The sequence below is a fragment of the Kitasatospora sp. NPDC057500 genome (genome assembly GCF_042802195.1).
In the GTDB taxonomy this organism is placed as follows: domain Bacteria; phylum Actinomycetota; class Actinomycetes; order Streptomycetales; family Streptomycetaceae; genus Kitasatospora.
The window spans coordinates 1-44,623 of the sequence record NZ_JBHVER010000043.1; the positions used below are offsets into that span (position 1 = coordinate 1).

The window sequence follows — 44,623 nt, forward strand, 5'->3', positions numbered from 1 at the left end:
CCCGTGCACGGTGCACGGGCGCGCGGTTGCGTAGGCCCATGCGAAAGGGACCCTGGTGACCAGGGTCCCTTTTCGCATGCCCCCGCCCGTCGGCGGGAGCGGGGTCAGGCGCTCTTGCGGGTGTCCCGCGGGTGTACCGCGAGGTTCATCCCACCGGAGCGGAGCACGGCCAGCCGCTCGGCCAGCACCTCCTCCAGCTCCTCGCGCGTCCGGCGCTCCATCAGCATGTCCCAATGGGTGCGCGTCGGCTTCACCTTCTTCTCCTCCGGCTCGTCGCCGTCGAGGAGCACCGCCTCCTGGCCACAGAAACGGCATTCCCAGGCCTGCGGAATCTCCGCCTCGACCGAGAAGGGAACCTCGAATCGGTGTCCGTTCTGACATGCGTACTCGACGGTCTGGCGGGGAGCCAGATCGATACCGCGGTCGGTCTCGTAGCTAGTGGCCCCGAGTCGCGTGCCGCGGAGAGCTCGCTCGCTCATGAATCGTGCCTCCCGGGCTTATGGCCCACAGGACTAGTGGTCGCTGTTCTTCGTCGTTCGGTCAACGCTCGGCTTCCGACGAAGATTCCCGTCCCGGGACATGCGTCGTCTGTCGTGCCGCCCCTGTTTGTACCCACCAGCGCCCGATTTGTCACATCTGGCCGGTGATATCACCCCAGGTGTCACCTATTTCACATCTGGCGATCGGTCGGCCGTTCCCGGACGAGCGTACCGGGAGGGGGGTCGGCGGCCCGCGCCGCCCCTCCCGTCCCCGGTGCCGGTGCGCCGGTGCGCCGGTGTCAGGCGAGCGGTCGGAAGCGTAGCGCGGCCGGGCCCTTGGCGAGGTCCACCCCGGTGTGCGCCTCCGGGTCGAGCTCCACCTGGACGGTCGGCGGGCCGTCCGGGAGCGGCTGGACGACCTGGACGACCTGGACGGGTTGGACGGGCTGCGGGGCCGGGGCGGGCGCCTCGGTGCGGGTGTCGCGGTGCGGCAGCAGGGCGATCACCGCGTCCCGCAGCGCGGCCGGGGCGTCCTCGTCCAGCGGGTCGACGGTGGCCGGCACCTGGAGGCGGACCGGGGCGCCGTTGCCGATCCGGGCGTAGCCGCGCCCGGCCGGGGTCCGGGTCGCGGGCACGATGTCCAGCGGCACGCCGAGCGCCGCGAGGCCCTCCTCCGGGCCGGTCGGGCCGAGCACCACCCGGGCCCGGGTGGTGGCCCGCAGGCTCGGGGAGATCCGGTCCCGGGCCTCGACGTCGTCGGCGACCACCACGGTGACCCGGGCGGCCCGGCCGTGCCGCAGCGGCAGCTCCAGCAGGTCCTGCGGGTCCGGGCGGCCCTCGGCGTGCGCCAGCTCGCTCAGCTCGGTCGGGTGGTCGAGCAGCAGCCACAGCGGCCGGGTGGCGTCCTCCGGCGGGGTGGTGCCGGAGTGCCGGGCGGCGTTCAGCACGGTGAGCCGGCGCCCGGTCTCCTGCGCGACCCACTGCAGCGCGGCCAGCGCGCCGTGCAGGCTGGTCTCCACGGTGTGCACCCCGGGCCGGTTGACCAGGCAGGCGTGCTCGCCGGTCCCGGCGCCGTCGATCACCACCAGGTCGGCGAACGGCAGGGCCTGGAGCGCCACCGAGCGGATCAGGCTGGAGGTGCCGTGGCCGCGGACGCCGAGCGCCAGCAGGTGCGGCTCGGCCGAGCGCGGGCCGGTGCGCCAGACCACCGGCGGCTGCTGGACGAGCGCCCCGCCCTGGTGCACCGGGATGGTGCGGGCGCTGCCGTCCTCGTCGGTGAAGCCGAGCACGATCTCGCCCGGCGCCGTCACGAACCGCTGGGCGGCGATGTCCGCGGGCAGCGGTGCCAGGGCGGCGATCCGCAGCCGGTTGGACTCCTCGTCCCAGTCGAAGCGGTACTCCCGGGCGCGCCCGGCCTTGCCCTGGACGACCTGTTCGATCCGGGCCCGGGCGGCCGGCTCGGTGTCGGTGAAGTACGCCGGGTAGGCGATCTCCAGCCGGACCAGCCGGCCCTCGGCGTCGAACTCCCAGCCGGAGAAGACGTCCCGGTAGCCGCCCTCGTGGTGGTAGAGCGGGCCGAACCCGTCCGGCCCGGCCAGGTACGGGGTGAGCGCGGCGTACAGCGCGGCGAGCTTGACGTCGGCGACGTCCGGCTCGGGCGGGGCGGGCGGCGCCTTGGGCGCGCGGCCCGCCCAGGCGGCGCTGGCCATCAGCGCGATCAGCGCGAACAGCAGCCCGTGCGGCAGCAGGTAGATCCCGGTCAGCATCGCGGCGGTCAGGAAGAGCGTCGGGCCGCGCCGGTCCTTCGGGGTGGCCTGCCAGCGCTCCTTGGCCCAGGCGGCGTGGTGGCGCAGCCCGCGGCCGATGACGGTGAGCGGCGCGAACATGTCGGAGGCGTGGTCGCCGGCCGTGCGGACGAGGTCGCGGCCCTTGCTGAGGTGGTTGCGGTTGAGCGGCATTGCTGGCTCCCCGGGCGAGTGGGACGGTCGGTGGGAGGCGGGCTGCAAACGGCCGGGCCCGGGGGCGGTGGGATCCGCGTCCGGGCCCGTGCGGGGGAGTGGGGGGGCGGCCGGGGCGTGTCCGGCACGCCCTAGAACTTGATGCCGCCCAGCAGGCTGGCGAGGCTGGCGCCGCCGGCGGTGATGCTCGGCGCGATCGAGGAGCCGGCGACGTAGAAGCCGAAGAGGGCGCAGACGAGGGCATGGGAGACCTTCAGTCCGTCCCTGCGGAAGAAGAGGAAGGCGATGGTGCCGAACAGGACGATGCCGGAAATCGAGAGGATCACGGTCTGCTCCTCGGGGAGGGGGCGGGACGGTGCCACGGAAAGTGCCACAATCGTGACAAAAGGTAATAGCTGATGGAACGGGGCAAATGGGTGGTTTTCGGGTGTTGCCGCTCCGTGCCGGAAAGTTCGCCCGAACGGTCGCGCGACCCCCGCGCCCGCGCGTGGTGCGCTAGCGTGCGTCCGGCGCGACCACCGACAACGCCCGGACGGCCCCCGCGCGGGGCGCGTCCCCGGAGAAAGGCCGAGACATGACCGACACCCCCGACGCCGACGTGATCGCCCTGGCCGGCAAGCTGTTCGACGCCGCCCGCGCCGGTGACACCGCCACCCTCGCCGCGTACGTCGACGCCGGCGCCCCGGCCGACCTCACCAACGACCGCGGCGACACCCTGCTGATGCTCGCCGCCTACCACGGCCACGCCGCCGCCGTGACCGCCCTGCTGGAGCGCGGCGCCGACCCGAACCGCGCCAACGACCGCGGTCAGACCCCGCTCGCCGGCGCCGTCTTCAAGGGCAGCGACGACGTCCTCGACGTGCTGCTCGCGGGCGGCGCCGACCCGGCCGCCGGCATCCCGTCGGCCGTCGACACCGCCCGGATGTTCGGCAAGGAGGCGCTGGTCGCCCGCTTCGAGGGGCGGCCCGAGGCGGGCTGAGCCGGGGCCGTAGGCTTGACGACCATGGAGAGCACTACCACCGGCGGACCCTTCGTGCACGACACCAGGGACGGCGGCACAGAGATCCGGATCACCGGCTTCGGTCACCCCGACGCCCAGGTGCTCACGGCCGAGGTCCAGCAGGAGTACGTCCGCCGCTACGGCGAGGCCGATCTCACCGAGCTGCGCCCCGAGCACTTCGAGCCGCCCGCCGGGCTCTTCCTGGTCGCCTACCTGGACGGCGAGCCGGTCGCCTGCGGCGGCTGGCGAGCCAAGCAGGCCGAACCGTTCGGCATCCGCGCCACCGACGCCGAGCTGAAGCGGATGTTCGTCCGCCCCCGGGCGCGCGGCCGCGGCCTGGCCCGGGTGGTGCTGCGCCACCTGGAGCGGACCGCCGCCGAGGCCGGCCGCACCCGGTTCATCCTGGAGACCGGCACCGAGCAGCCGGAGGCCGTCGCGCTGTACGCCTCCGAGGGCTACACGGCGATCGAGAAGTTCGGCCTCTACCGCGAGCACGAGCAGAGCATCTGCCTCGGCAAGGAGTTCGACGGCGCGTCCGCCGTCTGACCCGCGCCCCGGCCGGGTAGCCTCCCGGGCGGGCCCGAGGGGTCCGGCCGGGAGGCTTCGCGCGATGGGGGAGCAGTACGGATGACCGGATCGCTCGCCGAACTCGCCGCGCCCGGTGGTCCCTTGGAGCGGCTGGTGAACGCCGGCCTGCGTGCCGCCGGGACCGGCGGCGTCTGGTCGGTCGGCGACACGGACGGCGTCCGTGGCCGCGGCTGCTCCGGCGTGCTCGGCCAAGGCCCGTACGGCGGACGGCCGATGGGCCATGACACGCTCTTCGACCTGGCCAGCATCACCAAGATCATCGCGCTCTGGCCGTGTGCCGGAGCCCTCTGGCAGGCCGGCCGCCTACCGCTCGACCGGCCGCTGCGCGACTACTGGCCGCCGGCCGAGGGTCGCCCCGTCGGTGCGGTGACGGCCCGTCAGTTGCTCACCCACACCGCCGGAATGCCGTTGCGCACCCGGTTCGCCGAGCTGTACGGGGACGACCCGGCGGCGATCCGGGCCGGGGTGCTCGCCGCGCCGCTGCACCGCCCGCCCGGCGTCGCCGTCGAGTACACCGACCGGGCCGCCGTCCTGCTCGGCCACCTGGTGGAGTCCCTGGCGGGCGCGCCGCTCGACGACCTCGCCGCCCGGCAGACCTGGCGCCCGCTCGGCATGGCCGACACCCGCTACGGCCCGCTCGGCCCCGGGCCCGCCGGCCGCACCGCCCCCACCGAGGACGAACCGGCGGCCGGCGGCCCGCTGTGCGGGATCGTGCACGACCCCTCCGCCCGGCTGCTCGGCGGCGTCTCCGGCAATGCCGGCGCCTTCTCCACCGCGCGCGACCTGGAACGCTTCCTCGCCGCGCTGCTCGCCCCGCCCGCCCCGCCCGCCCCGCCCGCCGGGCCCGCCGGGTCCGCGCGGCCCTGGGGCGAGCCGTGGACCGCCGAGTCGCTGCGGGTGCAGACCGGCGGACTGGCGCCCGCCCGCGGCCTGTCCTGGCTCTGCGCCGCCGGTACCGACCCCGTCGAGGGCACCTTCGTGCACTACGGCTTCACCGGCACCGGCATCTGGGTCTCCCGGCGCCGCGGCCGCTGGGCGCTGCTGCTCACCAACAAGGTCCACTACGACCGCGACTTCCGGCCGCTCACCGACCTGCGCAACGCCTTCCGCCGGGCGGTCTTCGGCTGAGGGGCCGGTGGGGCCTCAGACCAGGGTGGACCAGTAGGACCAGAACCGGTTGAGGATCAGCAGCGCGATCACCGCCGCCCACAGCACCGGCAGCGCCCAGTGGTAGCGGGCCGCCTCCCGGACCACCGGCCGCAGCCCCGGGCCGACCGGGATCACCCCGGAGCGCAGGTTGTGCAGCGTCGTGTACCAGAACAGCGGCACCACCGCCGCCCAGACCACCATGCAGTACGGGCAGAGCGCGCCGATGTCGTACAGCGCCTGGTCGATCAGCCAGTGCACGAAGCCCACCCCGAGCAGCGTGCCCGCCTGGAGACCGAGCCAGAACCAGCGGCGGTACGCGGCCCCCGCCAGGAGCCCGGCGCCGACCGCCGCCAGCGCGCCGAACGCGGCCAGGCCCAGCAGCGGGTTGGGGAAGCCGAACACCTCGGCCTGGTCGGTGCGCATCACCGAGCCGCAGCTGATCACCGGGTTGAGGTTGCAGCTGGGGACGTAGGAGGGGTCCTCCAGGATGCGGAGCTTGTCGAAGGTCAGCACGGCCGAGGCGGCCAGCCCGATCAGGGCAGTGAGCAGGACGAACAGCGAGAAGCCCCGGCCCGCGCCGATCGGCGCCGAGGCGGGCGCGGGGGCGGGGGCGGGGAGGCGGGAGGGGGAGCCGGGCAGAGCGGTCGATGCGGTCATGGCAGAGCACTCCGTGGGTGAGGAAGGGGCCGGCCCGGCCGGGAACTCGGCCGGGCCGGTGGTGCTCACTGCAAGCCCGCGGCCTGCTTCACCTGGGCGGTGAACTGCTCCGGCGTCGCCGGGCGGTTGCCGGGGAACAGCGTCAACGGCTTGCCGTCCACCTTCACCGCCGGCGTCCCGGTCACCCCGCTCCCGTTGAACGCGTCCGCGACCTTCTTCGCCCACGGCGCGTACGTCCGCTCGGTGACCGCCTTGACGAACGCGTCCGTCTTCAGCCCCGGCACCTGGTCGGCCAGCTCCAGCAGGTGGTTGACGTCGCCGAAGGCGTCCTCGCGCTCCTCCGGCTGGTTGGCGTACAGCACGTCGTGGTACGCCTTGAACTTGTCCACGCCCTCGTTCACCGCGGCGCCCATCGCGGCCAGCGCGGTGCGCGAGCCCTTCCCGCCGAGGTTCTTGTCCAGGAACGCGGCCAGGTGGTACTCGACCTTGACGGTGCCGTCGTCCGCCAACTTCTTGACGGTGTCGCCGTTGGCGGCCTCGAAGGTCTTGCAGACCGGGCAGCGGAAGTCCTCGAACACCTGGAGGGTGTGCGCGGCGTCCGGCTTGCCGTAGGTGATCACGGTGCCGTCCGGGCCGGAGGTGTTCGCCGGGACGACCAGCGCGGTCGGTTCGGCCGCCGCGGAGGACTTGTCGTCGCCGGCCGTGCTGATCGCCAGGGCGGTGCCGCCGGCCAGGGCGAGCACGGCGACGACCGAGACGCTGCCGACGATCAGCTTGCGGCGCTTGGCGGCCAGCTTCTCCTGGCGCTGCGCCTCCTGGATGCGCTCGCGGGCGCTGGTCTTCTGGGCCTGCTTGCGGGAGGGCTTCTGGTTGGGGTGAGCCATGCTCGGTCAACTCCGTGGTGGGGGCGCGCCGCGGGGCGCGCGGGGGTGTCCCGCTCCGGGGGCGTCGCACGGCGTGCTGGGCACGGGCGCGCGCGGGCCGAAGGGGTGACTGGTCGGGAAGCGGAGTCGTGCGCCGCCCGCCACGGGGCCTCGAAGGGCTCGTCAGCAGGCAGGCGCGAGCAGCGGCGGGCCGCGGCGCGGGGCCGGGCTCAGCACCACGTCCTCGCGGCGCGGGCGTCGGCGGTCCGACACCGGCAGCGGGAGCCGCAGCACCGGCCGGGCCGGCGCCGGGACCAGCAGCAGGACCAGCGCCCGCAGCGGCGTCGCGACGGCCTGGCGCAGCGCGCGCAGCGCCCGCCCGAGGCCCGACAGCGCGGCGTCGCCGAGCCGCAGCCAGGCGGCGGCGGCCAGCGCGATCACCAGGTGCACCAGCAGGAGCAGCACCTGGGTGGCGGCGGGCGCGAGGCGCCCGGAATGCCCCAACTGGCCGTAGAACAGCGAGGATCCGTCCACCGAGCCGCCGCCGCAGACCAGCAGGTTCATGCCGCGGGCAGGGAGGTCGCCGCCGAGGATCGGGCCACAGGTGGTCTGGCCCAGGTTGAAGGTCGTGTTGAGCAGCAGCTCCACCGGGACCATCACGGCCGCGATCTGCGACAGCCGCCGCTCCCCGCCGGCCAGCACGGCCGAGACCAGGAAGACGACGACGGTGGCCATCGCCACCAGGGTCAGCGGCAGCGGACGGCCGGTGATGAGGACCTGGCCCAGCGCGGACAGCGGCACGGCGAGCGCGGTGAACACCGCGGCCCGCAGGGCCCTCGTCGCGTGGGTGGAGGTCGTCACGCTCCGGAGTATGCCACGACGTTTACATCGTGCACGAGGGTGCGTCCGGGGTTGCGGCCGGATCGGGGCACAGGTTGTCCCGCATCGGTCGTTCGTTCGGGAAGCGGGGTCGGGGAGTTCACCGGCGCGATGGGTTTGGCGGGGCGGGGGCGGGTGACGGGCCGTCGGGCGCTGACGGGGGCGGTGGGACGGTCCGACAATCGGGCGATGGACTTCGCCCTTGGCCCGGGGCCGGTCGGACCGGCGGTGCAGGCGGTGCCGATGCCGTGGCATTGGCCGTGGCACTGCCCGTCGCCGTCGCCGTCGGCTTCTCCGCCTGCGCCCTCGCCGTCCGCGCCCGCGCCCGCGCCTTCGCCGAGCCCCGTCGTGCCGTCACCGACCGCCTCCCCGGCTCCGACGCCGGTGCCCTCGCCGGCTCCGGTGCCGGTGCCGGTGCCCGTGCCCGTGCCGTCGGTGACACCGACCTCGTCCCCGGCCGCCTCGCCGCACGCGGTGCAACCGGTGCCGACCCCCACCCCGACCCCGGTCGCCGTGCCGCCGCCGCGCGCCCCGATCACCGTGGAGGCGATGCCGCCGCCGGCGCCGCCGTCCGTCCGGCCGCCCGTGGCCAAACCCCCGCCCGCGCCCCTCCCGGCGCAGACCTCACCGAGCTGGACGGCCCAGCCCCCGCCGCCGCCCCCGGCCGCGCCCCCGTCGGCGGTGCCGCCGCCCGCCCCGAGTCCGACGGCCACCCTCGCGGTCGTCGCCGCCGCGCCCCCGCCGCCCGCCGCGCCGCCCGCCGCCGGCCTCGACCCGGTCACCTGGACGGCCGTGCTCGTCCTCACCGTCCTCGTCCCGGCCGCGCTCGCCGCCGCCCTCGGCCACCACCACGCCACCAACCGGAGCCGCCGATGAACCCCGCCCCCCTGCTGAGCGCCGCCGCGTGCGTGGCGCTCGCCGTCGGCGCCCTCGCCGTCGCCCACCGCGTCCGCCCGGCCGTCCCCGAGGGCGAATCCCCGCCCGAGCCCCACCCCGTGCTCGCCAGCATCGGCTCCGGCCTGCTGTCCGGCTTCATCCTGCTCACCGGCTTCCTGGTCGCCACCGGCTGGGCCGCCCGCACCACCGGGGCCGCCCCGCCCCGCGGGCTCTACCTCGCCGACCTCGCGGCCGGCACCGCCGTCCTCCTCTACCCGGCCCTCGCGGGCCTGCCCTTCACCGCCCGCTACACCACCGCCGTGGTCTTCTTCGCCGCCCTGGTCGGCTACACCATGTCGCTGGCCGCCCAACTCCGCCCCTGACGTCGGCATTCCGCCTGTCCGGGGGCGCGTTCGGGGCGCGCCGGGGCACGTGGAGGGAAGGGGATGCGCACTCGACAGGTGGCGCGTGGACAGACCATTCTCGAACGTACGTTCGTGGTCCGTCGCCTCAACCCCCGCGTGAAGGAGACCTCGTGGAACGTCAGTCGGAGAACCCGCCTGCCCCGCTGAACAGCCCGCTGAAGTGCCCGGTCGACCACTCGGCGCTCGTCCTGGACCCCACCGGGCGAGCCCGCGACGCAGAGATCGCCGAGCTGATCGCGCGCGGACCCGCCACGCCCGCCGACATCCTCGGGGTGCAGGCGTGGGCCGTGTCCGACCCCGACCTGCTGGAAGCCCTCCTCAAGGACCCGAGGATCGCCAAGAACGGCCAGCACCACTGGCCCGACTACGAGGCGGTGGCGGCCGGCTGGCCGCTGGCCCTGTGGGTGACGGCCCGCAACATGGCCACGACGGACGTCGAGCACCACCGCCGGCTGCGGCGCCTGGTGAGCGCGGCCTTCACGCCCCGCCAGGTCGCCGCCCTGGGCGGCCGCATCGAGGAGATGACCGCCGGGCTGCTCGACACGATCGCCGCCGCCGGGGCCGGCGGCGCCCCGGTGGACCTGCGGCAGCACCTGGCCCGCGGGCTGCCGATCCTGGTCATCGCCCACCTGCTCGGACTGCCCGAGGAGCTGCGCGACGGCTTCAGCCGGTACGTCGACGGGGTCTTCTCCACCACCCTCACCCCGGAGGAGTCCCAGGCCAACAACGTGGCCCTCTACGAAGTGATCGCGACGCTGATCGCCACCAAGCGCGAGCAGCCCGGCGACGACATGACCTCCCTGCTGATCACCGCCCGCGACACCGAGGGCGACGGCAGCGCCCTCACCGAGGAGGAACTGCTCGACACCATCATGCTGGTGGTCGCCGCCGGCTACGAGACCACCATCAACCTGATCGACAACTCCATCTTCCTGCTGCTCACCCACCGCGACCAGCTCGACCTGGTGCGGGCGGGCAAGGCGAGCTGGGAGGACGTGGTCGAGGAGTCGCTGCGCCGGGATGCGCCCCTGGCGCACCTGCCGATGCGCTTCGCCCTGGAGGACATCGAGCTGCCGGGCGGGATCACCGTCCACCGGGGCGAGGCGGTCCTGGCCTCCTACGGCGCCGCCGGCCGCCACCCCGCGCGCCACGGCGACAGCGGCGCCGTCTTCGACGTCACCCGGCAGGTCAAGGACCACCTCTCCTTCGGCCACGGCCCGCACTTCTGTCTCGGCGCCCCGCTGGCCCGCCTGGAGACCCGCACGGCCCTGCGCGCCCTCTTCGACCGCTTCCCGAACCTGGTCCTCGCCCCGGACGCCGACCTGGAGCCCGTCGACTCCCTGATCTCCAACGGCCACCGCACCCTGCCCGTCCTCCTGAACGCCCCCACCCGCCCCTGACACAACCCCCTGCCCGGGAAGTCGCCCACGGCGCGCCCCGGCAGGCCGGCCACCGGAGTGGAAAGTCGGCGAGGTCGACTTTCCACTCCGCAGTGGGTGACGGGGTGGCCTCGCGCACTCCGCGGCGGGGCGTGGTGGTCCGGGGTGGGCAAGGAGGGAGCGTGCACCTCCCGGCCGAAGGCTGGGGGCGTGCGTGCTCCGGCGGCGACCGCCTGGCGTGATCCGAAAGAGGGGGCCTAGCCTGGAAGGGTTCTGGCGGGCCCCGGGAGGGGGTTTGGCGTGGTCACCGTGGGTGAGGTGGTGCTCGGGCGGGTCCGGGAACAGGCCGAGGTGCTCGCCGGGCTGGACGAGGCGGTGCGGGTGGACCAGCCGGACGCGGTGCACCGGATGAGGGTCGCGTGCCGGCGGTTGCGCAGTGTGTTCCGCACGTACCGGCGGCTGCTCGCGCCGGGTGCGACGGACGAACTGGTGGCCGAACTGCGGTGGCTGGCGGCGGCGCTGGGGCGGGCCAGGGACCGTGAGGTGCTGGGGGAGCGGCTGGTCGCGCGGGCGCGGGAGCTGCCCGCGGAGTGCGGGCCGGAGCGGCTCGCGGCGGAGCTGGAGCGCTGGGGGCGGGCCGAGTACCGGCGGGTGCGGCCGGAGGTGGTGGCCGCGCTGGACAGCCCGCGCCGCCGCGCCCTGGCGGACGGCCTCGCGGCGCTGCTGGCCGACCCGCCGCTGCGCGGCCGGGCGGGGCGGGCGGCCGGTCCGGAGCTGGCCCGGGTGGCCGCGCGGGAGCAGCGGCGGACGGCGGAGCGGGTGCGGGCGGCGCTCGCGGGTGGCGCGGAGCGGGACGGGGCGGAGCAGGACGAGGCGCTGCACGAGGCCCGGAAGGCGGCCAAGCGGGCCCGGTACGCGGGCGAGACGGCGGTGCCGGTGGCGGGCCGGGCGGCCGAGCGGTACGTGGCGCGGATGAAGGCCGTCCAGGAGGTGCTGGGCGAGCACCAGGACGCCGTGGTGGCGGCGGCCGCGCTGCTCGGCCGGGCGGGCGCGTCCAAGCAGCCGTTCGGCTACGGCGTGCTGTACGGGCGGCAGTTGGCGGAGGCGGAGCGGGCCCGGCTGGCGCTGCCGCAGGTGTGGGCGCGGGCCGCGCGGCCGAAGCTGGCGCGCTTCGGGTGAGCGGGCGGGTCAGTCCTCGGCCGGGCCGAGGCCGGCGGAGCGGGCGGCGGTGCGGAGCAGTTCGCGCAGCATGGCGGTGCTGAGCCGGCCGGTGTTGGTGTTGCGCGGGCTCACGTGGTAGCAGCCGTACAGCTCCAGCGGCGGGCCGCCGTCGCGGGCGGGCAGGGTGACGTGGGCGCCGTGGCCGAACGGGGGGCGGGGGCGGGGGAGCGTCCAGCCGGCCGTGTCCAGGGCGGGGAGCAGCGCCTGCCAGGCGAAGCCGCCGAGGGCGACGACGCTGCGCACGGTGGGGCGCAGCAGTTCGAGTTCGCGGGCGATCCAGGGGCGGCAGGTGTCGCGTTCGGCGGTGGTGGGCTTGTTGTCGGGCGGGGCGCAGCGGACCGGGTCGGTGATCCGCACGCCGTGCAGGGCGAGGCCGTCGCCGTGGCGGACGGATTCGGCGCGGTTGGCGAGGCCGAGGCGGTGCAGCGCGGCGTAGAGCAGGTCGCCGGAGGGGTCGCCGGTGAAGATCCGGCCGGTGCGGTTGGCGCCGTGCGCGGCGGGGGCGAGGCCGACCAGGACGAGCGGGGCGTCGGGCGGGCCGAAGCCGGGGATCGGGCGGGCCCAGTAGTCCCAGTCCAGGTAGGCGCGGCGTTTGGTGCGGGCGCTCTCCTCGCGCCACTCGACCAGCCGGGGGCAGGCCCGGCAGCCGGTGACGACGCGGTCGAGGACGGTGAGGTCCGCGGCGCGGGCGGCGGCCTCGGCGGGGTGGCGCGGGTGGTCCGGGTCGTCGGCGGGGTCCGGCGGGCCGGCGGGGTCCGACGGGGCTGGGGACTGCGGCATGGCGACGATCCTAGGGCGCGCACGGGGTTCGCCCGGGAGCGGCCGGGCAGGCGTAGCGTGGAACCAGCGGTTCCGGCGGGCGCCGGCCGGGCGGGTCGGCGGCGGCCGGGGCTCGCTGCTGCGCGAGGAGGCCGTCATGGTCGTCGATGTGGTGCTCGGGGTCGTTGTCGCGGTGCTGCTGGTGGCGGCCGTGGCGGCCGGGTTGAGCGTCCGGGTGGTGCAGCAGTTCCAGCGCGGCGTGGTGTTCCGGTTCGGGCGGGTGCGCGAGGAGGTGCGGCAGCCGGGACTGGTCGCGCTGGTGCCGGTGGCGGACCGGCTGCGCCGGGTGAACGTGCAGATCGTGACGTTGCCGATCCCGGCGCAGGAGGGCATCACCCGGGACAACGTGACCGTCCGGGTGGACGCCGTCGTGTACTTCCGGGTGCTGGACCCGGTGAAGGCGATCGTCAATGTGCAGGACTACAACTTCGCGATCTCCCAGGTGGCGCAGACCTCGCTGCGCTCGATCATCGGCAAGAGCGAGCTGGACGACCTGCTGGCCAACCGCGAACCGATCAACCAGGGCCTGGAGCTGATGATCGACAGTCCGGCGTTGGGCTGGGGGATCGAGATCGACCGGGTGGAGATCAAGGACGTCGCCCTGCCGGAGGCGATGAAGCGCTCGATGTCCCGGCAGGCGGAGGCCGAGCGGGAGCGGCGGGCGCGGATCATCACGGCGGACGGCGAGTACCAGGCGTCCGCGCGGCTGTCGGAGGCGGCCGCGGTGATGAGCTCGACCCCGGCGGCGCTCCAACTGCGGTTGTTGCAGACGGTGGTGGAGGTCGCGGCGGAGAAGAACTCGACGCTGGTGCTGCCGTTCCCGGTGGAGCTGCTGCGGTTCCTGGACAGCGCGGCCGAGACGCACCGGCGCGGTGTCGCGCAGCGTGACGGTGACGGCGGCGGTGGCGTCGCCGGTCCGGCGTCCGGCCCCGGCGTGGTGGAGGCGGAGCCGGCAGCGGTGGAGGAACCGCCGCTGCCCGGTCTGGAGCAGCTCGAACTGCCTCCGCTGGAGGAGGTGTTGGACCGCTCGCCGCGGGATTCCCGGAATCCGGGGCGGGGCGGCGGCGGTGCGGCGTAGCGGGCCCGGTGGCGGGGCTCCCGGCGCCGGACCAGGATGGAGACGTGGGAGTGGCAGGCACGTCAGGAGGCCGATCATGACCAATGCGGGCGACATCATGCACCGGGGCGCCGAGTGCGTGCGCGAGCACGAGACACTCGCCGCCGCGGCCAGGATCATGAAGGACCGCGGAGTCGGCGCACTGCCGATCTGCGGGGAGCGGCAGAAGCTCCTGGGCATCCTCACCGACCGGGACATCGTGCTCAAGTGCGTGGCCGAGGGCCTCGATCCGCAGCAGGTGACGGCGGGCGACGTGGCCCAGGGGCGGCCGATGACGGTGGAGGCGGACGAGGACGTCGAGCAGGTGCTGCGGGTGATGGAGCAGTACCGGGTGCGCCGGCTGCCGGTGATCAACCACCCGGAGCACGAGCTGGTCGGCATGATCAGCGAGGCGGACATCGCGCGCGGCATGCCGCAGGCGCTGGTGGCGGAGTTCGTGACGGCGGTCTGCGCCGAGGACCCGCCGCGCTCGAAGGAGGTGCGGGAGACGCCGCAGAACGCGTGAGGGCGGTAGCCGGGCGGCTCAGGCCAGCGCGTAGACCGCGGTGGCGTGGGCCGCCGGGTCCTGCTCGCCCTCCGCGGTGAGGGTGATGTCCAGGAAGGCGATCCGCCGGCCCAGCCTGGTGACCCGGGCGGTCACCAGGACGTCCCGCCCGGTGACCGCGCGCTGGAAGCTGGTCGACTGCTGGACGGTGGTCATCGGGCCGAAGCCGCCCCGGGCCGCCGAGACCGCGATCACGCAGGCGGTGTCGGCGGCCGCCATCAGGGCCTGCCCGCAGAGCGCGCCGCCCTCCCGGGCCAGCTGCTCGGACCAGGGCAGGCGCAGCACGGCGTGCTGCTCGCCGGTGCCGGTCACCGACAGGCCGAGCGCCAGCACCCAGGGGGCGAAGTTGTCGGCCAGGATCTTGTCCGCCTCGGCGGTGGTGAGGGTGGTCATGCCGCCATTGTGGGGCCGGGGGCGTGCGGTGTCAGGGGTTCGGCCGCTCGTCGGGCGGTCGCTCCCGCAGCGCCCGTTGCATCAGCTCCGCCAGGTGCAGGGCCCGCCGGCCCTCGGCCAGCTGGGCGATCTGGGTGCGGCAGCTGAAGCCGTCGGCGAGGATCACGGTCTGCGGCCCGGCGGCGCGGACCTCCGGGAGCAGGACGCGCTCGGCGATCGCCGCCGACACCTCGAAGTGGCCGCGCTCGAAGCCGAAGTTGCCCGCCAGCCCGCAGCACCCCGAGTCCAGTACCCGGTTGGCGACGCCCATCCGCCGCTCCACCCGGCGGTCCGCCGCGCTGCCGAGTACGGCGTGCTGGTGGCAGTGGGTCTGGGTGACGGCCTCCACCGGCAGCTGCGGCAGCGGCGCGTCCGGCGCGAACTCGTCGATGAACTCGGCGAAGGTGCGGGTCCGTTCGGCCAGCGGGCGGCCCTCGGCGCCGAGCAGGCGCGGCACCTCCTCGCGCAGCGTCGCGGTGCAGCTCGGGTCGAGCCCGACGACCGGGGTGTCCGCGGGCAGGCCGGTGGCGGCGAGCGCGGCCAGGCTGCGCCGCACCACCCGCCGGGCGCCGGGGAGTTGGCCGGTGGAGTACCAGGTGAGACCGCAGCAGACCGGGCCGGCCGGCAGCCGGACGTCGAAGCCCAGGTGCTCCAGCACCTCGACGGCGGCGCGCAGCACCTCCGGTTGCAGGTGGTTGGCGAAGGTGTCCGGCCAGAGCAGTACGGGCGGCGCACCCGCCGGGGGCGGGCCGGCGGCGGCGCGGTGGCGCCGGTGCCAGCGGGTGAAGGGCTCCGGCGGCAGGACCGGCAGCACCCGGCGCGGGTCGACCCCGGCGATCCGCTTGAGCACGCCGGCGGCGGGTGAGCGGGCGAGGGTGTTGGCCAGGACGGGGGCCAGGCCGGGCGCGAGGGCCGCACCGCGCAGCCAGAGCGGCAGCCGGCCCAGCGCGTAGTGCGCGGCGGGGCGCGGGCGGTGCCGGTAGTGCTGGTACAGGAACTCGGTCCGGTAGGCGGCCATGTCGACGTGGACCGGGCAGTCGCTCGCGCAGCCCTTGCAGCCGAGGCAGAGGTCCAGCGCCTCGCGGACCTCGGCCGAGCGCCAGCCGTCCGGGATCGCGCCCCCGGCCGGGCCGCCGCCGCGCAGCATCTCGGCGAGCAGCCGGGCGCGGCCCCGGGTGGAGTGCCGCTCCTCGCCGGTGGCCATGTAACTGGGGCACATCACCCCGGTGGTGGGATCGACGCACTTGGCGACGCCCACGCAGCGGCGCACCGCCTTGGCGAGGCTGCCGCCGTCCTGCTCGTACGGCAGGGCGAGCGGCAGCGCGCGCACCGGGCCGGTGAACCTCAGATCGGCGTCGAGCGGGCGCGGATCGACCACCGTGCCCGGGTTGAGCAGCCGCTCGGGGTCCCAGATCCTCTTGAACTCCCCGAACAGGCCGATGACTTCGGGTGAGTACATGCGCGGCAGCAGCTCGGCGCGGGCCTGCCCGTCACCGTGCTCGCCGGAGAGCGAACCGCCGTACGAGACCACCAGGTCCGCCGCCTGCTCCATGAACTCCCGGAACACCAGCGCCCCGTGGGGCTCGGCGAGCGGGAAGTCGATCCGCAGGTGGACGCAGCCCTCGCCGAAGTGCCCGTACGGCACGCCGCGCAGGCTGTGCCGGCGCAGCAGCGCGCGCAGTTCGCGCAGGTAGTCGCCGAGCCGGTCCGGCGGGACGGCGGAGTCCTCCCAGCCGGGCCATGCCTCGCCGCCCCCGGGCAGCCGGGTGACGGTGCCGGCGCCCGCCTCCCGCACGCCCCACAGTTGGCGCTGCTCGGCCGGGTCGGTGACCACGGCGGCGGTGGCGGTGCGCTCGCGCCGGACGGCGTCGGCGAGGCGGCGGGCCGCGTCCAGCGCCTCGCCGGGGGTCGCGCCGCCGGTCTCCAGGAACAGCCAGCAGGCGCCGTCGGGCAGCCGGTCCAGGGCGGGCGGGCGCGGGCCGGCGGCGATCAGCGCGGCGATCAGGTCGGCGGCCATGCCCTCCACGGTGAGCGGGCCGAGCGGCAGCAGCGCGGGGACGGCGTCGGCGGCGGCGGTCTCGTCCGGGTAGCCGGCCAGCACCAGGGCGCGGGCGGGCGGCTCCTCGACCAGCCTGACGGTGGCGCCGAGCAGCAGCGCGCAGGTGCCCTCGGTGCCGGTGAGCGCACGGGCCAGGTGGTGGCCGCGTTCGGGCAGCAGCGCGTCCAGCGGGTAGCCGGAGACCCGGCGCGGCAGCGCGGGCATGCCCTGGCGGATCACGGCCAGGTTCCGGTCGGTGAACTCCTGGAGGCGGTGGTGGAGTTGGCCCACCCGTCCGGGCAGGGCGGCGAGCGCGGCGCGCCCGGCGGCGTCCAGCGGGCCGCCGACGGTCAGCTCGGTGCCGTCGGCGAGCAGCAGGTCCAGCGACTCGACGTTGTCGGCGGTGCGGCCCCAGGCCACCGAGTGCGCGCCGCAGGAGTCGTTGCCGATCATGCCGCCGAGCGTGCAGCGGCTGTGCGTGGACGGGTCGGGCCCGAACCGAAGCCCGTACGGGGCGGCGGCGCGCTGGAGGTCGTCCAGGACGGTGCCCGGCTCGACCCGCGCGGTGCGGCGCTCGGGGTCCACGCCGAGGACGGCGCCCAGGTGGCGGCGGAAGTCGAACACCACCGCGCCGGGGCCGATCGCCTGCCCGCCGATGCTCGTCCCGGCGCCGCGCGCCACCACCGGGGTCCCGTAGCGGCGGCAGAGCGCGAGCGCGGTGCGGACGTCGTCCAGGTCGGCGGGTTTGACCACGCCGAGCGGCAGCTGGCGGTAGTTGGAGGCGTCATGGCTGTAGACCGTCCGCTCGGCGGCGCCGAACCGCACCTCGCCGCGCAGCACGGCGGACAGCTCGCGGGCCAGGTCGGTGCCGGGCGCGGTGTCGGGGCGGCTCACGGGCGGGTCCTCCCTGCCGGCGTCGAGTACGGCTGAGCCGATCATCGCAGCCACGCCCGGCGGGCGGTACCGGGAAGGGCCGGCCGGGCGGCCGGGGCGTCCGGCAGGGTCGGTGTCCATGATCACCGACCCTCACGACGACGACCGCCGCTTCCTCGCCCACCTGCCGGTCGGCGAGCGCCTCCCGGTCCCCGAGGACGCCGCACCGGCCTGGGACATCTTCCCGTACCAGCCGCCCGAGGACGGCGAACTGCGGGTGCGGGCGCTGGACGCCCCCGAACTGCCCGAACCGCCCGGCACGGCGAGGCCGGCCCGGCGGAGTGCAACGAGTGCGGGCGCCCGGACGAGGACTACATCTGGACCGACGCGCACTGGCGCCTGCGGGCCTTCGGAGAGCCGCACGGCCTGCCCGCCGTCCTGCTGCTCAACCCGCGCGGCCACCACGACCTGCTCGACCTCCCGCCGGCCCGGGCCGCCGAGCTCGGCCCGGTGCTCCAGCGGGTCGAGCGGGCGATCCTCGCGCTCGGCGGCATCGGCCGGGTCCACCTGAACCGCTGGGGCGACGGCGCGGCCCACCTGCACCTGTGGCTGATCGCCCGACCCGCCGGACAGCGCCAGCTGCTCGGCTCCACCCTGCCGCTGTGGATGGACGTCCTGCCGCCGCTCCCCGACGCCCTCCGCGCCGACACCCTGCGCCGGATAGCCGCCACCCTCGCCACCGGCGGCGGCACCGCCCACAGCTGACCGGTCCGGGGCGGGGCTGCTGCCGGAGGCGTCTGCCGGAACGCGGGCGTGAGCGGGCACGACGCGGCCCGACGCCTCCCGGCCGTCCCCGCCCTGCGCGACTTCTCCCGCGCGATGGCGGCGGCGGAGTCCGTCCTCGCGCCCGGCGACCCGTACCGCCGACACGGCTTCGGCGACCGGGGGACGCCGGGCTGCGAGGCGGCCGGGACGGACAACGGCTCCGAAGACTCGTGCACGAGTCCTCTCGGCGGCCGGAGCGATCACGCCGGGCTTCGACCACGAGTCGCGGCTGAGCCCGTGCACCGGCCACGGCACGGTGTGGCCGGGCGTCCTCGACACGGCGCCGGAGGCGTTCCGCCCCTTCGTCGTCGACGACGGGCCGGGCGCGCCGGAGGTGACGGTGTGCCTGCGGCGGGAGGCCGGCGACGACCGGTGGCACTGCGGGGACGTCCGCTTCGGCCCGACGGACGGGGGCGACCCGGGTGACGCCCTGATCCCGCCGGCGGCCGACGGCAGCGGATCCCGACACCGTCCGCCACCTCCCGTGCCGCGCCCGCCGGCCTCCGGGTGGTCACGGCGTCCAGCCCGGACCCCGACCCCGACCGGCTGCGCCCGGCGCCCACCGTCATCGGCCACCCGGTAGGGGACCCCATCGGCGGTCTGCCGCCGCCCAGTTGAGGATGCCGGTGCCGACGGCGGGGGGCCGACCGCCGCCGGCGCGGTGTGCGGGGAGGGCGGCGGGAGCGCCGGGTGGTGTCGTGGGTCCCCGTCGGTGTCGTCACTCCTCAGCGGCGGCGGGCCGCTCCGGTGAGGGTGCCGGCGGCGATGTGGGAGAGCTTGGCGACCTCGAAGGCCGGGTAGGCGCCCCCGGCGAGCAGGGAGAACTTGACGCCCTCGCGGCCGGTGGGGCGGCGGTGGCCGGGGGGCTGGAAGCGGCGGTGGTGGTCGGCGGCGCGGTGGAAGAACTGGGGGCGTTCGGCGCGGGTGACGCAGCCGGCGAGGTCGAAGACGAAGAGGTAGTGCCGGATCATCCGGGTGAACAGCGCCTCCCGGACGGCGTCCGGCGCGTCGAGGACGTCCAGCAGCGCGAACGTCCGCTCGTACTGCTCGAAGATGTCGAAGCTGCTGCTGCCCGGCGAGCCGGTCGGGTGGACGGTCTCCCGGCGGCGCAGCTGCACGCACGCGCGGGGCAGGGCGGCGATCCGGCGGGCCGTCAGCATCGCCCGGTGCACGGGCGGGATCTCCTCGTACCGGCCGTCGGGGAAGGACAGGCCCTGCTGCAGCCAGTGCGACCGGGCGATCAGGCGGTCCCAGGCCAGCGCGGGCGCGCCCAGCAGCTCCGGGCGGTCCAGCGGGGCGAACACCTCGGGCCCGGCCCCGGCGAGCAGGGCCTCGGCGCCGCCGGGCCAGTCCCGTCCGCCGTGCTGCCGGGTGTGGCCGAAGAGCAGCAGGTCGACCGGCCCGGTGCGGGCCAGCCGGTCGGCGAGGGACCCCAGGGCGTCGCGGGCGAGCAGGTGGTCGGCGTCGAGGAAGAGCAGGTACTCGCCCCGGGCGTGGGCGGCGCCCGCGTTGCGGCTGACGCCGACGCCGACCGCCGCGTCCAGGCGCAGCACGGACACCTGGGGGTGGCGGGCCGCGTAGCGCTCGGCGAGCTGCGCCGGGCACTCGGGGGAGCGGTCGGCGACCACCAGCACCTCGAAGTCGCGGACGGACTGGGCGAGCAGCGAGTCCAGGCAGTCCACCAGCTGTTTCCGCTGGTCGTAGGCGGGGATCACGACGCTGATCAGGGGTGAGGGCATGACGCGGGAGCGTAGGAGCGCCTGCGGACGGTGGCAAAGGCCTGACGGCCCGTAGGCCGGGCAATCCCGGGCAAACCGTACGGACGTGCGCCATATCTTCACCGGGTGCTCCGGGCGCGTCCACGTCACGACCCCGGCCCGCCCCGACGCGCGCCGTTCCCGGCCGGCGGGCAGGCTGGAGGCGTCACCACGGCGGGACGCGGACGGAGGCGGGCATTGGAACAGCCGGCGAGGCCACCCCGGGTCGGCGAACTCACCGCCTTCCTGGCCCGGCTGACCACCGTGCTGCTGCGCAACAGCGGCGAGGGCGTCGAGCAGCTGGAGCCGGCCGTGGCGGGCGCCGCCCGGGCGCTGGGCGGCTCGGCGCGGCTGCTGCTGGTGCCCGAGGGCGCGGTGCTCACCGTCACCGCCGGCGGCGGGAGCAGTACGGTGACCGTCCGGGCCTTCCCCGAGGTGTTCCGCCTCGACCAGGTGGCCGCCGTCCGGCCGCTGCTCGCCGACCTGGCGGCGGGACGGCTCACCCTGGCCGCCGCGGCCGGACGGCTCGCCGCCCTCGACACCGCCCCGCCGCCGTACCCCTGGTGGGCGAAGGGGCTCGGGATCGTGCTGTTCTCGCTCGGCTTCGCCCCGCTGATGCAGCCCACCTGGTGGGAGGTCGGCTCCACCGCCGTGCTCGCCTCGGCCAGTGCGGCCCTGGCGCTGGCGGCGGGCCGCCGGCCCCGGCTGAGCCCGGTGCTGCCGCTGGCGGCGGCCGTCGTGGTCTCGGTGATCGCGCTGCTGGTGTTCGCCCGCACCCCGGCGCACGGCGGACCGGTGCTGATCATGCTGCCCGCGCTGTTCTTCTTCGTCCCCGGCGACTACCTGAGCGCCGCCACCGCCGAACTCGCCGCCGGACACCTCACGCCGGGCGCGGTGCGGCTGGTCTACGCGGTGTTCCTGCTGCTCCAGCTGTACGTCGGGGTGCTGATCGGACTGGCCGTCACCGGCCGCGACCGGCACGCGCTGTTCGATGTGACGGCCGCCCAGGACCTGCCGCGCTGGGCGCTGTTCACCGCGTGGATCGTCTTCACCGCGGGCACCGTGCTGGCCTTCGCGATCCCCGCCCGGTTCGGGCCGGTGCTGCTGCTCCTGGTCTACCTGACGGTGGCGGCGCAGACCCTGGCCACCTGGCTGGCCGGCGAGGTGGCCGGGACCTTCGCCGCCGCCGTCATCCTCAGCGCCGCCGCGACCCGGCTCGCCGCCCGCCCGGGCGCGCCGCCGCGGCTGATCCTGCTGCTGCCCGGGTTCTTCACCCTGACCGTCGGCTCGCTCGGCCTGCGCGGCCTCACCGACCTGGCCGGCGGTCACCCGATCGGGGGGTTTCGGGACCTGATGGAGCTGGTGACCCTGGTGACGGCGATCGCGATCGGGCTGTTGACGGGCGAGGTGGTGGCGGCGGTGCGCAGGAGCCGCCCCTGACGGCCGTTCAGTGCGCGCCGACGACCGCCGTCCGGGCCCGCGCCGGGGCGCCGTCGGCGGCCAGCCCGCGCACGTACCGGTCGAGCGGGGGCCCCGTCGGCTCCGCCACCTGCCCGGAGTACCGGAACCCGGCCCGCCGGGCCACGGCCGCCGAGGCGTGGTTCTCCGGGTCGACCCGGATCACGCCCTCGCTCGCGCCCTCCCGCGCCGCGTACCCGCACACCAGGTGCACCGCCCGGGTCACCAGGCCCCGCCCGCGCCAGGCGGGGTAGAGGCCGTACGCGATGTTGACCTGCCCGGGCGCCAGGCACGGCATCGCGAACCGCAGGTCGATGGTGCCGGCGAGCACCGGCTCCGGCCCGGTCCGGATCCCGAAGACCCGGGCCGGCCCCCGGTACACCCACTGCGCGGTGCACCGCCGTACGTACTCCTCGGTGCCGGCCCGGGTGCTCGGTCCGCCGTTCAGCCACCGCACCAGCAGTTCGTCCTCGCCGGCCAGGTGCGCGTCGATGTCCGCCGCCCGGAACGGTGTGAGCGTGACGACCCCGTCGGAGAGCCTCACTTGGTCCATGGGTCCCACTCTCGCGCCCCGGACAGGCCCGGGACCACCGGGATTTCGGCCAGCTCGCGGCCGGGCCGCACGCGGTTCCCGAGCGGCCGCCCGGAAATGGCGGACAGGACCTGTCCTAGACGCCGTGCACACTGCTCGCATGACGACGACGAACTTCCGGGGTCTGGCCACCATCCGCTACCACGCCGAGGAGCTCGAAGCCGCCCGCGCCTGGTACACCGAGGTGCTGGGCGTCGAGCCCTACTTCGAGCGGCCCGACTACGTGGAGTTCCGGCTCGGCGACCACAGCCAGGAGCTGGGCATCTCCCGCACGCCGTCCGCCCCGGCCGGCGTCGTGGCGTACTGGCACGTGGACGACGTGGACGCGGTCATGGCGCGGCTGCTGGAGCTGGGCGCGGCGCCGCACGAGCCGCTGCGCGACTACGGGCCGTTCCGGGCGGGCGCGGTGCGCGACCCGTTCGGCAACGTCCTCGGCGTGATGTTCAACCCGCACTTCCTCGACGTGCTCGCCGGGGCCTGGCGTGGCTGAGGAACGCCGCGAGCCCGCGGGCGGAGGGCCTGCGGGCTCGGGAAAGGGCGGAGGGACCGGCTCAGTACCAGTGGTGGGACTGCCAGAACGCCCAGGCTCCGCAGGGGCTGCCGTAGCGGGAGTTCATGTAGTTCAGGCCCCACTTGATCTGGGTGACCGGGTTGGTGCGCCAGTCGGCGCCGGCCGAGGCCATCTTGGAGCCGGGCAGTGCCTGGACCAGGCCGTAGGCGCCGGAGGAGGGGTTGGTGGCGGTGACGTTCCAGCTGCTCTCGCGGGACACGATGTTGTTGAAGCACTGGAGCTGGCCGGCCGGGACGATCTGGGCGGCGATCTGGCGGGGGCTGCCGGAGTAGGCCGGCTTGCTGTTCAGCGCCGAGCGCTCCTGCGAGCGGGAGGCGGCGGCCTGGGCATCGGCCTTGGCCTTCGCCTCCGCTTCCGCGCGGGCCTTCGCCTCGGCCTGCGCCTGGGCGGCGGCGTCCGCCTCGGCCTGGGCCTGCGCGGCAGCGGCGGCGGCCTGGGCGTCCGCCTGGGCCTGCGCCTGAGCCGCGGCCTGGGCCTGCGCCGCGGCCTGCGCCTCCGCCGAGGTGTCGCCGGCGGTGCCGACCACCGCGGCCGCGGGGGCCTCGGCGACGGCGGTCCCGCTGTCCGGGATGGCGAGGGCGGCGGTGGCCGCGCCCGCCACCACCAGGGTGGCGATGCCGGTGATCAGCGAGTTGCGGCGGGCATGGCTGAGCTGCATGGAGCGGGCGTTCCTTTTCCGTCGGGGTGCCGTCAGGTGGCCGTCCGGGCGTGCCGGCCCCGGGCGGGGCCGCTCGGGGAGCGGCCCGCGGTGGCGTACGGGACGGCCGTGGGCGCCTGCCGCGCCGGTGCGGAGGGCGCGGGGCGGGAGGGGATGCGCGGCGGGGGGACCGGCCGCGCTGCCTGGCGACGGGCCATTCTTGGCAGAGCCCGGCGCGGGCGGCAAAGCCGACTGCTACGACGGGCGGTAGTGGAGCGAGCGGCGGGAACGGCGAAGCGCCCGACCGATGGCGGGCGCTTCGTAGGGATATGTCCGTTTTTCCGAATCGATGGGCGGATCCCGTCGGTCGTCGATGAACGAACGGCCCGAACGGGCCCGCCGCCTGCGTTCTTCCGACCCCGCCCCGCCCGGGCGCCCGCGCCTCCACCGCTCGGGCGGCGTGCCGCCGGCGCCCGGCGGGGCGCTGTCGCGCGGTCGGCCACTATCGGCGGCAGTAGACCGACCGCCCCGTGTGGGGGGCCTCACACGCGGAAGGCGCCCGGCCGGACGCAGGGTGACGGGACGCTCACACGCTGCGGTACGGGTTCGCCTCGGCCGGGCGCGGGGCGGCGGCGTACGGGTTGCCGTCCACCGGCCGCTGCGCGCCGTACTCCGGCAGGTCCGGGACGGCCAGCGCCTCCGGCCCGTCCTCGCCCGCGTCCTCGCCCGCGCCGTCGCCGTCCTCCGGCGACGGCTCCTCCTCGACCGGCACCAGGTCGCGGGCCAGCAGGGTGGCACCGGCCACCGCGCCCGGCATGGCGACCACCGTCACCAGCGGCACCAGGAACGCCAGCACCAGCGGCACCCCGAACCCGAGGGCCAGCCCGAGCCGCCCGCGCAGCAGCCGCAGCCGCTCGCGCTGCGGCACCCCGCGCCGTTGCAGGCCGACCGAGGTCAGCTCCAGGGTGAGGAAGAAGCCGGAGACCAGGAAGCCCAGCACCGGCACCACGGTCTGCCCGATCACCGGGATGAACCCGGCCGCGAACAGCAGCACGCCGAAGCCGCCGGCCCGTACCAGGACGAACAGGCTGTCCCGGGCCGCCACCACCAGCTCCCGCCAGAGCGGCACCTCCGGCGGGGTCGGCGCGCCGCCCTCGGTCTCGTCGACCTTCTCGCACAGTTCCTCGTAGAACGGCTGGCCGACCAGCAGCGTGACCGCGGTGAAGGTGAGCACCGACAGCAGCAGCCCGCCGACGAAGACCACCGCGGCGAGCGTGGTGCGCAGCAGGTCCTGCCAGAGCGAGGACCAGGAGTCGGCGAACGGGGTGGCCCACTCGGCGACGTCCCCGGCCCAGCCGCCGAGGAAGAACAGCGCCACCGCGTAACCGGCGAGTGTGATCAGTGCCGGGATCATCCCGAACGCCCACCAGCGGCCGTGCCGCCCCACCCACTTCTGGCCCTTGGCCAGGTACCCCATCCCCGCTGCAAGATCTCGCATGAGGGGAAGGGTAGGGGGCGGGGCGTCGCCGGGTCATGTCCTCCGCGTCACGGAACGGCACCGGAAGACGGCACCGGGCCCGGGAGCCTCCGCAACGGCTCCCGGGCCCGGGGTCCGCGGGCGGTACTGCGCGCCGGCTCAGGATGCCGGAGCCACCTCCGCGGCCCGCCGCCGGCGGCCCACCACGGCCGACGCCGCCAGCACGATGGCCGCGGCGACCAGCGACAGGTACATCTGCTTCCGACCGTCGGCGTCGGTGAACATGTACGCCACCACGAACCCGATCATGCCGATCGCGGCCCAGGTGAGGTACGGGTACAGCCACATCCGCACGGTCAGCCGCTCCGGGCACTCGCGCTCGAGGATCCGGCGCATCCGAAGCTGGGAGAAGCAGATCACGAGCCACACGAAGAGCGCCACCGCGCCGGACGAGTTCAGCAGGAAGGCGAAGACGGTGTCGGGCGAGGTGTAGTTGAAGAACACCGCCACGAAGCCGAACACCACCGAGGAGAGGATCGCCACCCGCGGCACGCCGCGCTTGGTCACGGTGGCGAAGGCCTTCGGCGCGTCGCCGCGCCGGCCGAGCGAGAAGGCCATCCGGGAGGCGGTGTACATGCCCGAGTTGAGGCAGGACAGCACGGCCGTCAGCACGATCACGTCCATCACCCGGCCGGCGCCCGGGATGCCCACGTGCTCCAGCACGGCGACGTACGGGCTGCCCTTGACGGCGGCGGAGTCCCACGGCAGCAGGGTCACCACGAGCAGGATGGAGCCGAGGTAGAAGATCCCGATCCGCCAGATGACGCTGTTGGTCGCCTTGCTGACCGCCTTCTCCGGGTCCTCGGACTCGCCGGCGGCCAGAGTGACGATCTCGCTGCCCATGAAGGCGAAGACGACGGTGAGCATGCCGGTGAACACCGCTCCCACGCCGTGTGGCAGGAATCCGCCGTGGCCGACCAGGTTCGCGGTGCCGACCGCGTCGGTGCCCGGCAGCAGGCCGAACACGGCCAGCGTGCCGACCACCAGGAAGGCGGCGATCGCGACCACCTTGATCCCGGCGAACCAGAACTCGAACTCGCCGTAGGAGGCGACCGAGCCCAGGTTGGTGGCGGTCAGCACCGCCATCACGATCAGGGCGAAGGCCCACTGCGGAACGCCCGGCATCCAACTGTTGAGGATCTTCGCGCCGGCGGTGGCCTCGACGGCCAGCACCACGACCCAGAAGAACCAGTACAGCCAGCCGATGGTGAACCCGGCCCAGCGGCCGAGCGCCCGGTCCGCGTACGCCGAGAAGGAGCCGCTCTGCGGGTCGGCCGCGGCCATCTCGCCGAGCATCCGCATGACCAGTACGACCAGCACGCCGGCCAGCGTGTAGGAGAGCAGGATGCCGGGGCCGGTGGCGGCGATGCCCGCACCGGATCCGACGAACAGGCCCGCGCCGATCACGCCGCCGATGGCGATCATCGACAGGTGGCGGTTCTTGAGCCCGGCCTTGAGGTGGCCGTCGCCGCCGTGGCCGTGTCCGTGGGAGATCGCGGTGGAGCCGGCCGGCGGGGAACCGGCCTGGGTGGTGGTGTCCGCACGCATCGTGAGGGTGCCCTGTGCCTTTCCAGCGCGGCCTGACCCTCGACTCGAACGCCGGAGGGTGGGGGACGGATCCGCGCATTGCGGTGCAACCTAGCCGCTACCTCCGGCTATCGGAACAAGGCGCCGGCAATTGTTCGTTGAGCGGACGCAAAAGGCCTGGTCAGCGCAGGTGAAAAGGACTCGCGGAAAGCTCAAATCTGACGCAGCGGCAGCAAGTTGGGCCCCTCCGGCGGGGTTTGTCAGGCGGCCGTCCATACTGGCCGCGTGATGATCGTGCTCGTGGTGCTCGGCGCCCTTCTCGTCCTCGCCCTGCTGACCCTCGTCCACTGGTACCTCTGGCGCCGGCTGGTGCGCGACGTATCGGCGCCCGGCGGCCCCTGGCGCCGGGCCGGTACGGTGCTCGCGGTCGCCCTCCCGGTCTTCTCGGTCGGCGCGCTGATCGGCAACCGCGCGTTCCCGATGTCGGTCCAGCGCTTCTTCGCCTGGCCGGGCTTCCTGTGGCTGGCGGTGCTGCTGTACCTGCTGCTGGCGCTCGGCGTCGGCGAGCTGCTGCGGCCGCTGCTGCTGCGCCTGCCGGCCCGGCGCGCCGAGCCGGCGGCGGCGGTCCCGGAGGCCGTGACGGTCCCGCAGGGGGCTCCGGCCAAGGAGGCTGACGCTCCGTCGGCGCAGGCCGCCGCGCTCTCCCCGGCCCCCCGGGCCGAGTCCTCCCGGACCGCGCCCTCGCCGGAGCGGCGGCTGTTCGTCGCCCGGGCGGTCGCGATCGGCGCCTCCGGTGCGGCGGCGGCCGTGGTCGGCAACGGCGCCCACGGGGTGCTGCGCGGGCCGCGGCTCAAGCAGGTCACCGTCCCGCTCGCCAAGCTGCCGGCCCGCGCCCACGGGTACCGGATAGCCGTGGTCAGCGACATCCACCTCGGCCCGATCCTCGGCCGCGCCCACACCCAGCGGATCGTGGACACCATCAACGGGGCCAGGCCCGACCTGATCACCGTCGTCGGCGACCTGGTCGACGGATCGGTTCCCGAACTCGGCCGCGACGCCGAGCCGCTGGCGCAGCTGCGGGCCCGCGACGGGGCGTTCTTCGTCACCGGCAACCACGAGTACTTCTCCGGCGCGGAGCCCTGGGTGGACTTCGTCCGCGAGCTGGGCGTCCACCCCCTGCAGAACGCCCGGGTGGAGCTCGGCGGCTTCGACCTGGCCGGGATCAACGACGTCGCCGGGGAGCGGAAGGGGGACGGCCCCGACTTCGGCAAGGCGCTCGGCGACCGCGACCCGGCCCGCACCGCCGTCCTGCTCTCGCACCAGCCGGTGACCATCCACGACGCGGTCCGGCACGGCGTCGACCTCCAGCTCTCCGGCCACACCCACGGCGGGCAGCTCTGGCCGGGCAACTTCATCGCCGAGCTGGCCAACCCCACGGTCGCCGGGCTGGAGCGCTACGGCGACACCCAGCTGTACGTGACGCGCGGCGCCGGTGCCTGGGGGCCGCCGGTCCGGGTCGGCGCGCCGTCCGACATCACCATCGTCACGCTGGCCTCGCTCCAGGCCTGAGCCGCTCCGGCCTGAGCCGGACCCGGCCGGTCGCGGGCCGGTCCCCGGCGCTCAGGTCCCGGTCACCTCCAGCAGCACGATCCACCGCGCGTCCGCCGGCCGCCCGGTGAGCCGGGCGGCCAGGATCGCGGGGATGTCGTCCTCCTGCGAGTACCCCGGCACCACGGTCACCTCGGCGTACCGGACCCCCGCCCCGCCGGCCAGCGCGTACCGCACCCGGTACGTGGTCGCGGCCGGCGGCGGGGCCGGCCCGGTGCTCCGCCCCACGCGCCCACCTCCGTCCCGGCGTCCAGGCCGTCCAGGCCGTCCAGCCCGTCCATTGTCCGCCGGGGCGGCCCGGTAAGGCCGGTCCGGCGGCATCCTGTGGCCGAACGGGGCAAATCCGGGCAGAGTGGAACCCCCGGGGCCCGGCTGCCCCGGCCCCGCGCGAACCACCGGGACGGCTCCGGGAAGGAGCGACCCCATGCAGACCACCTGGAAGGGGACGATCAGCTTCGGCCTGGTCTCCATCCCCGTCCACCTCTACTCCGCCACCAAGGAGCACGACGTCCCCCTGCACCAGGTGCACGCCAGGGACGGCGGCCGGGTGCGCATGAAGCGGTACTGCGAGCAGGAGGAGAAGGAGGTCCCGTACGCGGAGATCGCCAAGGGCTACGAGTCCCCGGACGGCCGTACCGTCACCCTCACGGACGAGGACCTCGCCGACCTCCCGCTGCCCAGCAAGAAGATCATCGACGTGCTGGCCTTCGTCGACGAGGGCGAGATCGACCCGCTGATGTTCTCCAAGGCCTACTACGTCGGCGTCGCCGACAAGGCCGCCGCCAAGCCCTACGCGCTGCTGCGCGACGCGCTGGTGGAGTCCGGGCAGATCGCCGTCACCAAGATCGCGCTGCGCACCCGGGAGTCCCCGGCGGTGCTGCGGGTGCACGACGGCACGCTGGTGCTCCAGACCTGCATCTGGCCCGACGAGGTCCGTCCGGCGGCCGGCATCGCGCCCGAGGAGAGCGTCACCGTGCGGCCGCAGGAGCTGAAGATGGCGCGCTCGCTGATGGAGACGCTCTCCGAGGACTTCGACCTCGACCAGCTGCACGACGACTACCAGCAGGCGCTCCAGCAGGTGATCGAGGCGCGGCTGCAGGGCGTCGAGGTGCCGCACGAGGAGGAGGCGGGGGCGGCGCCGGACAACGTCATCGACCTCATGGAGGCGCTGCGCAGCAGTCTGCGGCAGGCCAAGGACGCCCACCCGGGCCGTGCCGGGGCCGGGGCCGCCGGGGAGGGGGCCGGGGAGGGGGCCGGGGAGGGGAGCGAGGAGGCCGGGGAGAAGCCGGCCCCGCGCAAGCGCGCCGCCGCGAAGAAGACGACGGCGGCGACGGCGACGGCGTCGGCGGCCAAGAAGACCACGAAGTCCGCTGCGAAGAAGACCACGACCCGGAAGTCCGCCACTCCCCGGAAGGCCTCGTGACCTCCCCCGCCTGGTGACCTCCCCCCGACACCCCCGGAGGCGATTCCCGATGGACCTCATCACCTACAAGGCCCTGGACAGCGGCCCCGACGCGCCGGAGCACCCGAGCTGGGCGCACCGGGCGCTGCACTGGCTGTGCAGTCTCACCCCGACGGCCATCGTCTTCATGGTCGGACTCTCGCTCGGCCTCGGCGCCGTCGCCTCCCAGGTGACCTGGCTCCCGATGCTGATCATCTTCAGTGTCGTGTGGGGCGCCACCCTGCTGGCCCTGGCCGGCGTGTTCGTCCGCTGGCGGACCTCCCTCCCGGCCCGCCACCGGATGGCCACCTGACCCCGGCCCGCCGGTGTTCCCGGCCCGGCGGTACCCGTGTCCCCGGTCCGCGCGCGGACCGGGGACACGCGCGCCCTCAGCCCTTGAACAGGTTGTGGCCGACGTCCGTGGGGACGATCTCCTTCACCGGAGTGCTGTCGGCCCCGGGGACCCGGGCGCCGGGCACCGGCTCCTCGCCCTCGCGGTGCAGCAGCACCACCCCGTCCTCGGCCCAGAGCCGCCGGTAGCCGTGGGCGAGCAGCAGCCCGATCCGCTCGGCCTGCTCCTCCGCCCGCTGGAACGGGAAGGTCCGGGTGTCGGAGCGGATGAGGACGTAGTCGCGCCCGCGCGGTGCGGCGTCCACCAGGACCACGTCGGTGCGGCCGACCAGCCGGGGCACGACCTGGTTGTCGGCCTCCACCAGCGCGCCGTCCGGGATCAGCCCGGCCCCGCGGACCAGGGCGGCGTTGCTCGCCGAGGGGCGCCAGAAGGCCGGGGTCAGCAGGCTGATCCCGCCCAGGAGCAGGCTGCACAGCAGTGAGCCCGCCACCACCGTCGCGCCCAGGCCGTGGGCGGCGCGCCGGTGCGTCCCGCCCCGCAGGTGCAGGCGGCCGAGCACCTCCAGGACGGCGGTGAGCAGCACCGGCCAGAGGAGGGCGTCGTAGTGGTGGGCGATGGACCAGTGGTTGGGGTTGTCGGAGAGCACGCGCTCGGCGAGCAGCGGCAGCAGGCACAGCGTGGTCGCGGAGCGCAGAGGCAGCAGCAGCAGGGTGCCGAACAGCCAGAGCAGCAGCAGCGGCTTGACGGCGGCGTCCGTGGCGGCCCGGACGAGCAGCAGCGGGTCGCCGAGCAGGTTGGTGAACGTGCTCGCGGCGTCCGGGCCGATCGGGCCGTACACCCAGTAGTAGTCCGGCTGCCCGCCCATCGCGGGGATCAGCAGGACGATGGCGAGCGCCGAGGCCAGCGGGCCGCCGACGAGCAGGCCGACGCCGTGGACGAGGCGGCGCCGGTCCCCGGACCGCTCGCCCCGACGGCGGCCGTACGGGCGGCCGCGCCAGAGCAGGACGAGGCCGTGGACGCCGACCAGCAGGCCGAGGTCCTCCTTGGTGGCGCAGAGCAGGGCGGCGGCGAGCGCGGCGGTGCCGTGGCGGCGGGCGAGGCCGCGTTCGAGCATCAGCAGGATCAGCGGGACGGCGAAGGCGACCTCGTGGAAGCCGCCGCGCCCGGCGGCCAGCAGTGGCCAGCCGAGGCCGTAGACCAGGCCGGCCAGGTCGGCGGCCAGGTCGGCGGCCCGGGTCTGCGCGGCGTCGGCCGGGCCGGCCTCGCCCGCTCCGCCGGTGCCGCCGTCCGGTCGGGTGAAGCAGTGCACCGCGATCCGGCGGATCAGCGGCACCCCGGCGGCCAGCAGCAGGGCCTGGCCGAGGATCAGCGCGCGCGGGTCCTCCCACAGCCAGTACAGCGGGGCGAGCGCGGCCAGGATCGGTGAGAAGTGGTCGCCCAGCAGCGAGAAGCCGGGCGGGAACTCGTGGTGGTAGCTCTTGACCGGGGAGACCGGCAGGCCCAGGTGCGCGTACCCGGCCACGCCCTGGTGGAAGATGCCGAGGTCGAAGCCGCCGAGCAGGACCGCCGACCACTGCTGGAACCCGCAGGCCGCGGTCACCGCGAAGCAGAGCAGGGTCAGGACGGCGGTCCGGCGTCCGGCGAGCGGGCCGGCGCCGCCGGACGCGGACGGGCGGGCGGCGCCCGGCAGCGGCGGCCGGTTCGCGCGGGTGGACGGGCTGAGCCCGGTTTCGACTGGCACGGTATCCCTGAACTGGTCGGAGGCGAGGGCTGGTTCGGAGGCGGGCCGGTTCAGTCGGCCGCGGGAGTGCCGGGCGCGGTCGCCCCGGGTGCCGTCGCGGCGACGGGGTCGGCCGGGTGCCGCAGCAGCGTGATCCCGTGGTCGCTGCGGACCAGCTGGTAGCCGCTGCTCCTGGCGGCGGCGACCTCCTGCCGCTCCTTGTCGGGCGACAGCGGCCAGCCCATCGGCTGCTCCTCGTCGACCACGATCCACTCGGCGGTCGACCACTGCTGCGGCCAGCCGAACGCGATGACCTCGCAGCGGTTGGTCAGCTGCGGCACCAGCCGGTTGGAGGCGGCGACCCGGGCGTGGTCCGGGACGGTGGCCAGTACCGACCGGGCGGCCTCGACGCGGGCCGGGGTGTGCCACAGGTCGGTGGTGAGCAGCTGGCCGAACGCGAAGACGGGCAGCAGTGCGAGGGTGACCGCCGCGCTGACCGGCGGCGCCGCCCGGACGGTCCACCGGGGCAGCGCACCGCTCCGCGCCCGGGCCTTCACCAGGACGTCGACGAAGGCGGCGAAGACGATCGGCATCAGCACCGCGCTGTAGTGGTAGTTGGTGCCCCAGTAGGCCGGGTTGTTGGAGAGCAGCCGCCAGCCGAGGGTGGGCAGGGCGACGACCATCAGCGGCGAGCGGGCGGCCAGCAGCGCGGTCGGCGCGAGCAGCAGCAGGACGGTGACGACCTTCTCGCCGGGGGTGACCAGGTCGAGCGGCAGGGCGAGCAGGTTCCGCCCGCCCGAGCCGCCGCTCAGGTTGTCCCAGTAGGCGAAGCTGCCTCCGGGGCTCATCGCCGGGAGCAGCACCAGGAGTTCGAGCAGCGAGGCGCCGATGCCGAACAGCACGGTGGCCGCGCCCACCCGGCGGTCGCCGCGCCACAGGACGTAGCCGCCGACGGCGGCCACGGTGATGCCGAGGTCCTCCTTGACCAGCACCAGTGGCGCGGCCCAGAGGGCGGCGGCGGTCCAGCGCCGCTCGCCGAGCGCGCAGACCGAGAAGGCGATCAGCGGCACGGCGAAGGTGATCTCGTGGAAGTCGAAGCCGAGCGCCGAGGCGAGCCCCCAGGACAGCCCGTAGCCGAGGCCGGTGACCAGTGCGGTGGCCGGCCCGGCGGCGCGCAGCGCCCAGCGGCAGAGCGGCACGGCGGCGACGGCCACCAGGGCGGACTGGGCCAGCAGCAGCGTCTTCGCCGAGGGCCAGATCCAGTAGAGCGGCGCGAGGGTGGCGAGGGCGGGGGAGAAGTGGTCGCCGAGCAGATTGAAGCCGGGGCCCTTGAGTTCGACGATCGGGCCGCGGCCCTCGGCGTAGCCGCGCACGCCCTGTTCGAAGATTCCGAGGTCGTACCCGCTGGTGAACAGGAGATCGTGGCGGCGGACGGTGTAGAACGCGTAGACCAGGAAGAGGGTCAGGGCGACCGACCAGGGGACGAGCCGCACCCGGCGGCCGACCGGGGGCGACGCCACTGATGGCGCGTCATCCTCCGTCCTGCGATGGAGTGCCGATGTGGGCGTGCTGATTGTCACTGGACGTCCCCGTCGTTCCGGGTGCGAGTGGTGGTGCGGCCGATTTGTTCGGCTGTTCGAAAGAGTGGTCGGGGGTTCGGTCGAATTTGCGAACACTGCCGGGTTTTCGGGCCTCCGAGCGGGCACCGTAGCACGGGAAAGCCCTCCCCGGCGATTTGATTCCGGGAAGGGCGGACCGTCAACTGCGAACGAATAATTCAGAGTTGATGGACAGTCATATCAGCGGATTCGTTGGAACCATTCGGCAGTGCGACGGAGGTTCACCGGCGCACGGTCACCGCCACTGCTGGTACGAGCCGCCGTTGCCGCCCAGCGCGTAGACGTCGCCGTTGCCGTTGCTGTCGAGGTACAGGCCGGTGGCCACGTTCTGGTAGGTGGAGCCGTAGGTCGCGCGCCGCTTGACCCACTTCTGGTAGCTGCCGCCGTTGCAGCTGATCGCGTAGACGTCGCCGTTGCCGTTGGAGTCCAGGCAGAAGCCGGTGGCCTTGTTCTGCAGGGTGACGGTGGAGCCGCCCAGGTCGGTGGCGTACCAGCGCTGGTACGAGCCGCCGTTGCCGGGGAGGGTGTAGACGTCGCCGTTGCCGTTGCTGTCGAGGTAGCGGCTGGTGGCGACGTTCTGGAGGGTGATCTCGGTGGCGGCGCTCGCCGGGCCGGCGGCCAGGACGGTCATTCCGCCGGCCAGCACGGCCGCCGAGGCGACGAGGGCGGCAGCACGCTTCAGGGGCTTCATCGCGTTTCCTTCCCGTGGTGACCGACCCTCCGGCCGGTCGCCGTCGAACGTATCCGGAGAGGTGCTTCCGGCGGGGTTCTTTTGTGTGCGATACGTCTGGGTTCGGCCACCGGGAATGAAGCGGTTCAGCTTTTGTGAAGATGAGCGGACGAATTCACGCCGGTTTGTCAACGAAGGGGTTTTGTGGAGGGCTTGTCCGGGCCCCGTGAAGGGTGGCGTCCTCCGTTCGCCCCGCCGGTTCCGGGGAAAGTGCGCATTCGGAGTAATCGACTGTCCGGAAATGTGGCCGGATCCGGCCGGGGCGCACGGCCCCGGCCGGGGGCGCGACAGGCGTGATCCGAAAGCGAGGGCCTAGGCGACCCAGACCGTGGTGATGTTGCAGAACTCCCGGATGCCGTGGCCGGACAGTTCGCGGCCGAATCCGGAGCGCTTGACGCCGCCGAACGGCAGGGCCGGGTGCGAGGCCGTCATCCCGTTGAAGAACACCCCGCCCGCCTGGATGTCCCGCACGAAGCGGTCCTGCTCGGCCGGGTCCTCCGTCCAGACGTTGGAGCTGAGGCCGAAGGGGGTGTCGTTGGCCAGCGCGACCGCCTCGTCCAGGTCGGCCGCCCGGTAGACGGTGGCGACCGGGCCGAAGGTCTCCTCGTGGTGGATCCGCATCCCCGGGGTGATGCCGCTCAGCACGGTCGGCTCGTAGAACCACCCGCCGTCCAGGCCCTGCGCGTCCGGGCCCTCGGGCCGGCGCCCGCCGCACTCCACGGTCGCCCCGCGCTCCCGCGCGTCGTCGACCAGCCCGGCCAGGTCGTCGCGCCCCTGCCGGCTGGCCAGCGGGCCGACCTGGGTGGCCTCGTCCATCGGGTCGCCGACCTTCAGCGCCCGCATCGCCTCGGTGAACGCCGCGGTGAACCGGTCGTAGACGTCGGTGTGCACGATGAAGCGCTTGGCGGCGATGCAGGACTGCCCGTTGTTCTGCGCCCGCGCCGTGACGGCGGTGGCGACGGCGGCGTCCAGGTCCGCGCTCGGCAGGACCACGAACGGGTCGCTGCCGCCCAGCTCCAGGACGGCCTTCTTCACCACGTCGGCCGCCGTGGCCGCGACCGCCCGCCCGGCCGGCTCGCTGCCGGTGAGCGTCACGGCGGCCACCCGGGGGTCGCGGATCACCCCCTCCACCGCGCCCGAGCCGATCAGCAGGGTCTGGAAGCAGCCCTCCGGGAAGCCGGCCCGCTGGAACAGCTCCTCCAGCGCCACCGCCGTGCGCGGCACATTGGACGCGTGCTTGAGCAGGCCGACGTTGCCGGCCATCAGGGCCGGCGCGGCGAACCGCACCACCTGCCAGAACGGGAAGTTCCACGGCATCACCGCCAGGACCACGCCGATCGGCCGGTAGCGCACGTACGCGCGGGCGGCGCCGGAGTCGGCCACGTCGGCCGGCTCGGGGTGCTCGTCGGCGAGCAGCGCCTCGGCGTTCTCGGCGTACCAGCGCATCGCCTTGGCGCACTTGGCCGCCTCGGCGCGGGCGGCGGTGAGCGGCTTGCCCATCTCCTCGGTCATCGTCCGGGCGACGGTCTCGCGCTCCTGGTCGAGCAGGTCGGCGGCGCGGCGGAGCAGGCCGGCCCGCTGGGCGTAGGAGGTGGTGCGGTAGGTCCGGAAGGCCGCCTCGGCGCGGGCCAGCCGCTCTTCCAGGCCGGCCGCGTCCAGCGGTTCGAAGGTCTCCAGGGTCTCGCCGGTCGCGGGGTTCACGCTTGCGATGGGCATCGGGGCCCTCCCAGGGGCTGCGCGGAGTGGAGGTGTCGGTCCTCCCACCCTCGCCCACCGCCCCCGCCGGGGCGCGCCGATCACGCCCGGCGTGTCCCGCCGGGCGTGATCCGCGGGAGCGGGCCTACTCGGGCAGCGCCTCGGCGCGGGCCGCCGCGGTGCGGGCGCGGGCGCCGGCCCTGGTCCGGCCGGCGGTGACCAGGCGGTTGGGGAAGCGGTGCAGGTACTCCGCCTCCAGCTGTCCGGTGCGCAGGGTGTGCCGTTTGAGCGCCTCCTCGGAGCCGTACAGGAAGGTCTCGTGCCTGGTCCGGTGCAGCTGCTCCAGCTCGTGCACCAAGGTGTCGTTGTCCAGGGCGTGCGGGGAGATGCCCTCGGGCCTGGTGTGCGGGGCGTCGGGGTGCCGCATGGCCACTCCTCCTCGGCGGGAACCGGAACCCCCCGAGTACCCGGTGCCCCGCCCGCCCCTCCCGTACGCCTGGAAGGCGGCGGTGGCCGGATCGCACAAGAAGCCATGTACAAGGGTTGTTGCACAAGAGTTCTTGTGGATAGTCTCACGGCATGTCCGAACCGACCGAGCCCGTCGCGCGCGGCTTCCGGCAGATCGCCGACGCCCGCGTCCTGGCCGCCCTCACCCACCCCGTCCGCCGCCGCCTGCTGGACCTGCTCGCGGTGGACGGCCCCGCCACCGTCGGCCTGCTCGCCGAGCGCACCGGCCAGGCCGTCGGCAGCATCAGCCACCACCTCAAGGTGCTGGCCGACGCCGACCTCGTCGAGGAGGCGCCCGAGCTGGCCCGCGACCGCCGCGAACGCTGGTGGCGCCCGACCGCCGGCACCCCGCGCTGGCGGCGCGCCGACTTCGCCGCCGACCCGGTCGCCGAGGCCGTCGCCGACGCGGCGGGCTCGCTCCAGCTGGAGCGCCAGGCCGAGCTGGTGCGCGGCTGGTCCGCCGCCCGGCACGACTACCCCGAGCCGTGGCGGGAGGGCTGCGCCGTGGCCACCGAGACCTGGCTGCGGCTCACCCCCGAGGAGGCCCGCGAGCTGGCCGGGGAAATGGTCGAGCTGTTGTCCCGGTGGGCCGTCCGGCCGGTCCCGGAGGACGGCCGCGAACGGCAGTCGGTGTTCGCCTTCGCCTACAGCGTCCCGGCCCGGCCGTGACCGACACCGGACTCCGGGACGCGCCCCGGTTACCCGCCGGCCTCTTCGCCCACCGCGACTTCCGCCTGCTCTGGGCCGGGCAGACGATCAGCCGGCTGGGCTCCGCCGTCACCGCCGTCGCCCTGCCGCTGGTCGCGGTGGTCACCCTGGACGCCGGACCGCTCGCGGCCGGCCTGCTGAGCGCCGCCGTCTGGCTGCCCTGGCTGCTGGTCGGCCTGCCGGCCGGGGTCTGGATCGACCGCTGGGGCCGGCGCGCGGTGCTGGTCCACGGCAACCTCGTCTCGGTGGTGCTGTACGCCTCGGTGCCGGCGGCCGCCTGGTCCGGCGTACTGACCTTCGCCCAGCTGCTGCTGGTCGCCCTGCTCGCGGGCACCGCCGCGGTCTTCCTCGGCGCCGCCCACCAGGCCTACCTGCCGGACCTGCTGCGCCCCGAGCAGCTCACCGAGGGCAACGCCAAGCTCCAGGGCGGCGCCTCGGCCGCCCAGGTCGCCGGGCCGGGCGTGGCCGGGTTCACCGTGCAGGCCTTCGGCGCCGCCGCCGGGCTGCTGGTCGACGCGGTGAGCTTCCTGGCCGCGGTGGCCGCGCTGCTGCTGATCCGCGACCGGCGGACGACGGCCCCGGCGCCCGACCCGGCCCCGCTCGGCCGCCAGGTCCGCGAGGGACTGGCCTTCGTCCGCCGCGACCCCTACCTGGGCGCGCTGCTGCGCTACGGGGCCGTCGCCAACCTCGCGCTGGCCGGCTACCAGGCGGTGGCGGTGCTCTTCCTGATCGACGAACTCGGCGTGACCCCCTCCGGGGTCGGCTGGCTGGGCGCGGCCGGGGCGCTCGGGGGCGTGGCCGGGGCGGCGCTCGCCCGCCCGGTCACCCGGCGGTACGGCACCGCGCGCGGCGTCCTGCTGGCCCTGCTCACCGTCACCCCCTTCGGCCTGCTGCTGCCGACGGCCCGGCCCGGCGCGGGGGTGCTGCTCTACGCGGCCGCGCTGGCGGTGATGGTGGGCGGCGTGGTGCTCGCCAACGTCGTGCTCGGCAGCTTCCGGCAGCGCTACGTGCCGGCCGCGCTGCTCAACCGGGTGGTCTCCGCCTCGATGACCGCCAACCAGGCGACCATCCCGCTCGGCGCGGTGCTCGGCGGCCTGCTGGGGGAGGTGCTCGGCCTGCGGCCGACGATGTGGATCATGGTCTCGCTGCTGGTGGCCTCCGCGGGACTGCTCATCGCCTCGCCGTACCGGCGGGTGCGCGACCTGCCCGATGCGTGGTCGGAGCCGACGGAATCGTAGGATGACCACTTCGTATCCGCACCGCTATCCCCGGACAGGCACCGATGCCCCTCCCCAAGGCCGAACTGCACCTGCACATCGAAGGCACCCTGGAGCCCGAACTCGCCTTCGCGCTCGCCGCCCGCAACGGCGTCACCCTGCCGTACGCGGACACCGAGGAGCTGCGGCGCGCCTACGCCTTCACCGACCTGCAGTCCTTCCTCGACCTGTACTACGCGCTGATGGCCGTGCTGCGGACCGAGGAGGACTTCGCCGAGCTGGCCGACGCCTACCTGGCCCGGGCGGCGGAGCAGGGGGTGCGGCACGCGGAGATCTTCTTCGACCCGCAGGCGCACACCGCCCGCGGCGTGCCGCTGGCCGTGGTGGTGGACGGCCTCGGACGGGCGCTGGACCGCAGCGAGGAGCGGCACGGCATCAGCACCCGGCTGATCATGTGCTTCCTGCGCGACGAGTCCGCCGAGTCGGCGCTGGAGACCTTCGAGGCCGCCCGCCCCTGGTTCGGCGGCCGGATCACCGGCATCGGGCTGGACTCCGCCGAGGTCGGCCACCCGCCGGCCAAGTTCCGCGAGGTCTACCGGCGCGCCGCCGAGGCCGGCCTGCACCGGGTCGCCCACGCCGGCGAGGAGGGCCCGGCCGCGTACATCACCGAGGCGCTGGACGTGCTCGGCGTCGAGCGGATCGACCACGGGCTGCGCTGCCTGGAGGACCCGGCGCTGGTCGAGCGGCTGGTCCGGGAGCGGATCCCGCTCACCCTCTGCCCGCTCTCCAACGTCCGGCTGCGCTGCGTCGACACCCTCGCCGACCACCCGCTGCCCGCCATCCTGGAGGCCGGGCTGCTGGCCACCGTCAACTCCGACGACCCGGCCTACTTCGGCGGTTACGCCGGGGACAACTTCGACGCCCTCGCCGAGGCGCTCGGCCTGGACGACGAGACCCTGCGGCTGCTGGCCGCCAACTCCTTCCGCGCCTCGTTCCTGACCGAGGAGCGCCGCGCCGCCCTGCTGGCCGAGGTCGCCGCCTACGAGTTCGCGCCCGGGGCCGCCGTCCGGGCGTAGCGCAGCAGGACCACGCCGTTGCCGAAGGCGCGGGTGGCCAGCAGTTCCAGGTCCTCGGGGCGGCCGTCCGCGAACAGCGGGCGGCCGCGCCCGAGCAGGACGGGGTTGACCAGCAGGTGGTACTCGTCGACCAGGCCGTGGGCGCGCAGGGAGGCGGCCAGGTCGGCGCCGCCGAGGGCGAGGTCCCCGGTGGCGGCCGCCTTGAGCGCGGCGACCGCCTCCGGGGTGGCCTCGGGGAGCACGGTGGTGTTCCAGCCGGCCTCCCGCAGGGTGCGGGAGAAGACCGTCTTCGGCATCTCCCGCCAGATCCGGGCGAACTCGACGATCGAGGGCGGGGCGGCCGGGTCGTCGGCGGCGGTGGGCCAGTAGCCGGCCATCAGTTCATGGGTGATCCGGCCGGAGACGAAGCCGCCCATCCGGCCCAGCTCCTGGTTGAGGTGGCGGTGCACGTCCTCGTCGACGCGGTGCCAGGAGATGTCCCGGTCCGGTCCTTCGAAGTAGCCGTCCAGCGAGACGGACATGAAAAGAACGATCTTCGACATCGCGGCCTCGCCCGGGATCGCGGGGGCGTCCGTCCCCGGACCTGCGCGGCCCGGGGACGGACGGGTGATCAGATCAGCGTGGACCAGTAGTACCAGAACCGCTTGAGGACCAGCAGTACGACCACCGCGTACCAGAGCGCCGGGACCACCCAGTGGTAGCGCGCCGCCTCGCGCACCACGGGGCGCAGGCCGCGCGGCACCGGGATGACCCCCGAGCGCAGGTTGTGCAGCGTGGTGTACCAGAACAGCGGGATCATCGCCGCCCAGACCACCATGCAGTACGGGCAGAGCGCCCCGATCCGGTACAGCGCCTGGTACATCAGCCAGGTCACGAAGCCGACCCCGAACACCGTCCCGGCCTGGAGGCCCAGCCAGAACCAGCGCCGGTACGCGGCGCCCGCCAGCAGCCCGGCGCCGATCGCGATCACCACCGCGAAGCCCGCGAGGCCGATCAGCGAGTTGGGGAAGCCGAAGGCCTCGGCCTGGTCGCTGCGCATGATCGAGCCGCAGCTGATGATCGGATTGATATTGCAGTTGGGAACGTACGACGGGTCCTTCAGCAGCCGGATCTTGTCCAGCGTGAGGACGGCCGAGGCGAACAGCCCCAGCGCGCCGCCGATCACCAGCAGCAGGGCGAACGGGCGGCTCGCGCCGTAGGTGCGGCGCCCGGCGGGGGCGGTCATCCGGTGACCTGCTGGACCATCGCGGTGAACTTCTGCGGCGAGGCGGGCGCGCCGCCCGCGAAGACGTCGAGCTTCTGTCCGTCCAGCCGGACCGTCGGGGTGCCGGTGACGCCGGTCTTGTCGAAGGCCTTGTTCACCTGGTTGGCCCACGGCAGGTAGGTGCCCTCCTGGACCGCCTTGACGAAGCCGTCCGTCTTCAGGCCCGGCACCTGGCCGGCGAGGTCGAGCAGGTGGTTGACGTCGGCGAAGGCGTCCTCGCGCTCGTCCGGCTGGTTGGCGTAGAGCACGTCGTGGAACTGCTTGAACTTGTCGACGCCCTCGTTCAGCGCGGCGCCGGCGGCGGCCAGCGCGGTCCGCGAGCCCTTTCCGCCGAGCCCCTGGTCGAGGAAGGTCGCCATGCGGTACTCGATCTTGTACGTGCCGGCGTCGGCGAGCTGCTGCATGGTCGACCCGGTGGTGGTCTCCAGCTGCTCGCAGTACGGGCAGCGGAAGTCCTCGAAGACCTCCAGGGTGTGCGGGGCGTCGGCCTTGCCGTAGGTGATCACGGTGCCGTCCGCGCCGCTCGTGTTGGCCGGCACCACCAGCGGGCCGGAGGCCGCGGCGTCGTCGGAGCCGGAGGAGCCGCCGACGGCGAAGGCCACGCCCGCGACCAGGGCGAGCACGGCGGCGGAGGCGGCGCCGACCACGGTGCGGCGGCGGATCCGGGCGGAGCGCTCGGCGCGCTCGCGCTCCTCGCGCATCCGCTCGGTGGCGGCCCGGCGGGCGGCCTTGCGGTCGGCGTTCGCGGCGGTCTTCGGGGTCTTCTTGGGGGAGGTGCTCATGGGAGAGGTCGTCCTGGTGCTCGTGGAACGGCGTGCGGGCGCGGAGGCGGCACGGCCGGCCGAGGACCCCGCTCGGGGCTTGCTCAGCGGGCGTGCGCGAGCGCCGGCGGACCGCGCCGGACGGCGGGGCGCAGCACGACCGACTCGGCGGGCACCCGGACCCGGCTGGCGCGCGGGAAGGGCACCCGGGCCACCGGGCGGGCCGGCAGCGGGGCGACGAGCAGCCGCAGGAGGCGGCGGGCCGCGGCGGGGAGGCGCTGGGCGACGTCGCCGAGCATCCGCACCGAGCGGGCCAGCGAGCGCAGCGCGGCGTCGGCGCCGCGCAGCCAGGCGGCGGCGGCCAGCGCCAGCGCGCCGTGCAGGAGCAGCAGCACCACCAGTCCGGCCGGCCGGGAGAGGCCGTGGCCGAGGAGGAACCCGCCGAGCGAGCCGCCGCCGCAGAGCAGCGGTTCCAGTCCGCGCGCGGTGCCGGGCGGCAGCGAGGGGCAGGTCGACTGGGCGAGGTCGAACAGGGCGCTCAGGCCGAGCTCCAGCGGCAGGAAGACCGCCGCGACGGCCCGGTAGCCGCGTTCGCGTCCGGCCAGCGCGAAGGCCACCGCGAAGACGGCGGCGCCGGCCAGGGCCAGCGTGCCGAGCGGCAGCGGACGGCCGGTGACCAGCACCTGGCCGAGCCCCGCGAGCAGCACGAGCAGCGCGGCGAAGATCGCCGCGCGCAGCGTCCTGGGGAGCGGGGCCGTGCTCATGGCTCCCGAGTGTGCCACACGAGGAGCGCCGGACGGCGGGCCCGGCGGACTCCTGTGAAGATCCTCACCACCGCCCCTGAGCTGCACTTATATGCCGTTTACGTCCACGATCCCGGGCGCCTGGACCACCGGGGCGGGCGGCACGGCGGCGGCCGCCACCCGGGCCTCGACCAGTTCCCGGAACAGCGCCAGGTCGGTGCGCACCGTGCGCTCGACGGCCCCGGCCAGCGCGAAGCCGCCCGGCCCGCCGAACACCTCGTGCACCGCCTGCGGGTCGTACTCGACGCGGATCTGCACCCGGGTGTGCTCGCGGTCGAGCGGGCGCAGCGCGAAGGCGCCGTTCAGCGGCAGGCCGTCCAGGGTGCGCCAGGTCATCACCCGGCCGCGCCCCCGGTCGGTGATCTCGGTCTCGACGTCCCGTTCGGCGCCGGCGATCTCCACTTCGAGGTGGGCGAGGTTGCGGCCGTGCGGCTGGGCGCTGCGGACGCCGTCGACGAAGCGCGGGTAGTCGTGGACCCGGTGCAGCTGCTCCCAGGCGGCCAGTACCGGGGCTTCGATGTCGATCTGTTCCTCAAGCGTGCACATGCGGGGCCGGACCTCCTCGGCTGGCGCGCGGTCCACCCCTCCAGACTGCGCCGCGGGCCGGTGGACGGCAAAGGCGGCGGGCGGGGAGCGGACGGCTGCGGGAGACTGGGCGCATGCCGGAGCTGCCCGAGGTCGAGGCCCTGACCGCCTACCTGTCGCAGCGGCTGACCGGGCGGGTGATCGCCGAGGTCCAGCCGGTCGCGATCAGCGCCCTCAAGACCTACGACCCGCCGGTGACGGTGCTGGCGGGCCGGACGGTCGGGCCGGTGGTGCGGCACGGCAAGTTCCTCGACATCGAGGCCGGCGGGCTGCACCTGGTGGTCCACCTGGCCAGGGCGGGCTGGCTGCGCTGGAAGGAGGGCCTGCCCGCGCTGCCGCCGCGGCCGGGCGGACGCAATCCGCTGGCGCTGCGGGTCCGGCTGGAGGGACCGGACGGGGACGGCTTCGACCTCACCGAGGCGGGCACCAGGAAGGGGCTCGCGGTGTACCTGGTGCGGGAGGCGGCGGAGGTCCCGGGGGTGGCCCGGCTGGGCCCGGACCCGCTGGACCCCGGCTTCGGCCTGGAGCGCTTCCGGGCGCTGCTGAGCGGCGAGCGGCGCCGGATCAAGGGCGTGCTGCGGGACCAGAGCGTGCTCGCCGGGGTCGGCAACGCCTACTCGGACGAGGTGCTGCACGCGGCGCGGATGTCCCCGTACAAGCTGGCGGCCGATCTGTCCGAGGAGGAGACGGCGCGGCTGTTCGAGGCGCTGGGCACGACGCTGCGCGAGGCGGTGGAGCGCTCGCGCGGGCTGGCGGCGGGGGAGCTGAAGGCGGAGAAGAAGCTGGGGCTGCGGGTGCACGGGCGGACCGGGCAGCCGTGCCCGGTCTGCGGGGACACCGTGCGGGAGGTGTCCTTCGCGGACTCCTCGCTGCAGTACTGCCCGACCTGCCAGACCGGCGGCAGGCCGCTCGCGGACCGGAGGCTCTCCCGGCTGCTGAAGTGAGGCCCGCCGGTTCCGCGCGGTCCGCCGGCCGTGCGCGGTCCGCGGGCCGGCCCCGCCCGGTGGGCGGGGCCGGTGCGGCCACGGGCCGGGGCGGGTCAGGACATCTAGATCTTGCGGGCGACGCCGCCCCAGTAGTACGCCGCGTACGGGTCCTCGGGCTGCTCGCCGTCCGGGTGCCAGGCCATCACCGGGGCCACGCCGGGCTCGATCAGCTCCCAGCCGTCGAAGAACCGGGTGACCTCCTCCTTGCTGCGCGGCACCAGGGTCATCCCGGCGGCGCGGGCGGAGGCGGTCACCTGGGCGACGGCGGCCTCGTTGAAGTCCTGGGTGGGGTGGGTGAGCGCGATGTAGCTGCCGGAGGGCAGCGCGTCGCGCAGTGCGGCGACCTTGCCCCACGGGTCGTCCTCGTCGGCGATCAGCATCAGCACGGCGATCATCAGCAGGCCGACCGGCTGGGAGAGGTCCAGCGTCGAGGTGAGGGCCGGGTCGGCCAGCAGCTCGGCGGGCTTGCCCAGGTCGGCGTGGATGTAGGTGGTGCGGCTGGCCGGGGTGGAGACCATCAGCGCGCGGGCGTGGGCCAGCACGATCGGGTCGTTGTCCACGTAGACGACCCGGGTGCCGGGGCTGACCGCCGAGGCGATCTCATGGGTGTTCGGCGAGGTGGGGATGCCGGTGCCGAGGTCGAGGAACTGGCGGATGCCGTAGCGCTCGGCGAGGTGGCGCACGGCGCGCTTCTGGAAGCCGCGGTTCTCCTTGGCCTGCGCCTTCATGGTGGGCACGGCCTGCTCGATGGCCTGGCCCATCGCCCGGTCCGGCGGGAAGTTGGTCTTTCCGCCCAGCCAGTAGTCGTAGACGCGGGCGGAGTGCGGGGTGCTGGTGTCCACCCCGTACTTCTCCCACTGGCTCAGCTCGGCGTCGTCGTTGGCGGAGCGGTCGGCGGAATCCTGACTTCTCGTCATGGCCACGTCCTCTGAAGACAGATCATCACACTGGGAGAGGTCAGAGTAGCGGGCCTGACGGGAATCCGTTCACGGGGTGCGCGAACCGGTCATGACATGGGCCGTTGGGGTGGTGATCGAGCCCGTCGGGGTTGCCGCTGGGAGGCCGGTCGGTGAACGGGGGAGAGATGCGCCATGCTGTCTGATCGTCAGATTACTTCGCGAAGACTACTGCTGGTCGCGGCGGGGATGTCGCTGCTCGGGCTGGCCGGCTGCGGCCGGGCGGAGGAGGTGGTGCGGGCCGCCCGGGCGGCGGGGCCCCCGGGGCCGGACGCCGCGCCGCACTCGCCCCCCGCCGGCCCGAGCCCGTCCGCCGCGCCGTCCGCGGCCCCCGCCGAGGCCGTTCCCGCCCCCGCCTCCGCCCCCGCCGCCTCGGCGGCGCCCTCGGTGGCGC

Annotated in this window: 46 protein-coding genes; 20 read left to right on the plus strand and 26 right to left on the minus strand. The window is 74.9% G+C overall.

Going from position 1 to position 44,623, the window contains the following annotated elements; translation table 11 throughout:
• Positions 1-104: 104 nt before the first annotated feature.
• The 3 genes from ACFU74_RS12460 to ACFU74_RS12470 all read right to left on the minus strand — a co-directional run bounded on the left by ACFU74_RS12460 (position 105) and on the right by ACFU74_RS12470 (position 2,763).
• On the minus strand, positions 105-479 hold the full coding sequence (locus ACFU74_RS12460) for an RNA polymerase-binding protein RbpA (RefSeq protein ID WP_030306127.1): 375 nt from the start codon (positions 477-479) through the stop codon (positions 105-107).
• A 299-nt stretch (positions 480-778) separates the two neighbouring features.
• Entirely contained in the window at positions 779-2,437 is a 1,659-nt protein-coding gene (locus ACFU74_RS12465; RefSeq protein ID WP_380755553.1) for a hypothetical protein, read from the minus strand.
• 131 nt (positions 2,438-2,568) lie between these two features.
• On the minus strand, positions 2,569-2,763 hold the full coding sequence (locus ACFU74_RS12470; RefSeq protein WP_350541028.1) for a hypothetical protein: 195 nt from the start codon (positions 2,761-2,763) through the stop codon (positions 2,569-2,571).
• Between the two features lie 248 nt (positions 2,764-3,011).
• Between ACFU74_RS12470 and ACFU74_RS12475 the strand changes: the two genes are divergently transcribed.
• The 3 genes from ACFU74_RS12475 to ACFU74_RS12485 all read left to right on the plus strand — a co-directional run bounded on the left by ACFU74_RS12475 (position 3,012) and on the right by ACFU74_RS12485 (position 5,153).
• Positions 3,012-3,416, plus strand: a complete 405-nt coding sequence (locus ACFU74_RS12475; protein ID WP_380755555.1) for an ankyrin repeat domain-containing protein — start codon at positions 3,012-3,014, stop codon at positions 3,414-3,416.
• 24 nt (positions 3,417-3,440) lie between these two features.
• The gene (locus ACFU74_RS12480; RefSeq protein ID WP_380755557.1) at positions 3,441-3,983 is read left to right on the plus strand and encodes a GNAT family N-acetyltransferase; all 543 of its coding nucleotides are present in this window, start codon (positions 3,441-3,443) and stop codon (positions 3,981-3,983) included.
• A gap of 81 nt (positions 3,984-4,064) precedes the next feature.
• Positions 4,065-5,153: a serine hydrolase domain-containing protein gene (locus tag ACFU74_RS12485; protein ID WP_380755559.1), complete on the plus strand. Its 1,089-nt coding sequence runs from the start codon at positions 4,065-4,067 to the stop codon at positions 5,151-5,153.
• Between the two features lie 15 nt (positions 5,154-5,168).
• Here ACFU74_RS12485 and ACFU74_RS12490 read toward each other — a convergent pair whose 3' ends face one another.
• The 3 genes from ACFU74_RS12490 to ACFU74_RS12500 form a co-directional block, all read right to left on the minus strand.
• Complete coding sequence (locus ACFU74_RS12490; RefSeq protein WP_380755561.1) at positions 5,169-5,831, minus strand: vitamin K epoxide reductase family protein; 663 nt, start codon at positions 5,829-5,831, stop codon at positions 5,169-5,171.
• Between the two features lie 65 nt (positions 5,832-5,896).
• Positions 5,897-6,715, minus strand: a complete 819-nt coding sequence (locus ACFU74_RS12495) for a thioredoxin domain-containing protein (protein WP_380755563.1) — start codon at positions 6,713-6,715, stop codon at positions 5,897-5,899.
• A 162-nt stretch (positions 6,716-6,877) separates the two neighbouring features.
• Complete coding sequence (locus tag ACFU74_RS12500) at positions 6,878-7,555, minus strand: hypothetical protein (RefSeq protein WP_380755565.1); 678 nt, start codon at positions 7,553-7,555, stop codon at positions 6,878-6,880.
• A gap of 501 nt (positions 7,556-8,056) precedes the next feature.
• Here ACFU74_RS12500 and ACFU74_RS12505 point away from each other — a divergent pair.
• The 4 genes from ACFU74_RS12505 (at position 8,057) to ACFU74_RS12520 (ending at position 11,432) form a co-directional block, all read left to right on the plus strand.
• Positions 8,057-8,449, plus strand: coding sequence for a hypothetical protein (locus tag ACFU74_RS12505; protein WP_380755567.1), 393 nt, complete (start codon positions 8,057-8,059; stop codon positions 8,447-8,449).
• A complete protein-coding gene (locus ACFU74_RS12510; protein ID WP_380755569.1) occupies positions 8,446-8,832 on the plus strand; it encodes a hypothetical protein in 387 nt (128 codons plus the stop codon). Before ACFU74_RS12505 ends, ACFU74_RS12510 begins: the two co-directional genes overlap by 4 nt.
• 197 nt (positions 8,833-9,029) lie before the next feature.
• Positions 9,030-10,274 carry a cytochrome P450 gene (locus tag ACFU74_RS12515; RefSeq protein WP_380755625.1) on the plus strand — a complete coding sequence of 415 codons (1,245 nt, stop codon included), beginning with the start codon at positions 9,030-9,032 and terminating at the stop codon, positions 10,272-10,274.
• Between the two features lie 279 nt (positions 10,275-10,553).
• The gene (locus ACFU74_RS12520; RefSeq protein WP_380755571.1) at positions 10,554-11,432 is read left to right on the plus strand and encodes a CHAD domain-containing protein; all 879 of its coding nucleotides are present in this window, start codon (positions 10,554-10,556) and stop codon (positions 11,430-11,432) included.
• Positions 11,433-11,441: 9 nt separating this feature from the next.
• On the opposite strand, the gene ACFU74_RS12525 is transcribed toward ACFU74_RS12520, so the two are convergent.
• Positions 11,442-12,254 (minus strand): uracil-DNA glycosylase, encoded by an 813-nt coding sequence (locus ACFU74_RS12525; protein ID WP_380755573.1) that lies wholly within the window; start codon positions 12,252-12,254, stop codon positions 11,442-11,444.
• 136 nt (positions 12,255-12,390) lie between these two features.
• On the opposite strand from ACFU74_RS12525, the gene ACFU74_RS12530 reads away from it, so the two are divergent.
• A complete protein-coding gene (locus tag ACFU74_RS12530) occupies positions 12,391-13,371 on the plus strand; it encodes a slipin family protein (protein WP_380755627.1) in 981 nt (326 codons plus the stop codon).
• Positions 13,372-13,447: 76 nt separating this feature from the next.
• A complete protein-coding gene (locus ACFU74_RS12535; RefSeq protein ID WP_380755575.1) occupies positions 13,448-13,915 on the plus strand; it encodes a CBS domain-containing protein in 468 nt (155 codons plus the stop codon).
• A gap of 18 nt (positions 13,916-13,933) precedes the next feature.
• Here the strand turns inward: ACFU74_RS12535 and ACFU74_RS12540 are convergent, their stop codons facing one another.
• Positions 13,934-14,347: a PaaI family thioesterase gene (locus ACFU74_RS12540; RefSeq protein ID WP_380755577.1), complete on the minus strand. Its 414-nt coding sequence runs from the start codon at positions 14,345-14,347 to the stop codon at positions 13,934-13,936.
• Positions 14,348-14,378: 31 nt separating this feature from the next.
• Positions 14,379-17,363 (minus strand): FAD-binding and (Fe-S)-binding domain-containing protein, encoded by a 2,985-nt coding sequence (locus ACFU74_RS12545; RefSeq protein ID WP_380755629.1) that lies wholly within the window; start codon positions 17,361-17,363, stop codon positions 14,379-14,381.
• 444 nt (positions 17,364-17,807) lie between these two features.
• On the opposite strand from ACFU74_RS12545, the gene ACFU74_RS12550 reads away from it, so the two are divergent.
• Positions 17,808-18,062: a hypothetical protein gene (locus ACFU74_RS12550; RefSeq protein ID WP_380755578.1), complete on the plus strand. Its 255-nt coding sequence runs from the start codon at positions 17,808-17,810 to the stop codon at positions 18,060-18,062.
• Between the two features lie 785 nt (positions 18,063-18,847).
• Here ACFU74_RS12550 and ACFU74_RS12555 read toward each other — a convergent pair.
• The gene (locus tag ACFU74_RS12555) at positions 18,848-19,861 is read right to left on the minus strand and encodes a glycosyltransferase family 2 protein (protein WP_380755579.1); all 1,014 of its coding nucleotides are present in this window, start codon (positions 19,859-19,861) and stop codon (positions 18,848-18,850) included.
• A gap of 216 nt (positions 19,862-20,077) precedes the next feature.
• Here ACFU74_RS12555 and ACFU74_RS12560 point away from each other — a divergent pair, with 216 nt between their 5' ends.
• Positions 20,078-21,319 carry a threonine/serine exporter family protein gene (locus tag ACFU74_RS12560; RefSeq protein ID WP_380755581.1) on the plus strand — a complete coding sequence of 414 codons (1,242 nt, stop codon included), beginning with the start codon at positions 20,078-20,080 and terminating at the stop codon, positions 21,317-21,319.
• Between the two features lie 7 nt (positions 21,320-21,326).
• On the opposite strand, the gene ACFU74_RS12565 is transcribed toward ACFU74_RS12560, so the two are convergent.
• The gene (locus tag ACFU74_RS12565) at positions 21,327-21,890 is read right to left on the minus strand and encodes a GNAT family N-acetyltransferase (protein ID WP_380755582.1); all 564 of its coding nucleotides are present in this window, start codon (positions 21,888-21,890) and stop codon (positions 21,327-21,329) included.
• A 139-nt stretch (positions 21,891-22,029) separates the two neighbouring features.
• On the opposite strand from ACFU74_RS12565, the gene ACFU74_RS12570 reads away from it, so the two are divergent.
• A complete protein-coding gene (locus ACFU74_RS12570; RefSeq protein ID WP_380755583.1) occupies positions 22,030-22,419 on the plus strand; it encodes a VOC family protein in 390 nt (129 codons plus the stop codon).
• 61 nt (positions 22,420-22,480) lie between these two features.
• On the opposite strand, the gene ACFU74_RS12575 is transcribed toward ACFU74_RS12570, so the two are convergent.
• From ACFU74_RS12575 to ACFU74_RS12585, 3 genes are all read right to left on the minus strand, one after another.
• Positions 22,481-23,158 (minus strand): transglycosylase SLT domain-containing protein, encoded by a 678-nt coding sequence (locus ACFU74_RS12575; protein ID WP_380755585.1) that lies wholly within the window; start codon positions 23,156-23,158, stop codon positions 22,481-22,483.
• 565 nt (positions 23,159-23,723) lie between these two features.
• A complete protein-coding gene (locus ACFU74_RS12580) occupies positions 23,724-24,635 on the minus strand; it encodes an EI24 domain-containing protein (protein WP_380755587.1) in 912 nt (303 codons plus the stop codon).
• Positions 24,636-24,773: 138 nt separating this feature from the next.
• A complete protein-coding gene (locus ACFU74_RS12585) occupies positions 24,774-26,222 on the minus strand; it encodes an amino acid permease (protein WP_380755589.1) in 1,449 nt (482 codons plus the stop codon).
• A gap of 264 nt (positions 26,223-26,486) precedes the next feature.
• On the opposite strand from ACFU74_RS12585, the gene ACFU74_RS12590 reads away from it, so the two are divergent.
• Positions 26,487-27,770, plus strand: coding sequence for a metallophosphoesterase (locus ACFU74_RS12590; protein ID WP_380755591.1), 1,284 nt, complete (start codon positions 26,487-26,489; stop codon positions 27,768-27,770).
• Between the two features lie 51 nt (positions 27,771-27,821).
• Here the strand turns inward: ACFU74_RS12590 and ACFU74_RS12595 are convergent, their stop codons facing one another.
• Positions 27,822-28,037, minus strand: coding sequence for a hypothetical protein (locus ACFU74_RS12595; protein WP_380755593.1), 216 nt, complete (start codon positions 28,035-28,037; stop codon positions 27,822-27,824).
• 196 nt (positions 28,038-28,233) lie between these two features.
• Between ACFU74_RS12595 and ACFU74_RS12600 the strand changes: the two genes are divergently transcribed.
• Positions 28,234-29,232 (plus strand): Ku protein, encoded by a 999-nt coding sequence (locus ACFU74_RS12600; protein ID WP_380755595.1) that lies wholly within the window; start codon positions 28,234-28,236, stop codon positions 29,230-29,232.
• A gap of 49 nt (positions 29,233-29,281) precedes the next feature.
• Positions 29,282-29,563 (plus strand): hypothetical protein, encoded by a 282-nt coding sequence (locus ACFU74_RS12605; protein WP_380755597.1) that lies wholly within the window; start codon positions 29,282-29,284, stop codon positions 29,561-29,563.
• Between the two features lie 76 nt (positions 29,564-29,639).
• On the opposite strand, the gene ACFU74_RS12610 is transcribed toward ACFU74_RS12605, so the two are convergent.
• From ACFU74_RS12610 to ACFU74_RS12630, 5 genes are all read right to left on the minus strand, one after another.
• Complete coding sequence (locus ACFU74_RS12610; protein WP_380755599.1) at positions 29,640-31,343, minus strand: DUF2079 domain-containing protein; 1,704 nt, start codon at positions 31,341-31,343, stop codon at positions 29,640-29,642.
• 50 nt (positions 31,344-31,393) lie between these two features.
• A complete protein-coding gene (locus ACFU74_RS12615) occupies positions 31,394-32,842 on the minus strand; it encodes a DUF2079 domain-containing protein (protein WP_380755601.1) in 1,449 nt (482 codons plus the stop codon).
• A gap of 334 nt (positions 32,843-33,176) precedes the next feature.
• Positions 33,177-33,632 carry an RICIN domain-containing protein gene (locus tag ACFU74_RS12620; protein ID WP_380755603.1) on the minus strand — a complete coding sequence of 152 codons (456 nt, stop codon included), beginning with the start codon at positions 33,630-33,632 and terminating at the stop codon, positions 33,177-33,179.
• A 351-nt stretch (positions 33,633-33,983) separates the two neighbouring features.
• Positions 33,984-35,387 (minus strand): NADP-dependent succinic semialdehyde dehydrogenase, encoded by a 1,404-nt coding sequence (locus tag ACFU74_RS12625; protein ID WP_380755605.1) that lies wholly within the window; start codon positions 35,385-35,387, stop codon positions 33,984-33,986.
• 124 nt (positions 35,388-35,511) lie between these two features.
• Positions 35,512-35,793, minus strand: coding sequence for a DUF6158 family protein (locus ACFU74_RS12630; protein ID WP_380755607.1), 282 nt, complete (start codon positions 35,791-35,793; stop codon positions 35,512-35,514).
• 152 nt (positions 35,794-35,945) lie between these two features.
• Here ACFU74_RS12630 and ACFU74_RS12635 point away from each other — a divergent pair, with 152 nt between their 5' ends.
• Genes ACFU74_RS12635 through ACFU74_RS12645 form a run of 3 tightly spaced genes read left to right on the plus strand, consistent with a single transcriptional unit; the run spans position 35,946 to position 38,874 of the window.
• Positions 35,946-36,542, plus strand: a complete 597-nt coding sequence (locus ACFU74_RS12635) for an ArsR/SmtB family transcription factor (protein WP_380755609.1) — start codon at positions 35,946-35,948, stop codon at positions 36,540-36,542.
• Complete coding sequence (locus ACFU74_RS12640; protein ID WP_380755611.1) at positions 36,539-37,819, plus strand: MFS transporter; 1,281 nt, start codon at positions 36,539-36,541, stop codon at positions 37,817-37,819. The genes ACFU74_RS12635 and ACFU74_RS12640 overlap by 4 nt, the downstream gene beginning before the upstream one ends.
• A 44-nt stretch (positions 37,820-37,863) precedes the next feature.
• Positions 37,864-38,874 carry an adenosine deaminase gene (locus ACFU74_RS12645; RefSeq protein ID WP_380755613.1) on the plus strand — a complete coding sequence of 337 codons (1,011 nt, stop codon included), beginning with the start codon at positions 37,864-37,866 and terminating at the stop codon, positions 38,872-38,874.
• Here the strand turns inward: ACFU74_RS12645 and ACFU74_RS12650 are convergent.
• The 5 genes from ACFU74_RS12650 to ACFU74_RS12670 form a co-directional block, all read right to left on the minus strand.
• Positions 38,838-39,416, minus strand: a complete 579-nt coding sequence (locus ACFU74_RS12650) for a dihydrofolate reductase family protein (protein ID WP_380755614.1) — start codon at positions 39,414-39,416, stop codon at positions 38,838-38,840. The two genes, ACFU74_RS12645 and ACFU74_RS12650, sit on opposite strands and share 37 nt — an antisense overlap.
• Before the next feature lie 68 nt (positions 39,417-39,484).
• Positions 39,485-40,099 (minus strand): vitamin K epoxide reductase family protein, encoded by a 615-nt coding sequence (locus tag ACFU74_RS12655; protein ID WP_380755615.1) that lies wholly within the window; start codon positions 40,097-40,099, stop codon positions 39,485-39,487.
• Positions 40,096-40,920 (minus strand): DsbA family protein, encoded by an 825-nt coding sequence (locus tag ACFU74_RS12660; protein WP_380755617.1) that lies wholly within the window; start codon positions 40,918-40,920, stop codon positions 40,096-40,098. The genes ACFU74_RS12655 and ACFU74_RS12660 overlap by 4 nt, the downstream gene beginning before the upstream one ends.
• An 83-nt stretch (positions 40,921-41,003) precedes the next feature.
• A complete protein-coding gene (locus ACFU74_RS12665; protein WP_380755618.1) occupies positions 41,004-41,663 on the minus strand; it encodes a hypothetical protein in 660 nt (219 codons plus the stop codon).
• 87 nt (positions 41,664-41,750) lie between these two features.
• Complete coding sequence (locus tag ACFU74_RS12670; RefSeq protein ID WP_380755619.1) at positions 41,751-42,248, minus strand: SRPBCC family protein; 498 nt, start codon at positions 42,246-42,248, stop codon at positions 41,751-41,753.
• Positions 42,249-42,361: 113 nt separating this feature from the next.
• On the opposite strand from ACFU74_RS12670, the gene ACFU74_RS12675 reads away from it, so the two are divergent.
• The gene (locus ACFU74_RS12675) at positions 42,362-43,231 is read left to right on the plus strand and encodes an Fpg/Nei family DNA glycosylase (RefSeq protein ID WP_380755620.1); all 870 of its coding nucleotides are present in this window, start codon (positions 42,362-42,364) and stop codon (positions 43,229-43,231) included.
• A 104-nt stretch (positions 43,232-43,335) separates the two neighbouring features.
• On the opposite strand, the gene ACFU74_RS12680 is transcribed toward ACFU74_RS12675, so the two are convergent.
• The gene (locus tag ACFU74_RS12680) at positions 43,336-44,190 is read right to left on the minus strand and encodes an SAM-dependent methyltransferase (RefSeq protein WP_380755622.1); all 855 of its coding nucleotides are present in this window, start codon (positions 44,188-44,190) and stop codon (positions 43,336-43,338) included.
• Between the two features lie 228 nt (positions 44,191-44,418).
• Here ACFU74_RS12680 and ACFU74_RS12685 point away from each other — a divergent pair.
• Positions 44,419-44,623: hypothetical protein (locus tag ACFU74_RS12685; RefSeq protein WP_380755623.1), on the plus strand; the 205-nt coding region annotated here is incomplete at its 3' end.

Bases quoted from the DNA above. Each gene is read 5' to 3' on its own strand.
- ACFU74_RS12565 (WP_380755582.1), bottom strand. From the start codon at position 21,890: ATGGACCAAGTGAGGCTCTCCGACGGGGTCGTCACGCTCACACCGTTC.
- ACFU74_RS12540 (WP_380755577.1), bottom strand. From the start codon at position 14,347: ATGACCACCCTCACCACCGCCGAGGCGGACAAGATCCTGGCCGACAAC.
- ACFU74_RS12545 (WP_380755629.1), bottom strand. From the start codon at position 17,363: ATGATCGGCTCAGCCGTACTCGACGCCGGCAGGGAGGACCCGCCCGTG.
- ACFU74_RS12630 (WP_380755607.1), bottom strand. From the start codon at position 35,793: ATGCGGCACCCCGACGCCCCGCACACCAGGCCCGAGGGCATCTCCCCG.
- ACFU74_RS12535 (WP_380755575.1), top strand. From the start codon at position 13,448: ATGACCAATGCGGGCGACATCATGCACCGGGGCGCCGAGTGCGTGCGC.
- ACFU74_RS12680 (WP_380755622.1), bottom strand. From the start codon at position 44,190: ATGACGAGAAGTCAGGATTCCGCCGACCGCTCCGCCAACGACGACGCC.
- ACFU74_RS12525 (WP_380755573.1), bottom strand. From the start codon at position 12,254: ATGCCGCAGTCCCCAGCCCCGTCGGACCCCGCCGGCCCGCCGGACCCC.
- ACFU74_RS12660 (WP_380755617.1), bottom strand. From the start codon at position 40,920: ATGAGCACCTCCCCCAAGAAGACCCCGAAGACCGCCGCGAACGCCGAC.
- ACFU74_RS12625 (WP_380755605.1), bottom strand. From the start codon at position 35,387: ATGCCCATCGCAAGCGTGAACCCCGCGACCGGCGAGACCCTGGAGACC.
- ACFU74_RS12475 (WP_380755555.1), top strand. From the start codon at position 3,012: ATGACCGACACCCCCGACGCCGACGTGATCGCCCTGGCCGGCAAGCTG.
- ACFU74_RS12585 (WP_380755589.1), bottom strand. From the start codon at position 26,222: ATGCGTGCGGACACCACCACCCAGGCCGGTTCCCCGCCGGCCGGCTCC.
- ACFU74_RS12605 (WP_380755597.1), top strand. From the start codon at position 29,282: ATGGACCTCATCACCTACAAGGCCCTGGACAGCGGCCCCGACGCGCCG.
- ACFU74_RS12510 (WP_380755569.1), top strand. From the start codon at position 8,446: ATGAACCCCGCCCCCCTGCTGAGCGCCGCCGCGTGCGTGGCGCTCGCC.
- ACFU74_RS12655 (WP_380755615.1), bottom strand. From the start codon at position 40,099: ATGACCGCCCCCGCCGGGCGCCGCACCTACGGCGCGAGCCGCCCGTTC.
- ACFU74_RS12670 (WP_380755619.1), bottom strand. From the start codon at position 42,248: ATGTGCACGCTTGAGGAACAGATCGACATCGAAGCCCCGGTACTGGCC.
- ACFU74_RS12635 (WP_380755609.1), top strand. From the start codon at position 35,946: ATGTCCGAACCGACCGAGCCCGTCGCGCGCGGCTTCCGGCAGATCGCC.
- ACFU74_RS12675 (WP_380755620.1), top strand. From the start codon at position 42,362: ATGCCGGAGCTGCCCGAGGTCGAGGCCCTGACCGCCTACCTGTCGCAG.
- ACFU74_RS12490 (WP_380755561.1), bottom strand. From the start codon at position 5,831: ATGACCGCATCGACCGCTCTGCCCGGCTCCCCCTCCCGCCTCCCCGCC.
- ACFU74_RS12665 (WP_380755618.1), bottom strand. From the start codon at position 41,663: ATGAGCACGGCCCCGCTCCCCAGGACGCTGCGCGCGGCGATCTTCGCC.
- ACFU74_RS12650 (WP_380755614.1), bottom strand. From the start codon at position 39,416: ATGTCGAAGATCGTTCTTTTCATGTCCGTCTCGCTGGACGGCTACTTC.
- ACFU74_RS12575 (WP_380755585.1), bottom strand. From the start codon at position 23,158: ATGCAGCTCAGCCATGCCCGCCGCAACTCGCTGATCACCGGCATCGCC.
- ACFU74_RS12485 (WP_380755559.1), top strand. From the start codon at position 4,065: ATGACCGGATCGCTCGCCGAACTCGCCGCGCCCGGTGGTCCCTTGGAG.
- ACFU74_RS12580 (WP_380755587.1), bottom strand. From the start codon at position 24,635: ATGCGAGATCTTGCAGCGGGGATGGGGTACCTGGCCAAGGGCCAGAAG.
- ACFU74_RS12495 (WP_380755563.1), bottom strand. From the start codon at position 6,715: ATGGCTCACCCCAACCAGAAGCCCTCCCGCAAGCAGGCCCAGAAGACC.
- ACFU74_RS12555 (WP_380755579.1), bottom strand. From the start codon at position 19,861: ATGCCCTCACCCCTGATCAGCGTCGTGATCCCCGCCTACGACCAGCGG.
- ACFU74_RS12460 (WP_030306127.1), bottom strand. From the start codon at position 479: ATGAGCGAGCGAGCTCTCCGCGGCACGCGACTCGGGGCCACTAGCTAC.
- ACFU74_RS12645 (WP_380755613.1), top strand. From the start codon at position 37,864: ATGCCCCTCCCCAAGGCCGAACTGCACCTGCACATCGAAGGCACCCTG.
- ACFU74_RS12465 (WP_380755553.1), bottom strand. From the start codon at position 2,437: ATGCCGCTCAACCGCAACCACCTCAGCAAGGGCCGCGACCTCGTCCGC.
- ACFU74_RS12620 (WP_380755603.1), bottom strand. From the start codon at position 33,632: ATGAAGCCCCTGAAGCGTGCTGCCGCCCTCGTCGCCTCGGCGGCCGTG.
- ACFU74_RS12600 (WP_380755595.1), top strand. From the start codon at position 28,234: ATGCAGACCACCTGGAAGGGGACGATCAGCTTCGGCCTGGTCTCCATC.
- ACFU74_RS12480 (WP_380755557.1), top strand. From the start codon at position 3,441: ATGGAGAGCACTACCACCGGCGGACCCTTCGTGCACGACACCAGGGAC.
- ACFU74_RS12530 (WP_380755627.1), top strand. From the start codon at position 12,391: ATGGTCGTCGATGTGGTGCTCGGGGTCGTTGTCGCGGTGCTGCTGGTG.
- ACFU74_RS12570 (WP_380755583.1), top strand. From the start codon at position 22,030: ATGACGACGACGAACTTCCGGGGTCTGGCCACCATCCGCTACCACGCC.